Below are 56,367 nucleotides of genomic sequence, written 5' to 3' on the forward strand. Positions count from 1 at the left end.
CTCCCCCCCCCCCCCCCCCCCCCCTCCCCCTCCCCCCCCCCCCCCCCCCCCCCCACTACCGGATGCTGCGCACCGCGCCCTTGTCGGCGCTGGTCGCCAGCAGCGCGTAGGCCTTCAGCGCGCCGGTGACCTTGCGCGGTCGGGCCTCGCGCGGCGTCCAGCCGAGCGCGTCCTGTTCGGCGCGGCGTGCGGCCAGCGCAGCGTCATCCACCAGCAGATCGATGCGCCGTGCCGGAATGTCGATGCGGATGCGGTCGCCGTCGCGGACCAGGCCGATCGTGCCCCCCGCAGCGGCTTCGGGCGAGGCATGGCCGATCGACAGCCCGGAGGTGCCGCCGGAGAAGCGCCCATCGGTCAGCAGCGCACACTGTTTGCCCAGTCCCTTGGACTTGAGGTAGCTAGTCGGGTACAGCATTTCCTGCATGCCGGGGCCACCGCGCGGGCCCTCGTAGCGGATCACCACCACGTCGCCGGCAACCACCTCGTCGGCGAGGATGCCGCGCACCGCGTCGTCCTGGCTTTCGAACACGCGTGCGTTGCCTTCGAACACGTGGATGGATTCATCGACGCCCGCGGTCTTGACCACGCAGCCATCCACGGCGAGGTTGCCGCGCAGCACCGCCAGCCCGCCCTCGGCGGAGTAGGCGTTGGCGACATCGCGGATGCAGCCGTCGGCGCGGTCCAGGTCCAGCGACGGCCAGCGCGTGGCCTGGCTGAACGCGACTTGGGTCGGGATGCCGGCGGGGCCGGCGCGGAAGAAGTCGTGCACCTTCTCATCGTCGCTAACGGCGACGTCCCAGCGTGCGATCGCCTCGGCCAGCGTGCGGCTGTGCACCGTCGGCACATCGGTATGCAGCAGGCCGCCGCGCGCCAGCGAGCCGAGAATGGCAAACACGCCGCCGGCGCGGTGCACGTCCTCCATGTGGTATTTCGGCGTGTTCGGCGCCACCTTGCACAGCTGCGGCACGCGTCGCGAGAGTTCGTCGATGGCATGCAGGTCGAAGTCCACCTCCGCTTCCTGCGCCGCGGCCAGCAGGTGCAGGATGGTGTTGGTCGAGCCGCCCATCGCGATGTCCAGCGTCATCGCGTTCTCGAATGCGGCACGCGTGGCGATGCCGCGCGGCAGCGCACGGGCGTCTTCACCGCCGTACCAGCGGTGGCACAGTTCCACGATCAGGCGCCCGGCGCGGCGGAACAGCTGCTCGCGGTCGGCATGCGTGGCCAGGGTGGAGCCATTGCCGGGCAGCGACAGGCCCAGCGCTTCGGTCAGGCAGTTCATCGAGTTGGCGGTGAACATGCCCGAGCACGAACCGCAGGTGGGGCAGGCGCTGCGCTCGTACTCGGCGACCTTCTCGTCGCTGGCGCTGTCATCGGCGGCGATCACCATCGCATCCACCAGGTCCAGCTTGTGCTCGGACAGCCGCGTCTTGCCGGCTTCCATCGGCCCGCCGGAGACGAACACCACCGGAATGTCCAGGCGCAGCGCGGCCATCAGCATGCCGGGGGTGATCTTGTCGCAGTTGGAGATGCACACCAGCGCGTCGGCGCAGTGTGCGTTGACCATGTACTCCACCGAGTCGGCGATGATTTCGCGGCTGGGCAGCGAATACAGCATGCCGTCGTGGCCCATCGCGATACCGTCGTCCACCGCGATCGTGTTGAACTCCTTGGCCACGCCGCCGACCTGCTCGATCTCGCGCGCCACCAGCTGGCCGAGGTCCTTGAGGTGCACGTGGCCGGGCACGAACTGGGTGAACGAGTTGGCGACAGCGATGATCGGCTTGTGGAAGTCGCCATCGGTCATGCCGGTGGCGCGCCACAGGGCGCGGGCGCCGGCCATGTTGCGGCCGGCGGTGGAGGTGCGGGAGCGGTATTCAGGCATGGGAGGCTGGCAGGATCTGGCGGGCCGTGGGGGCGCGTTTCACCTCGATTCTGCCCAAAAATTCCGGTTGCGTTTGCAACCACCCGCGCGGCGGCCGGCCACCGGGGGCGGCCGCTCCGATAGGCCACATCCTGAAATGCCGTTCATCTTTTCGGCTTTGCCGATTTCGGTTGTTCGCGGCGATCAGGCATCATGGGGCGGATAACCGCACGAGGGGGCATGACGCCATGAAACGTTCCAGGACTACCGCGCTGCTGCTGATGAGCGCCGCGCCGCTGCTGTTCACCGCCTGCCAGAAGGACGAGGCCGTCCAGGTGCAGGAAGGGTTGTACACCTCGGTGCAGGCCTGCTCCGACGCCACCGGCGACCCGTCGAGCTGCCGTGCGGCCTTTGCCGAGGCACAGAAGCAGTCGGCCGACGCCGCGCCGAAGTACGCCTCGCGTGAGGCCTGCGAGGCCGAGTACAACGCCGAGCAGTGCGTGGAACAGAAGACCTCGACCGGCCACTCGTTCATCGGCCCGATGATGATGGGCTTCTTCATGTCGCAGATGCTCAGCAACCGCGGTGCCGGCCTGGCCCAGCAGCCCTCGGCGGCGCCGGCCTACCAGGACAAGGCCAAGGGCTGGGCGCGTCCGGCGCCGGGCGGCAGCGGCGGGCTCAACACCGCCAGCGGCATCGGCGCCGGCAAGGCCGGCCTGGCCCCGGTCAACGCCACCCCGAACCGTGCCGTTACCGCCAGCCGTGGCGGCTTCGGCGGCACCAGCAGCAACCGCAGCAGCGTCGGCGGCTGATCGATGCAGCGCGTCCGTATTGCCGAGCGCAGCCAATGGCGCGCCCGGGCTGAAGAGTCGGGGTTCGCCTTCCACACCATCGATGGCCTGCCGTACTGGGATGAGAGCGCGTATTACGCGTTCACACTGCGCCAGATCGAGCAGGATATCGAAGATCCCAGCGCCGAGCTGCATGCGATGGCGATGGACCTGGTCGACGAGGTGGTGGGCAGCCAGCAGTTGATGGACCAGCTGGCGATCCCGCCGGCGTTCCGCGACTGGATCGCCGACAGCTGGCGCCGGCGCGAGCCGCACCTGTATGGCCGGCTCGACTTTGCCTACGACGGCACCGGGCCGGCCAAGCTGTACGAGCTCAATTACGACACCCCGACCTCGCTGTTCGAGGCGTCGTTCTTCCAGTGGCAATGGCTGGAAGACCAGCGCAACCAGAACCGTCTGCCGCCGCACGCCGACCAGTTCAACGCCATCCACGAGGCGCTGGTCGAGCGGTTCGCCGCGCTGTCGGCACAGTTGCCGCCGCCGCTGTACTTCAGCGCGGTGGGCGCCTCGGTCGAAGACCAGGGCACCGTGGCCTACCTGCGCGACTGTGCCGCCCAGGCCGGGCTGCGTGGCGAGTCCATCGCGATCGAGGACATCGGCCTGTCCGAGGATGGCCGCTTCACCGCGCTGGACGACACCGTGATCGGCAGCCTGTTCAAGCTGTACCCGCTGGAAGACCTGATGACCGAATCGTTCGGCCAGGCGCTGCCCGGCTCGGGCGTGCAGCTGCTGGAACCGGCGTGGAAGGCGATCCTCAGCAACAAGGGCGTGCTGCCGTTGCTGTGGCAGCGCCATCGCGGCCATCCCAACCTGCTGGCGGCCGACTTCGACGACGGCAGCGCGCTGCCGGCCGGCTGGGTGCGCAAGCCGCTGTTCTCGCGCGAAGGCGCCAACGTGGCCATGCACCTGGCCGATGGCAGCTGGCAGGAAAGCGAAGGCCCGTATACCGGCCCGGCGATCCGCCAGGCCGCCCACCCGCTCACCGCGTTCGACGGTGGCTACCCGCTGGTGGGCAGCTGGATCGTGGGCGACCAGGCCTGCGGCATGGGCATCCGCGAAGACAACAGCCGCATCACCCGCGACAGCGCCCGCTTCGTCCCGCACGCCATCATCGACGAAGCGCCGACCCGCATCTTCGTCTGATGGCGATGGTGCGCAACCGCGCGCTGCTGCAGAACGCCAGCGCGCGCCTGATCGCCAGAGCCAACACCACCCTGTAGGTACCGACCGTTGGTCGGTACGCCTTACAGCAACCCGTCGCGCTTGACCGCCAGATAGCGCTCCACCAGCGCGCCCGGCAGTGCATCAGCCGTCACATCCAGCACCATCACCCGATGGCCGCGCAGCGCCTCATGCGCCTCGTTGCGCTGCTGCAGGTACCGCGCGATCGCGCCGGCCCGGGTGGCGTCCTCGATGCTCTCCACCGGCTCGGCGAGGGCATCGTCCAGCTCCCGCTCGCGCAGGCTGGCCACGCACACCAGGTGCTGGCGCTGCAGCAGGCGCACGGCCGCCAGCAGGTCCTCGATATCCTCGTCGCGCACGTTGGTGACCAGCATCACCAGCGAGCGGCGGCGCTGGCGCAGCGACAGCTCGGTGGCTGCGGCCAGGTAGTCGGTCGCTACCGGGCGTGCCTCCAGGTCATGACTGGCACGCAGCAGCGTGTCGATCGCGCCCATGCCGCGTTGCGGTGCCACCCAGCGCTGGTCGCCGCCACTGGCGAACAGCCCCACGCCGTCGCCCTGGCGCAGGGCCAGGTAGGACACCACCAGCGCCGCGTTCAGCACATGGTCGAAGTGCGACAGGCCGCCTTCGCTGGCCATCATGCGCCGACCGGTGTCGATCATCAGCACCATCTGCTGGTTCTTTTCGTCCTGGTACTCGCGCGAGATCAGCTTGTGCGCGCGCGAGGTTGCCTTCCAGTCGATCTGCCGCAGGCTGTCGCCGACGCGGTACTCGCGCATCTGGTGGAAATCGGTGCCTTCACCACGGCGACGCTTCACGTGCGCGCCCACCAGCCGCGAGGCCTGTTCGGCACTGAACAGCGCGAAGCGGGTCAGCGGCACGAAGTTGGGGTACACGCGCACCGCCAGCGTCGGCGGCAGGGTGCGTCGCTGCCGCCACAGGCGCCACGGCGCGTGTACGCGCAGGTGCACACCGTCGAACATGAAGCGGCCGCGTGCGGTCGGGGTCAGCGTGTAGTCCACGCTGCTGGCCACCATCGGTTTGAGCGACACCGCGCGCGGCAGCCCCTGTACCGCCCACGCACCGGGGACCAGGTCGAACAGGTCCACGCGCTGGCGCAGGCTTGATTCCAGCCGCAGCGTGACGCTGCGCGGCACGTTCAGCGCCAGCGATTCGGGCAGCTCGCGCTGCACGCTCGGCGAGGGTTGCCGCCACAGGCGCAGCAGGTCGATCAGCGCCACCACCGCAATGCCGGCGGCGAGCGCCCACCAGACGCGCAGCGGCCACAGGCCGAAGGCAACCGGCAGCCCTGCCAGGCCCCAGCCGCTCAGCAGCGCCAGCAGCAGCGGCGCCGGCCTCATTTGCGCGGCGCTTCCACCTTGGCCAGCAGCGCGCCCAGCGCGTCGTCGGCGGACTGGCCTTCGATCTGCAGTTCCGGGGCCAGCGCGATGCGGTGGCGCAGGGCGGGCTTGGCGATATCGCGGACATCATCGGGGGTGACGAAATCGCGGCCGGACAATACCGCCTGTGCACGCGCGGCACGGACCAGCGCGATGCTGCCGCGCGGACCGGCGCCCAGCGCGATGCCCGGCCACTGGCGGGTGGCGGCGACGATGCGCACCGCGTAGTCGATCACTTCCGGGTCCACCGTGATCGCCGCGGTGGCCCGCTGCAGTTCCACCACATCGGCCGCGCCGAGTACGCGCGGCACCCGCGACAGATCGAAGTCGCCGGCGCTGCGGCCGGTGGTGATCGCATCGACCATGCGCTTTTCGTCCTCCAGCTGCGGGTAGTCGATGATCACCTTGAGCAGGAAACGGTCGAGCTGCGCCTCGGGCAGGGGATAGGTGCCTTCCTGCTCCACCGGGTTCTGCGTGGCCAGGGCCAGGAACGGCGGCGACAGCGCGAAAGCCTTGCCCTCGATGGTGACCTGGCCTTCCTGCATCACTTCCAGCAGGGCCGACTGGGTCTTGGCCGGGGCGCGGTTGATTTCATCGGCCAGCAGCAGGTTGGTGAACACCGGGCCGCGGCGGATCTTGAAGCTCTCGGTCTTCGGGTCGTACACCGCATGGCCGCTGACGTCGCTGGGCATCAGGTCGGGCGTGAACTGCACGCGGCCGTAGTCCAGCTCCAGCGCCTGGGCGAGCGCACGCACCAGCAGGGTCTTGCCCAGGCCCGGCACGCCTTCGATCAGCACGTGGCCGCCGGCCAGCAGCGCGATCAGGATCTGGTCGAGCACGTCGGACTGGCCGATGAACGCGCGGCCGACCGCCTCGCGCACGGCGTCGACACGGTCGATCAGCGACGCGCCGGGCACAGGGGCAGGGGAGGCATCGAGGGACGGCGGCGTGGAAGCGATGGGATCGGTCATAGCAGGTTTCTCATCTGGATCAGCAGGCGGATGCGGTCGCGCAGGCCGGCGACGTCGTGGGCAGCGGGTGGCTGCAGGGCGGTGCGGACGCGGTCGTGCGACCACTGCAGCAGGGTGGCGATGGCGTGGATCTGGGCGTCCCCCCCCAGCGCTGCGGCGGTCGGCGCACGGCGGCGCAGGCGGTTGAGGAAGGCCTCCCGCACGGCGTCGTACAGCAGGGGCGCCCTGCCGTAGCGGAGCAGGTGTTCACCGCTGGCGCGGACATGCTCGAGCAGCGAGCGGCGTTCCATCGTGGGCGAGGGCAGCAGGCTGCCCATGCGCTGCGCGCGCAGCCACAGCCAGCCGAGCAGTGCCAGCAGCAACGGCACCCATACCGGCCATCCGTCCTGGAACACGCGCTGCCACAGCGACGGCGGGCGCGTGCCGTACACCAGCCATACGGTGCCCTTGCCGTAGTTGGGCGCGAGCACGTAGCGGGTGAGATCGCGGTGGGCCTTGTCGTGCAGGCCGTCCACGCCGGAGGTGGGATCGAAGCCGCCACCGCCGATGGCCGCGGCGTTGAGCATGAAATCCAGGTCGGCCAGCACGTCCACCGTGCCGGCGCCACGGCGCAGGCGCGCGAACACCTGGCCGTGCGTGTCATCGCCCCATTGGTGCGTGATGCGGGTGCCGTCCGGCGGCCCGACATCGAAACGACGGCCCCGGCAGAACTCGATGTGGTCGGGATTGTCGGCCACGTCGAACGGCGCGCACTGGCTGCCCTGCGTGGTGCTGTCCACCCCCAGCATGTCCAGCAGCGGTCCGTTCGCGTCAAGCTCGGCAGGCGGAATCGGCGGGGTACGCACGATCAGATGGCCGCCGCGGTCGACCCAGTCCAGCAGGGCGCGCGCCGTGGGCGGCGGCAGCGCGGCACTGTCCTGCAGCAGCACCACGGTATCGTGCGGCTGCAGTGCCATCGCCGTCAGGTCCAGGCGCGGTCGCGCACGCGTCTCCACGCCGTCGGCGCGCAGCGCCTGGCCGAGCACGTACAGCGGGTTGTAGCGCGCTTCGCCCTGCGGCGGCAGCGTCTCCACGCGCGTGACGCGTTCATGCGTGCGCAGGAACAGGATGGTCAGCGGCACCGCCACGACCAGCAGCAGGGCCGCCGCGAGCAGCCAGCGCAGACGCGCACTCATGCCTGCCACCGGAACTGCTCGCGCAGGCTGCCGGCCAGCGCGTCGAACTCGGCGTCATCGGGCAGGCGGCCGGCATACGCCGCGTACTGCCAGACCCGCACGATGCGGGCGAACGCGGTGCGGTCGCCTTCGTCAGGCATGCGCCGCGCCGCGCGCAGGCACTGCGCTTCGGTGGCGCCGGGCGGCAGGCTGACCTGCGCACGGTCGCTCATGCTGTCCACGCTGGCCCGGTACAGCAGCGCCAGCGCCTGGCGCGGACGTCCCTGCTGCCACAGTGCGCGCGCGCGCGTCGCCACGTCCGGTGGCACCACATCGGGCAGGGTGATCGCCTCCTCAAGCACGGGTGTTGCCTCCTCGCGCCGGCGCCGGCCGCTGCCGCGCAGCCACGGCAGCCAGCGCCGTGCGGTCAACAGCAGGATCACCAGCAGCACGCCGACGAACGCCCACAGACCCCATTCGGCAAGCTGCGCCGACCATCGCGCCGCGGCTTTCGTGAATTCGCTCGGTTCGTTGTCCAGTTCCTTCTTCTTCTTCTTCTTGTCCGCGGCGTCGTCGGGGATGCGCTGCCATTCGGTGACGGTACGCGTCGGATGCTGCAGCGGGTCCTCGTAGGCACGCTCCACGGCCTGTCGGAAGCCGGCGGTGTCCACCGGCTCGTTGCCGAAGATCGACGGTGCGTCGCGCGGCGGGGTCCGCCCGCCCTCGCGGCGCTTCTGGATGCGCTCGCGGACCTGCGCCGCCTGTGCGTCGGTGTCGTCCCCGGTGTCGTCCCCGGTTGCGTCCATCTCGGCCGCGCTGTCATCGACCGTGTCGACGGGAACTGTCTGCTGGGCATGCAGCACGCCGGCCGGCCACGCCATCACCAGCGCCAGCATCAGCAGCGGCGCGGCCTGGCGCAGGCGCTCGCGCAGGCGCCGGAAGGCGATCTCCACATCCCAGGCTTCCATCTCCGTGCGGCGGTTGAGGTACAGCCCGAAGCCGGCGCCCACATGGAACGGCCCGACCAGCGTGGCGGCCACCCAGCACAGCAGGTTGACGCACAGCTTGGCCCAGGCGGGCATGTCTTCACCCACCATCGCCCATGCCGCGCGCCACGAATCGGGCAGCAGCTCGAACGGCACCAGCATGAACACCCCGGCGATCGCGCCGACCACCAGCACCGCCTCGAACGTCATCGCCACCAGGGTCAGCATCAGGCTGTGGCCGAGCGTGCCATTGAGGATCGCGCGGCGGCGCTCGCGGCGATGCACCGGATCGGCGCCTTCGAGCAGGTTGACCGGCAGCATCACCGTGCGCATCGGGCTCGGCCGGCGCCAGCCCAGATAGCCCCAGAAGCCCTGCCAGCCCCAATGCCGCTGCGCGCGCAGTGTGTCGAGGGTGCCGGGGGTATCGCCGAACACGCCGCGCGAGATCACATACAGCGCCACGCGCTCGAACAGCGGTTTGAGCCACCACATCGCCAGCCACGCCAACGCGAAGGCATCGGCCCACCAGGCCAGTGCGTTGAGCGCCACGAACACCGGCAGCGCCAGCAGCAGCCAGGGCTTCCAGATCGCCACGGCATGCCGGCGCACCAGGGCCGTGCCCAGTTCCATCGCTTCCCAGCCCGAGCGCGCACGCAGGACCACGTTGAGCTGGTCAATCCGCACGTGCACCTCCGCGTCCACCGCGCCACAGCCACAGCAGCACCAGCGTCCACAATACGGCGGCCACGCTGTACTTGCCCCAGGCCGGCACTGCGGCGATGGATGACCAGAACGCTTCGATGAAGGCGGCCACCAGCAGCATCGCGGCGACGCCCAGGCACAGCCGGGCGCCGATCACGCCGCCCTCGACCAGCGCATCGATGCGCCGTCGTCGGCCGGGCGCCAGCAGTTTCATGCCCAGCTGCAGGCCGGCACCACCGGCGATGACGATCGCGGTGAGCTCGAACGCGCCGTGGCCGACCACGAAGCGCCAGAAGGGATCGCCGTGGCCGATGTGCTGCAGGTGGCCGGCGACCGCGCCGATGGTCAGGCCGTTGAACAGCAGCACCAGCAGCGTGCCGACGCCCGCCAGCAGGCCGCTGGCGAAGGTGCGCAGCCCGATGCTGATGTTGTTCATGATGTAGTAGCCGAACATCATCCAGTCGGTACCGCTGTCGCGTCCCAGATGGGGCGATGACGGGTCGTACATGCTCTCCATGCGGGCGATCTCGGCGTTGCCCAGCAGCAGATGGATCAGCTCGGGCTGCCATTGCAGCGCCGCGAAGGTGCCCACCAGCGGGATCACGAACACGGCCGTGGCCACCCACATCGCGCGGGCCTGGCTGCGCACCAGCTGCGGGAAGTCGGCGAACAGGAACTCCACCGCACGGCGCCAGCGCGGTGCGGGCGTGCGGTAGAGCACACCGTGGCCCTGCTGCATGAGCGACTGCAGGCGTGCCACCAACTGCGGGCTGTAGCCGCGCCTGCGCGCCAGCGCCAACTGCTGGCACAGGCGGCGGTAGCGCTGCGGCATGTCCGCATCGTCCAGGCCAGCGGGGTCGGGCGTACGCCGCGCCCGGCGTGGATCGCTGCCGCGGATTGCCATCCAGCGCTCCAGCGCCTGCCATTCGGGCTGATACCGGGCGACGAACTGTTCCTGCTTCATCGGCGCCCCAGCAGCCAGTTGGCCATCGCATACAGGCGCAGCACGCCCACCTGGCCGTGCCCGCCGCTCAGCGGCGCCAGCAGCCCGGCCAGTTCCTGCTGGCGCGGGCCGGGCAGGCGCGGTGCGCGTTCGGCGAAGGCGATCAATGCCGCCTGCTCGGCCGGCTGCAGCGGCTGCGGCGGCGGCAGCACGCTGTCGATGGCCAGGGCGCCGGCATCCGCCGGCGTGCCGACGTGGATCACCACGGTACGCGCCACCATGTCGCCCAGCCGCCGGCCGTGCGCGTCGAACAGGCACGACAGCAGGCCCAGCGCGTAGCCGAACGGCAGCATGTCCACGGTGCGCAGAAGATTGCGGGTGATGGCGGCCATCCAGCCGACCGGGGCGCCATCCTGCGCGACCACGCGCAGGCCCATCGCGCGCTTGCCGATGGTCTGGCCCCACAGCGCTTCCTGCACGATGGTGTAGGCCCAGAACATCAGGAACAGCAGCCCGAGGTACAGGCCCTGGCCGAAGTCGCCGAGGAAGGCCAGCGGAATGCTCATCATCGACAACGCGCCGGCGCGGATGGCGAAATCGATCACCCAGGCCAGTGCGCGCGGCAACGGGCCGGCGGCCGGCAGATGCAGCGGCACGCCTTCGGGGGTGATCACTTCACGGTAGGTGTCCAGCATCGGCACGCTCATCGGCGCGCGCACCGGTGGGGCATGGCTCGACAGTGGTGGAAGGCGGAATGCCGGAATCCTCTCCGGTCGGCTGCCTGCACGGGCATGCGGTTCTCGACTGCGTCCTGGTCGGCTGAGGACTTTACCGTGCGCGACCGCCGATGCCCAGCGATGGCCAGAACAGCGAACGCCAGCCGACAGCGTGCGTCGCGATCAGGACAGATACTGGTCCTTCAACCGCACGTAGTGATCGGCCGAGTAGTGCAGCGCCTCGATCTCCTTGTCGCGCAGCGGGCGCGCCAGCCGGGCCGGATTGCCGAGCCACAGTTCACCCTCGCCGACCACCTTGCCCGGCCCGAGCACCGCACCGGCACCCAGGAAACCGTGGGTCTTCACTTCGGCGCCGTCCAGAATGCACGCACCCATTCCGATCAGGCTGTAATCGCCGATGGTGCAGGCATGGATGATGGTGCCGTGGCCGACCGTGACGCCTTCGCCGATCAGGGTGGGATAGCCCCCCACGTTGAATGGACTGTGGTGGCTGACATGGATGATCGTGCCGTCCTGGATATTGCTGCGCGCGCCGATGCGCACGTAATTGACGTCGCCCCGGATCACCGTGCCCGGCCACACCGAGACGTCATCGCCCAACACCACATCGCCGATCAGGGTGCAGGCCGGATCGATGTAGCAGCGCTCGCCGAGCACCGGCAGTTTGTCGAGGAAGGGGCGGATCGGGCTCACGTGGTCTCCAGGCGGTCGCACGCCACGGTGGGTGCATCGCCATGATACCGCGTGGCCCTTTTGCGCCTGGCGTGTGCACGCCGGTGGTGCATCACGCCACGCGGCTGCGGCGTGCGCGCTCCAGGTGCACCAGCAGCAGCGAGATGGCCGCCGGGGTCATGCCGGGGATGCGCTGGGCCTGGCCGATGGTCTGTGGGCGCACGCGGTCGAGTTTCTGCTGCACCTCGGCCGACAGCCCACGCACGCCGGCGTAATCGAAGTCGCTGGCGATCGCGGTGTTCTCGTGGCGCTGCTGGCGCTCGATCTCCTCGCGCTGGCGGTCCAGGTAGCCGGCGTACTTCACCCCGATCTCGACCTGCTCGGCCACCTTGGGGTCGTCCACCGCCGGGCCAAGCGAGGGCACCTGCATGAGCGCGGCGTAATCCAGCTCGGGCCGCTTGATCAGGTCGAGCACGTTGGTTTCGCGGCTGACCGCTACGCCCAGGGTGGCCTCCACCTCGCGGCCCAGGGCATTGCCCGGCGTTGCCCACAGCGCCCGCAGGCGCGCCGACTCGCGGGCCACGGCCTCCTGCTTGGTCTGGAACGCCGCCCAGCGGCGGTCATCGACCAGCCCCAGCGCGCGGCCGATGCCGGTCAGGCGCACGTCGGCGTTGTCTTCGCGCAGCTGCAGGCGGTATTCGGCGCGGCTGGTGAACATGCGGTACGGCTCGGTCGTGCCGTGGGTGATCAGGTCGTCCACCAGCACGCCCAGGTAGGCCTCGTCGCGACGCGGGCACCAGCCCGCTTCGTCGCGGCAGGCGCGCGCGGCGTTGAGCCCGGCGAGCAGGCCCTGCGCGGCCGCTTCCTCGTAGCCGGTGGTGCCGTTGATCTGGCCGGCGAAGAACAGGCCGGACACGCTCTTGGTTTCCAGCGTGTTGTTCAGGCCGCGCGGGTCGAAGAAGTCGTACTCGATCGCGTACCCGGGCCGGGTGATGTGCGCGTTCTCGAAGCCGGCGATGCTGCGCACCAGGTCCAGCTGCACGTCGAACGGCAGCGAGGTGGAGATGCCGTTGGGATAGATCTCCACCACGTCCAGCCCTTCGGGTTCGACGAAGATCTGGTGGCTGGCCTTCTCGGCAAAGCGCACCACTTTGTCCTCGATGGACGGGCAGTAACGCGGACCGATGCCTTCGATCTGGCCGCTGTACAGCGGCGAGCGGTGCAGCGCGCTGCGGATGATCTCGTGGGTGCGCTCGCTGGTGTGGGTGATCCAGCAGCTGACCTGGGCCGGGTGCTCGGTTGCATTGCCCAGGAAGGACATCACCGGGCGCGGGGTATCGCCGGGCTGTTCGGCCATCACCGAATAGTTCAGCGAGCGGCCGTCGATGCGCGGCGGGGTGCCGGTCTTGAGGCGGTCCACCACGAACGGGCGCTCGCGCAGGCGCGCAGCCAGCGTGGTGGCCGGCGGATCGCCCATCCGGCCGGCCGCGTACTGGGTCTGGCCCACGTGGATCTTGCCGGCCAGGAAGGTGCCGGCGGTCAGCACCACCGCCTTGGCATGGAAGCGCAGGCCGGTCTGGGTGATGGCGCCGCGGACGGCGTCGCCCTCGATCACCAGGTCGTCCACGGCCGCCTGGAACACGGTCAGGTTCGGCTGCGCTTCGACCATTCCGCGCACCGCCATGCGGTACAGGTTGCGGTCGGCCTGGCAGCGCGTGGCGCGCACGGCCGGACCCTTGGAGGCATTGAGGGTACGCCACTGGATGCCGGCGCGGTCGGCGGCATGCGCCATCGCCCCGCCGAGAGCATCGATCTCCTTGACCAGGTGGCCCTTGCCGATGCCGCCGATGGCCGGGTTGCAGCTCATCGCGCCGATGGTTTCCACATTGTGGGTCAGCAGCAGGGTGCGGGCCCCGCTGCGCGCGGCCGCCAGCGCGGCCTCGGTGCCGGCATGGCCGCCGCCAATGACGATGACGTCGTGATGATGGAAGGAATCGGACATGGCGATGGGGCTCGGGGGGACGGGGCCGAAGGGCCTGGATCCACCCCGGGAGGGGGGACGGGTGGCGATTTTACCGCCAATCGGGCACGGGCCGAAAAATAACCCTCAAGTTGGCACGTATTCTGCAGATAACCCAATAGCACCCATCGTGGCACGCGCCACTGGCACGACAGACCGGAATTGGAACAGGGGCCGGTCTACGCGCACGCTGGGGAAGCGAAGGGGCCGGTAGTCGGGGGACTGCCGGCCCTGTTTTTTCTGCCTGCGGCCCGGTGCCGATCCCCCAGACGACAAAAGGCCCCGCGCGAGCGGGGCCTTCTGCGTTTTGGGTGCCGACATCCGACAGGGCCGGAACAGGGGGGATCCAGATGTTCCTGTCGGATATCGACGTAGAGCTTGATGTGACGTTCTGTGTCGCTTTTGTCACTTTGCGACGGCGGCCGTCACCACCCGGTTAGATTGAACTGCCCGGGGCGTGAAAATCAAGTCAGCTCAGCGCTCATTTGTGCGCTGGTTCGCATTGTTGAGGGTGCGCCACGGGGAACCGTTCATCCTTTGGCCGGCCGGACGCGGTGCCTGGGCCGGGCGGGCCTGGGCCGGCATCGACGGGCGCTGCTGCGGCGCGGGCCGCTGCTGCGGCGGGCGCCCCAGCGAGTCCATGTTGCGCCAGGGCGAACCGCCGTTGTTGTCCGGACGCGGACGATCCGGGCGCGGCGGGCGGTCCGGTCGCGGGCCATTGCCGTCACCGGGGCGCGGCGGCGGGCGGTGGTTGTGCGGCGGGCGATAGTTCGGATACGGCCGGTACACGGGGTAGCCGTAGCCGCCGCCGTACCCGTAGCCGCCACCGTAGTAGCCGCCACCGTAGTAGCCGCTGCCGTAGCCGTAGGGATAGCCGGCCGGGTAGCGGTATTCCACCGACGGCGCACCGTGGTAGTAGCCACTGCCGGCGCCACCGCCAACGTAGTCGTAGGTCGCGCAGCCGGACAGGGCCAACATCAGGCCACCGGCAAGGATCAGGCGCATCTTCATGATCGGGTCCCCCCAAGGGTATGAGGCCAGCTTCGGCCCGCGGCATTGAATCGGCCCTTAATCCCGCCCGATCCGGATGAATGGCCGCCATGTTGGCATGTCGGGGGGAGGCGATGCCAACCGGGGCCATACGTTAATCTTGCGTCATGAGCGATTCACCCTTGCCCTGTGTCGAGGACGTGCTGGCGGCCGCCGCACGCATTGCCCCGTATGCCCGTGTGACCCCGGTGCTGCAGTCGCGCACGCTGGATGCGATGAGCGGTGCCGTGCTGGCGTTCAAGGGCGAGCACCTGCAGCGCGGTGGCGCCTTCAAGTTCAGGGGCGCCTGCAATGCGGTCTGGGCGATGGACGACGCACAGGCGGCGCGCGGCGTGGTCACCCATTCATCGGGCAACCACGGCGCCGCACTGGCGCTGGCGGCCCGTACCCGTGGGATCGCCTGCCATGTGGTGGTGCCCGAGGGCGCGGTGGCCGCCAAGCTGGCCAACATCGTCCGCCACGGTGCCACCCTGTGGCGCTGCGAGGCGTCCATCGCCGCGCGTGAAGCGATGTGCGCGCAGGTGCAGGCCGAGACCGGCGGCACCCTGGTGCATCCCTATGCCAATGCCCACGTCATCGCCGGGCAGGGCACCGCCGCGCTGGAACTGCTGCACGACCACGGCCCGTTCGACACCCTGGTGGTGCCGGTGGGCGGCGGTGGCCTGGCGGCCGGCACCGCGCTGGCAATGCAGGCGCTGGCGCCCACCGCGCGGCTGGTGCTGGCCGAACCCGAGGGGGCGGCCGACACCGCGCGTTCGCTGGCCGCCGGCGAACGCCGCGTGGACATCACCCCGGACACCGTCTGCGATGGCCTGCGCGGCACCCTGGGCCAGCCCAACTTCGTGCTGCTGCAACCGGCCGCGTCGGTGATCACGGTGCGCGATGCCGATACCGTGGCGGCGATGCGGCTGATCTGGCAGGTGCTCAAGCAGGTGGTGGAGCCGTCGTCGGCGATCGCCCTGGCGGCCATCCTGGGCGCACCGGAGCGCTTTGCCGGCCAACGGGTGGGCGTGGTGCTGTCCGGCGGCAATGTGGATCTCGATGCCCTGCCGTGGAGCGCGGCATGAGCCGGCGTGGCCGGGTGGGCATTCTGGGCTGGCTGTGGCGCCTGTGCATCCTGCTGGTGGCCTGGCTGCTCGGGGTGACCGCCTGGATCGTCTGGATCGGTGAGCGCGACCAGGCCGCGCGGGCCGACGCCATCATCGTGCTGGGGGCGGCGGCATACGACGCCAAGCCGTCACCGGTGTTTGAAGAGCGCATCCGCCACGGCCTGGACCTGTATCAGAAGGGGTATGCGCCCCTGCTGATCTTCACCGGCGGCTACGGCGGCAGCGGCGCGCGCTTCTCCGAGTCGCAGGTGGCACGCCGCTATGCGCTCAAGCAGGGGGTGCCGGACGAGGCGATCCTGATCGAAACCGCCTCGCGCACCACCCGCCAGAACCTGATCGAGGCCCGCCGCCTGATGCAGCAGCGCAAGCTGCACCGGGTCATCATCGTCAGCGATCCGCTGCACATGGCCCGCGCGCTGCGGCTGTGCAAGGAACTGGACATCGATGCGCTGGCCTCCTCGACGCCCAGCACGCGCTTCCGCAGCTTCCACACCAGCTGGCGCTTCCTGGTGCAGGAAATCTACTTCTTCCACCGCGACCTGTTCCCGTCGTAACACGCCGCCGCGTGGATGGGGCCGACCAACGGTCGGCTCTACCGGGCGATACGGTCAGCTGTGCTTGCGGCGGATCGGGATTGCCGACACGGGGACACTGGCCACGTCGTGGCCGCGCTCGCGGATCGGCGCGCCCGGGTCCGGTGCCCAGGCGTGGGCGTAGATCACCTCCCAACTGCTGGGCAGCTTGCCGTCCTCGCGCCGCAGCGGCTCATAGGCGGCGCGTGCGGCGTCGAAGCGGCCGCGCCCGGTCAGGGTGTGGCGGCGGTCGTGGCGCGCGTTGGTGGCGCCGATCGCCTGCAGTTCGCGCATCAGCGCGGGCAGGTCGTCATAGGTCAGGGTGAACAGATCGCGGTCCAGTACCGGGTCGCGGAAACCGGCCATCATCAGCGCATCGCCGAACTGGGCGATCGGCGCGAACCGGCTGACATGCGGCACCGCATCGGCCTGTGCGAACGCGTCGCGCAGCTCGATCAGGGTTTCCGGGCCGAAGGTGGAACACACCAGCAGGCCGCCGGGCTTGAGCACGCGGCGGAACCCGGCGAACACCGCCGGCAGGTCGTCCACCCATTGCAGGCACAGGTTGCTGTAGATCAGGTCCACGCTCTGGTCCTGCAGCGGCAGCGCCTGCGCATCGGCGCAGACGCGTGCGAACGGCTTCCACCAACCGGCCTGCTTCTTCGCTTCGCGCAGCATCGGTTCGGCCAGATCCAGCGCAATCACCTGCGCCTTGGGCCAGCGCTTCTTCATCGTCGCGCTGGCGTGGCCGGTGCCGCTGCCGATGTCCAGCACCACCTGCGGCTGGCGCTCGCCCAGGTAATCCAGCGATTCCAGCAGGCGCTTGGCCACCTCGCGCTGCAACGCCGCCGCGGCGTCGTAGCGGCTGGCGGCACGCGAGAACGCGCGGCGGACGTGGTGCGGATCGAAACTGGACGTCATGGAAGGCTCACTGCGTAAACGGGGGTGGGACGGAAGTCAGAAGGTGCCGGGGTAGGCGCCGCCATCGATGAGCAGGTTCTGCCCGGTGATGTAGCCGGCGTGCGCGCTGCACAGGAAGGCGCAGGTGGCGCCGAACTCGTCGGCGCTGCCGAAGCGTCCGGCGGGAATATGGGTACGTTTGCGCTCGGCCAGCTGGCCGGCGTCGATGCCCTGCTGCTGCGCCAGGTAGGCGAAGTTGCCGCGCAGGCGATCGGTGTCGAACTGACCCGGCAGCAGGTTGTTGATCGTAACGCCGTGGGCGACGGTGCGGCGCGCGATCCCGGCCACGAAACCGGTCAGCCCCGAGCGGGCGCCGTTGGACAGGCCCAGCACGTCGATGGGCGCCTTCACCGAGGAGGAGGTGATGTTGACGATGCGCCCGAAGCCGCGCTCGATCATGCCATCCACGGTCAGGCGGATCAGTTCGATGGGCGCCAGCATGTTGGCGTCCAGCGCGGCCAGCCAGTCCTCGCGGGTGAACTGGCGGAAATCGCCGGCCGGCGGTCCGCCGGCGTTGTTGACCAGGATGTCGACCTGCGGGCAGGCCGCCAACGCGGCCTGGCGACCCTCGGGCGTGGCGATGTCGGCGACCACGGCCACCACCTGGCGGGCACCGGGCAGGGCCAGCAGCTCCAGGCGCGCCCGTTCGAGCGCGGCTTCACCGCGTGCAGCGATCACCACGTTGACGCCTTCGCGTACCAGGGCACGTGCGCAGCCCAGCCCGAGGCCTTTGCTGGCAGCGCAGACCAGGGCCCAGCGGCCGGCTATTCCAAGATCCATCGTCAGTCTCGCGGGAAAGGGCGGGGAGGCATTTTCGGCGATGCGCGGCGGCGGTGGCTCAGCCCAGGCCGGAAACGAAGTGTTGCAGGTGCCGGGCGACCTCGTCGGCATGGCCCAGGAACGGGGCATGGCCGCCGTGGGCGATGGTGTGCATTTCTGCCGCCGGCGTCAGCGCGGCCGCTGCCTGCATGGTGCGCGCGGACACCAGCCGGTCGCGTTGCCCGGCCAGCCACAGGCTGGGCGTGTGCAGGGTCGGCAGGGCGCCGCGCAGGTCGCTGGCCTCGAGCAGGCGCAGGCCTTCGTTCAGCGCACGCGGTGCCGGTTCGCCACGTGCCACCAGCATCTCGCGCAGGGTGCGCAGTTCCTGCCGGGCATGCTCGGAGCCCATTGCATCCAGGGCCAGGAAGCGTTCCAGGGTGCCGCGATAGTCGCGCGCCAGGTCCTGGCCGAACTGTTCGAACACGCTCGCCTCGACGGCGTCGGGCCAGTCCGGCGCGCGCACGAAGCGCGGCGTCGCGGCGATCATCACCAGGGCACGCACCTGCGGCAGCGTGGCCGCCGCATGCAGCGCGAACAGACCGCCGAGCGACCAGCCGCACCACACCGCCGGCGGTGTGGCCGCCGCGATCGCGTTGATCACATGGGGCAGCCGCAGGGGCGTGGCATCGTCGCGACTGGCGCCGTGGCCGGGCAGATCGACCAGGTGCAGCTGGAACCGGTCGGCGAGCCGTTCGACCAGCGGCGCGAACACGCCGCCGTGCAGGGCCCAGCCGTGGATCAGCACCAGCGCCGGCCCCTGTCCCACCACCTCGATCTGCATGCTTACCGCCCCTGCCTCATGCCGACAGGGCCTGCTGGTGCAGAACGCTGTCGCGTGCATGGGCAATGGCGTCGATCAGCGCGCGCACCTGCGCCGGGGTGTGCAGCGCCGACAACGTCACGCGCAGCCGCGCCTTGCCTTCGGGCACGGTCGGCGGGCGGATCGCGGTGACCAGGAAACCGGAGGTCTCCAGCGCGGCCGACATCGCCATCACCGTGGCCTCGGCACCGCACAGCAGCGGCTGGATCGGCGTATCGGAGGCCATCAGGTCCAGCCCGTGCTGGCGTGCACCGGCGCGGAACACACCGACCAGTTCGGCCAGCTTTTCGCGGCGCCAGTCGTCGCGACGGGCCAGCTTCACTGCGGCCAGCGTGGCGGCGGCCTGCGCCGGCGGGACGGCCGTGGTGTAGATGTAAGGACGTGCGGTCTCGGCCAGGTGCTGGATCATCGTCTCGTCGCCGAGCACGACCGCACCGCTGCCCCCCAGCGCCTTGCCGAAGGTCGCCAGCTGCAGCGGCACATCGTCCACGCCCAACCCGGCCTCGGCCACGCAGCCGCGGCCGTGTTGACCGATCACGCCCACGCCGTGGGCGTCGTCCACGTACAGCAGTGCGCCCTGCATCCGTGCCACCAGCGACAACGAACGCAGCGGGGCAAGATCGCCGTCCATGCTGAACACGCCATCGGTGACCAGCATCGCCGCGCCGTCGGGCGCATGCTTGAGCTGGCGCATCGCCCCTTCGGCATCCAGGTGCGGATAGCGGCGCAGGCGGCAGCCGGCCAGGCGCGTGGCGTCGAGCAGGCTGGCATGGTTCAACCGGTCCTGCACGCAGACATCGTCCTCTTCGCTGAGCAGCGCCTGCTGGACCGCCAGGTTGGCGGCGAAGCCGCTGCCAAACAGCAGCGCGCGCGGGTAGCCCAGCCACTCGGCCATCTCGCGTTCGAGCGCGTCATGCAGTGCGTGGTGGCCACAGACCAGGTGCGAGGCGGTGGCGCCGGCACCCTCGCGCGCGGCGGCATCCTGCAGCGCGCTGACCACGCCGAACTGCTGGGACAGGCCCAGGTAGTCGTTGCTGCAGAAGCCGGTGAGCCACTGGCCATCGATCTCCAGCCGCACGCCGTCGCGCCGGGTCACCGTGCGACGCACGCGGATGCGTCCCTGGGCGTCGCGGAGCTTGCGCTGGGCCTGGATGCGGTCGTGCAGGTCGGGACGGGCCATGAGCGTGGTGGGCATGGGCGGCTGGGAAGATCCGTAGCGTACCCGGTTGCCGGGCCGGGCGCTGCCTGGCCCGGCCGGGCGGCCGATCGGCCGGCTCAGGCGGCCCGCCCGCAGCCGTGGGAGGTGGTGATCTCGGCGTGGACCGTGCCCGGGTGGTCGTGGTCGGCGGCGTCCACGCGGACCGGCATCGGGCGCAGGCCCAGCCGCTCGAACAGGGCCAGATCGCGCTCGGTGTCGGGGTTGCCGGTGGTCAGCAGCTTCTCGCCGTAGAAGATCGAGTTGGCCCCGGCCAGGAAACACAGCGCCTGCAGTTCATCGCTCATCGCCTCGCGCCCGGCCGACAGCCGCACCATCGCGCGCGGCATGGCGATGCGGGCCACGGCGATCATCCGCACGAACTCGAACGGGTCCAGCTCGGCGGTGCCGTGCAGCGGCGTGCCGGCCACCTGCACCAGCCGGTTGATCGGCACCGAATCCGGGTGCGCCGGCAGGGTGGCCAGCGCCAGCAGCAGGCCGGCACGGTGCTCGCGGGTTTCGCCCATGCCGACGATGCCGCCGCAGCAGGTCTTCAGCCCGGCGTCGCGCACGTGCTCCAGCGTGTCCAGGCGGTCCTGGTACTGGCGCGTGTGGATGATCGAGTCGTAGAAGTCCGGCGCGGTGTCCAGATTGTGGTTGTAGTAGTCCAGCCCGGCCTCGCGCAGCGCGGCGGCCTGGTCGCCGCTGAGCATGCCCAGCGTGGCGCAGGTCTCCAGCCCCAGTGCCTTCACCTCGCGGATCATCGCCGCCACCTTGGGAATGTCGCGCGCCTTGGGCGAGCGCCAGGCGGCGCCCATGCAGAAGCGCGACGCGCCGGCAGCCTTGGCCTGGCGGGCCTTGGCGACCACGTCTTCGGTGGCCATCAGCTTCTGCGCGTCCACCCCGGTGCTGTACCGCTGCGACTGCGGGCAGTAGGCGCAGTCCTCCGGGCAGCCACCGGTCTTGACCGAGAGCAGCGTGGAGACCTGGACTTCAGCCGGATCGAAGTGCGCGCGGTGCACGCTGCCGGCCTGGTGCAGCAGTTCGGGCAGCGGCAGGGCGAACAGGGCCAGCAGTTCGTCGCGGTGCCAGTCGTGGCGGATGACGGAAGGCATGGGCAAGTCCTGACAGATAGTGGAACGAAAGGGCGGCAGTCTGGTGAGCGGACCGGCAACTGTCAACCATATGGCAATCAATAAAGTTTACGGTGCATGGCAGTGGTTGGGCCACCAGCTCCTGCCCCTGCGCTGCCTGCTGTGCGACGCCCCCGGTGCGGAGGGGCTGGATCTGTGCACGGCCTGCCATGCCGGCCTGCCCTGGAACGATGCCGCCTGCCCGCTTTGCGCGCTGCCCTTGCCGGACGGCGAATCCACCGCGCGCTGCGGTGCCTGTCTGCGCACACCCCCGCGCCAGCACGCCGCCGCCGCGACGTTTCTGTATGCCGCCCCGGTGGATGGACTGCTGCGCCGTTTCAAGTTCCACCACGACTTGGCGGCCGGCCGGCTGCTGTCGCAGCTGATGCTGCAGCGTGTGCCGGCGTTCGTGGACGGACCGCTGGTGCCGGTGCCCCTGCATCGGCAACGGCTGCGCGCGCGTGGCTATGATCAGGCGCTGGAACTGGCGCGGCCGTTGGCGCGCGCGCTGGATCTGCCGCTGTGGCAAGGCGTGCAGCGCACCCGCCTGACCGCGCCGCAATCGGACCTGGATGCCGACGCCCGCCGCCGCAATCTGCGCGACGCCTTCGCCGTGGCCGGGCCCGCGCCGGCACGGGTGACCCTGGTTGACGATGTGATGACCACCGGCGCCACGCTGGACGCGGCCGCACGCGCGCTGCAGAACGGTGACGGCACGCAGGTGCGGGTGTGGGTATGCGCGCGCGTGCCGTGAGCGGGGCTTTCATGACCCGGCGCTAAGATGCCCGTTCACCCTTCACACGGAGTGCGCTGCCGATGACTACCCCTCTTTCGCCGGTGCTGTCGCTGGTGGGCCGCAGCTGGTGGATCGTGCTGCTGTACGGCGTGGTGGCCGTGGTGTTCGGGCTGATCGCGATCCTGCAGCCCCTGTCGGCGGCGACCGCGCTGGCGTGGGCGATCGGCGTGATGGCGCTGGTGGAGGGCCTGATCAGCCTGTTCGCGGTGTTCGGCAACAGCGGCGTGCCGCGTGGCTGGCTGCTGCTCTATGCGGTGGTATCGCTCGGCTTTGGTGTGCTGGCGGTGCTCAACCCGCTGGCCACCGCCAGTGTGCTGATCCTGCTGCTGGCGGTGTGGCTTATCGTGGCCGGGCTGTACCGCATCGTGTTCGCCATCCGCGTGCGCAGGCACATCCAGGGCGAGTGGCTGCTGATCTTCAGTGGGCTGCTGGCCATCGTGCTGGGCGCGCTGATGGTCGCCAATCCGATTGCCGGCGTGGCCGTCACCACGCTGTGGATCGGCATCGGCAGCGTGATCTACGGCGTGCTGCAGATCGTGGTCGCCTTCCGGCTGCGACGGCTGCGCTGAGCCCGTAACCGGGCCACAATGCGTCAACAACCTCGGGGGGGATGGCGATGCGCAAGGGATGGCGTTGGGGGCTGGTGGTGGCGGGCGTACTGGCGGTGGCGGGGTGCAGCGAAGCGCCGTCGTCCGATGTGGCGTTCACTCAGCCGGGGGCCCCGCCACGCAGCGGTGTGCGCATCGAAATGCGCGAGGCCGATACCGTGGCGCAGGCGGGCAGCGTGCCTGCGCGGACGCTGGATGGCACCCCCATCCATCTGGTCGGACCGCCGGTCATCACCGCGTCGGCCATCGCCGGTGTGCGCCAGGAGGTCGGTCCCAATGGCCTGGCCACGCTGTACTACACCTTCACCGACGCGGCCGAACCGCGCATCCAGCGCGCATCCGAGCGCTTGGTCGGACGCATGATGGTGGTGAGCGTGGACGGTGACATCATCAGCGTGGCGCATGTGAGCGCGCCGTTCGGCAAGTACATGCAGACCACCGGCGTGGAGCCGGACGATGCCGCACGCCTGATCGAACGCATGACCGGCACGCCAGCTACACCCTGACCGGGTGTGGCGACGTGCTGCGATCAGCGGAAGTTGGCCTCGATCTGTTCCAGCGACTTGCCCTTGGTTTCCGGTAGCCAGAAGGCGGCAATCAGGAAGTACAGCAGCGTGCAGCCGGCCCAGAAGAAGAACATGCTGGCATAGCCGTGGTGGCCGACGGTGGGCAGGAAAATTGCCGCGATCACCGTGGACACGAACTGGTTGATCAGCAGCGCGATGCTCATGCCGTTGGAGCGGATGCGGGTCGGCATCAGCTCGGACAGGGCCAGCCACACGCACACGCCGGGGCCCACCGCGAAGAACGCGACGAACAGCAGGATGCAGCTGGCGACCAGCCAGCCGTGGGTGGGCGAGGGCACCGGGCCGATCATGGCGCGTTCGATCACCAGCGGTGCCTGCGCGGCCTGGACGGGGTCCGGGAACGGATTGAGGTGCAGCCGGCGGAAGAAGGCGCCGATCACACTGTCGTCCGACACCGCATCATTGCGGCGGATCTCCAGCGTCGCATCGATCGGGTTGTCGCTGCGCAGCGCGCGCACGTTGCTGAAACCGCCGTAGGCGTAGGACACGGTGAGCTGCTGCGGGCCAGCAGCGGCACCACCCTCCAGGCGCTGCCACTGCGCGGCATCCAGCGGCAGCGACAAGGTGCTGCCTGCCACCTGCTGCTGCAGCAGCGGCTGCACGTCCAGACGGCCGCGTTCGCTCTGCACGAACAGCAGTGCCGCGGCCAGCAGCGCCACGGTGATGCCGCCGCTGCCCAGCATCAGCAGGAACTTGCGGCCCTTGCGGTCCACCAGCACCAGGGCGACCACGGTCATCACCGCGTTGAGCAGTTTGATCGCCACGTCGGCCCAGTTGGCCACCGCACCGGGCAGGCCGGCCTGGTTGAGGATGTTCACCGCGTAGGCCAGCACCGAGTTGATGCCGGTGGCCTGGGTGAAGGCCAGCACCAGGCAGGCCAGCACGAACGGCCACACGTAACGGCGGCTCAGCAGCGGGTCGCGCGTGCCGGCGCCAGTGCTGCGCACGGCCTCCGGCGCCTGCATGCGTTGCAGGGTCGGTTCGACCTCGGCGGCGGCAACGGTACGCTGCAACGCGCGCCGTGCCGCGTCGACACGCCCGCGGCGCACCAGCCAGCGCGGCGACTCACTGATCAGCAGCACGCCGGCGGTGAACACCAGCCCGGGCAGCAGGCAGCTCCAGAAGATGGTGCGCCAGGCATGGTCCTTGACGTCGAACAGCAGCCGCTGCTGTTCCTCGCCCGGCAGATGGCGCACGGCCGCTGCCGCGGCGTCCACCGCATGCGCGTGGTACAGGCCGATCACCGCCGCCAGCACCAGGCCGATGGTCAGCAGCAGCTGGAACATCGCCGCGCCGCGCCCGCGCCGCTCCGGGCTGAGTACCTCGGCCAGGTACAGTGGCACCACCACGCCGATCAGGCCGCCGCTGATGCCCTGCAGCAGGCGCCCCATCAGCAGCGCTGCATACCCATCCGACAGCGCCATCACCGGAATGCTGGCGGTGAACAGCAGGCCGGCCAGGAACATCGCCCCGCGCCGCCCGATCAGGTCGGCGACCATGCCGGCGAACAGCGAGGACAACACGCTGCCCAGCAGCACGGCGGCCACCACGAAGCCCAGCTGCTGGGTGGTCAGGTGCCAGCTCGCGGTCGCGGTAGCCTCCAGGTACGGCAGGGCGCCGGCGATGATGCCGATGTCGATGCCGTAGAGCAGGCCGCCCATGCCGCCGATGAACAACAGATAGCGTATCGGCCAGCGCGGGGCGTCGGCGTACACGGGCTGGGCTGCGGAAACGTCGTTCATCGGGCCGGTCCTGTCCTGCGTTGCATGCGCCGCGACGGCGCGGGGTCCGCGCTCAGTGGAGCGCGATGTCTTCGCCTTCCACCGCCACGGCGCGCACGCGCAGGTCGCGGTCGAGCACCACCAGATCGGCCCAGGCACCCACGGCGATGCGACCACGATCGGCGAGGCCGAGATAGTCGGCCGGATAGCGCGAGACCCGGTTGGACGCGTCGGCGAGGTCCAGCCCCAGCGACACCAGGTTGCGCAGCGCCTGGTCCATCGTCAGCGCGCTGCCGGCCAGCGAGCCGGTGGACAGCCGCACGCAGCCCAGGCACTTGTGGACGCGCTGCACGCCCAGCGCGTACTCGCCATCGGGCATGCCGGTGGCGGCGGTGGCGTCGGTGACGCAGTACAGGCGCGGAATCGCGCGCAGCGCGGTGCGGATCGCGCCGGGATGCACATGCTGCAGATCCGGGATCAGCTCGGCGTACTGCGCATGCGCCAGCGCTGCGGTGGCGATGCCGGGCTGGTAGTGGTCCACGCCGGTCATGCCGTTGAACAGATGGGTGAAGCCGGCCGCGCCCGCCTCCAGTGCAGCCACGCCATCGGCGTAGCTGCCGGCACTGTGCCCAAGCTGCACGCGGATGCCGAGCGCGTTCAGCGCGGGGATCAACGCGAGGTGCTGGCCGATCTCCGGGGCGAGGGTGAGCACGTGGATGGGGGCGATCGCATGCAGGCGGCGCACGTCCTGCAGGGTGGCTTCGACCACCAGGGGCGGTTGCGCGCCGAGCCGCTCGGCACTGATGAAGGGGCCTTCCAGGTGCACGCCCAGCACCCGCGCCATGCCAGGCGCCCGCGTGCCGATCGCACCGGCCAGGCCCTGCAGCGCCTGCACGATGTCGTCCCCGTGCGCGGTCATGGTGGTGCCCAGCATCGCCGTGGTGCCGTGGCGGGCATGCGCCCGCGCGACGGTACAGGCGCTGTCGCCGCCCTGCATGATGTCCACCCCGGCGCCGCCATGCACGTGCAGGTCGATGAAGCCGGGCAGGATCAGCGGAACCTCGTCGTCATCGCGCGGGTCGCTGTGCGCGGTGTCGATGGCGCGTACGCGCTGGTCGATGTGGAGGTCGCCACGCACCCAACCGGTGTCGGTGAGCATGCGGCCGTGCAGGGTGCGATGGTTGGTCAAGGGGGCGACTCGGCAATGATCACTTCGACGCCCAGCCGCTGCAGCCCATCCAGGTACTCGCTGTCGATGCTGGCGTCGGTGATGATGGTGTGGACCTGGTCCAGCCGCGCGATGCGGTGCAGGCTGACGCGGCCGAACTTGGAGGCGTCGGTCAGTACCACGATGCGGCGCGCGCGCTCGACCATGCGGTGGTTGAGGCTGGCTTCGGCCTCATGGTGGGTGGTCAGGCCGAACTGCAGGTCCAGGCCATCCACACCGAGGAACAGGGTGTCGAAACTGTAGGTGTTCAGACTGGCCTCGGCCTGGCTGCCCTGCAGCGACAGCGACTGCTTGCGCAGCAGGCCGCCGGTCAGCAGCAGCTCCACGCCCGGCGCATTGGCCAGCTCCCAGGCGATGTTCAGGCCGTTGGTCATCACCGTGACGTCGCGGTGCCCGCGCAGGTGGCGCGCCAGCGTCATGGTGGTCGAGCCGGAGTCGATGATGATGTTGTCGCCCGGTTTGACCAGCCGTGCGGCGTGTACGCCGATGCTGTCCTTCAACGGCAGGTTGAGCGCATCCTTTTCGTGGATGTCCTGTTCCTGCGGCGGCGTGCGCACCAGGGTGGCGCCGCCATGCGTGCGCGTGGCCAGCCCCTGCGATTCGATGTGGGTCAGGTCGGCACGGATGGTCACCGCCGACACGCCGAAGCGGCCCACCAGCTCGCTGACCTGCACGTTGCCGTGGTCGACCAGCAACTGCAGGATCTGTTGGCGGCGCTGGCGTGTGTTTCGCATGGGGGCGGTTCCGTCCGGAAAGGAAAGCCGAAGCTTACCGTTCCGAAAGCGCCTTGTTGCGATTGCAGGCCCGGGCGTACTCGGCCAGGCGCAACCCGACCTTGTGCTGGATGAGCGCCAGCGGCTCGGCACGCAGGGCGCCGGCTTCGATCGCCTTCTGCTGTTCCGGCAGGAACTGGCTGAGCAGGGTCTGCGGCGGCACGTGCGCGGTCAGGTTGGCCACCAGGGTGTCCAGCGCGGCCTGTACCGCCGGTTCTCCCCAGTAATAGCGGCTGCGGTCGCTCAGCGAATACGCGCGCAGCAGGCGCAGTTCGTGTTCGTCGCCCTGGTAGTAGCTGCGCCAGCTGGCGGGCTTGTCGACCATGCAGCGGTCGAGCACATCGATCAGGTTCGAGCGCTGCGCGGCAGGCAGCAGCGCGTCTTCGATCATGGCCAGCGCGAACACCGCCTCGCGGAACGCATAGGTGGCGGCCGGGCCGACCTTGAGGATGGCGAAGTGGTCGCGCACCAGCGCATGCAGCCCTGCTTCGGTCTGGTAGTCGGTGGAGTGGGCTTCGAACACGATGCGCGGCTGCTGCTCGACGAAGGCCGAGAGGTCCGCGGCGGCGGCCGGCGCGTAGTAGTGCACGCTGCTGTGGTCGAAATCCACGCCCGGCTGCACCACCATCGCGATCACGCGCTCCCACGCCGGCAGCAGGTCCGGCGCGGCGAAGGCCTCGCGGTGGATCGCCAGCGTGGTCGCCGCCGCCGCCGGCGTGGTGACCTGCAGGCCGCCGGCCAGCGATGCTTCGCCGCCGGGGACCGGTACTTCGGTGCCGATCACGTAGACCGGCGGCGGCAGGCCGTGCTCGGCCGCGGTGCGCTCGGCGATGCGCGCCAGCTCGGCCGAGCGCGCTGCCACGATCGCGTCCGGCAGCGGCACCGGGTCGTCGGCGCAGGACATGCTGCAGTCCAGATGGATCTTGTGGAAGCCGGCCGCCACATACGCGGCGATCAGCGCGCGCGCATGGGCCATCGCGGTCTCGGCCGGGCCCTTCTGCCAGGCATTCGGGCCGAGGTGGTCGCCGCCGAGGATCAGGCGCTCGGCGGGGAAGCCCGCGCGGCCGGCCAGGGCAAGCACGTAATCGCGATACTGCGGCGGGGTCATCCCGGTGTAGCCACCGAACTGGTCGACCTGGTTGGAGGTCGCTTCGATCAGCAGCAGAGTGTCGTAGCGCTGCGCGACCTGCATCGCGGCCAGCAGCACCTGTTCGTTGCTGCAGCACACGCTGTACAGCCCGACGGGGTGGCCTTGGCGGTGGGCGGCGATCAGCGATTGGACGGCGGACATGGCAACTCCGGAGGCGGTATTCAGGGGGAAGGGTGGTGCTGGCGGGCGAGCAGGGCGGCACCGCGCGCGCCGCCGGCATCGCCGAAGGCGGGGGGCAGGATCGGCGGCACGCGTACACCGGCGAACAGGTACGGGGCGATGGCGGCCGGCAGGTCGCGATACAGCTGTTCCAGCTTGGACAGCCCGCCGCCCAGCACGATCACGTGCGGATCCAGCGCCAGGATCAGGCTGGCGAAGCTGTAGCCGAGCAGGTCGCGGTGGATCGCCAGCGCCTTCTGCGCGACGGCATCGCCGGCCTGCGCGGCAACGACTACCGCGCTGGCATCAAGGTCGTCGCCGCCACAGCGCGCATGGATCATCGCCAGGCCGCTGCCGGAGACATAGCGCTCCAGACAGCCACGCAGGCCGCAGCCGCAGTCGAGGAGCGGCAGATCATGGCGATGCTGCAGCGTGGCCGGCAGGCTCCAGTGGCCCCACTCGCCGGCGATGCCGTTGTTGCCGGCGACCAGCTGCCCATCCAGGCAGTAGCCGCCGCCTGCGCCGGTGCCGAGAATCACCCCGAACATGCTGCGGTAGCCGGCGGCGGCGCCGTCATGCGCCTCGGACAGGGCAAAGCACTGCAGGTCGTTGCCCAGCACCAGCGGCCGCTGCAGGCGTGCCTGCAGGTCCAGACCGACGGTACGCCCGGTCAGGCCCGGCACATTGGCACTGAGCTGGCGGCCGCTGTCGCGGTCGCGCACGCCGGGCAGGCCGATGCCGACCGCAACGCCGGGCCGGCCGAGGGCCGCATCGGCGGCAGCGACCAGATCATCCACGGCCTGCAGGAACGCGGGATAGTCCTGGGTCGGGGTGGCCACACGCTGGCGGTGCTGCACCGCCAGCGTGGCGTCGCACGCCACCAGTTCGATCTTGGTGCCACCGATGTCGATGCCGTACCAGGTGTGCATGCGTGCTCAGCCGTGGGGGTGGATGGTCACGCCCTGCACGACCCGGTTCACGGTGCCGTCGGGGAAGGGATTGTCCGGGGTCAGACCAAGTGCGGCCGAGCGTTGCAGCGCATAGCACTGCGGCACCAGCAGCCACAGCGGCGCCAGCCACGGATCGGGCAGGTCGGCGACATCGAGCACGAAGTCGCCCTCGGCGCGGTCGTCGCCGTCCGGCCCGATCGAGATGACGCGGCCGGCAATGCCGTCGCGACGCAGCTCGTTCAACAGGTCCTGCTCGTAGCGGCGCGACAACGGCTGCGCGCTGCGCAGCATCACCACCAGCGTGTCGGCGTTGAGCGTGGACTTGGGACCGTGGCGGAACCCGAGCGGTGTGTTGGCCAGCGCCAGCACGCGCCCGGCCGTGAGTTCGAGCACCTTCAGCGCGGCTTCGCGCGCGGTGGCTTCCAGCGGGCCGCTGCCGAGGTAGATCACGCGCGTGTAGGGCGCCTGCGCCAGCGCGGCCACGGCGGCGTCCCATGCCTGCAGGGCCGTCCCGCCGTGCGCGGACAGCTGCCGCAGGCGCTGCAGCCGCTGCGGCCACGGCGCGCGATCGAAGGCGCTCAGTGCGGCCAGCAGCATGCAGGTCAGGCTGCTGGTCATGGCGAAGGCGCGGTCGCAGCTGGCCGGCGGCATCAGCAGCGACAGGGTGTCGCTGCGGCCCTGGCCGCGCCGGGCCAGTTCGCCATCGGCGTTGCAGGTGATGTCCAGGAAGCGCGCAGCGTCCACCTGGTCGCGCACCAGGTCCACCACCGCCACGCTTTCCGGGCTGGAACCGCTGCGCCCGAACGACACCAGCAGGGTCGGGCGGTCGCGGCGCAGGTACAGCGCCGGATGGGTGAGCAGGCTGGTGGTGTGGATCGCGCGGATCTCGGCCGGCCACTGCGCGTTGAGCTGGTCGGCCACCATCTCGGCGATGAACCCCGAGCTGCCGGCGCCGGTGAAGATCACCAGCTGATCGGCATGGCCCAGGCGTTCGCCAAGGAAGGCATCGATGTCGGTGTGGCGGGTGTCGAGCAGATCGGCCAGCGCGGCCCACAGGCCGGGCTGCTGGGCGATTTCTTCCGCGGTGTGGGCGCCGCCACGGCGCTGCCAGGCGGGCAAGTCAGGGAGCAGAGAAGCGTCCATTCGCAATTCCTGTTGGGCGACCGCACCTTCTTCGCTTTCTTTCGAAATGTCAAATATCGAAAGAAAAAGAAAAGCAGGTTCGGTCACATTTTTCGATCGGATTTGCGCGAAAGTGAGGGCTGATGCCGCAGTGCATCAAGGTTTCAGGCGATACAAACCGTGTATTCAGGTGCCGTTTGGAAAGTGTTGCTTTGCGTCATCTTTCGTTTGTGAGAAAATATCCTTCATTTTTCTTTGCAATTTATTGACATCTTTCGAGGCCCTGCCCTAGAGTCGGCCGCAATGGTTTCGGATACCCGCCGAACGCGGGCTTGGGGGCAAGGTGGAAACCCGTATACGTCATGCCGGTCTGTCGGTGGCTGTGGTCGCTGCGCTGCTGCTGGCCGCCGCGCCGGCCATCGCCGAGCCGCTGGGCAACCTGCGTACGATCGCCGCCGCGCCCGCCCGGGACGGCAGCCCCGGCTGGGAGATCCGCACCGATACCGGCGCGACGCTGCGCGTGGACCTGCTGCGCACGGATCTGCTGCGCGTACAGGCCGGCCGCAACGGCACGCTGCACCCGGCGGGCGACAAGGCCGCCCCGATCGTGGTGCCGCAACCGGCCGCGACCGTCCCCTTCCAGCTGGAAGAAGATGGCAACGAAGTGCGCATCCGTACCGACGCACTGGTGCTGCATATCCAGCGGCAACCGCTGCGCCTGGCACTGGATCGCCGCGACGGTGATCGCGAGGTGGCGCTGTGGCGCGAGCTGCAGCCCCTGGATCTGGATGCCGCACAGAGCGTGCAGGTGCTCTCCAGCGAGGGCGGCGAACACTTCTACGGCGGCGGCCAGCAGAACGGGCGCTTCGAGTTCAAGGGCCGCGAGCTGGAGGTGTCCTACTCCGGCGGCTGGGAAGAGGGCGACCGGCCCAACCCGGCGCCGATGCTGCTCAGCTCGCGCGGCTGGGGCATGCTGCGCAACACCTGGAGCGATGGCACTTACGATCTGCGCCAGGCCGATCAGGCCACCCTGCTGCACCGCGAAGACCGCTTCGATGCGTACTACTTCGTCGGACCCGACCTGCACACCCTGCTGGACCGCTACACGGCATTGACCGGCCGCGCCGGACTGCTGCCGCGCTGGGCGTTCTCCTATGGCGACGCCGACTGCTACAACGACGGCGACAACCGCAGGAAGCCCGGCAGCGTGCCCGACGGCTGGAGCGACGGCCCGACCGGCATCACGCCCGACGTGGTGGACAGCGTGGCCCGGCAGTACCGCGAGCACGACATGCCCGGCGGCTGGATCCTACCCAACGATGGCTATGGCTGCGGCTACACCAAGCTGCCCGACACCGTGCAGGGGCTGGCCAAGTACGGCTTCAAGACCGGCCTGTGGACCGAAAACGGTGTCGACAAGATCGCCTGGGAAGTGGGCACCGCCGGCAGCCGCGTACAGAAGCTGGACGTGGCCTGGACCGGCAAGGGCTATCAGTTCGCGATGGACGCCAACCAGTCCGCGTTCAACGGCATCCTGCACAACTCGGACTCGCGCCCGTTCCTGTGGACGGTGATGGGCTGGGGCGGCATCCAGCGCTATGCGGTGGCCTGGACCGGCGACCAGAGCAGCAGCTGGGACTACATCCGCTGGCACATCCCGACCCTGATCGGCTCGGGGCTGTCCGGCATGGCCTACGCCAGCGGCGACGTCGATGCGATCTTCGGCGGCAGCGCCGAAACCTTCACCCGCGACCTGCAGTGGAAGAGCTTCACGCCGGTGCTGATGGGCATGTCCGGCTGGTCGGGCAACGCGCGCAAGCACCCGTGGTGGTTCGACGAGCCTTACCGCAGCGTCAACCGCGATTACCTCAAGCTGAAAATGCGCATGACCCCGTACATGTACGGGCTGGCGCACGACGCGGCCACCACCGGCGCGCCGCTGCTGCGCGCGCTGATGTGGGACTACCCGCAGGACCCGCAGGCCTACACCGAAGCGCACAAGTATCAGTTCCTGCTCGGCCGCGAACTGCTGATCGCGCCGGTCTACCGCAGCCAGGCCGCCAGCCGTGGCTGGCGCCGCGACATCCACCTGCCGCCCGGCCGCTGGATCGACTACTGGGATGGCCGCCAGCTGCTGGCCGGTGCGCAGGGCCGGTCGCTGGACCGCCCGGTCGATCTGGCCACGATCCCGGTGTTCGTGCGCGCCGGTGCGATCATTCCGATGTACCCGGAGATGCTCTACGACGGGCAGAAGCCGCTCGACGAAGTGACCTTCGACCTGTATCCGCAGGGCACCTCGCAGTACACGCTGTACGAAGACGACGGTGCCACCCGTCGCTATGAAACGGGCGAGTCGAGCACGCAGGCGATCACGGTGCAGGCCCCGGCGCAGGGCAGTGGGCCGGTGCAGGTGCGCATCGATCCGGTGCAGGGCCGCTATGCCGGCCAGCTGCCGCAGCGCCGCTATGCGCTGCGCGTGCTCAGCCGCCAGCGACCGGCTGCGGTCACGCTGGACGGACGCGCGCTGCCGATGCTGGCCGACCTGACCGCCTGGCAGGCGGCGGGCGAGGGCTGGTACTTCGACGCGGCCGACCGCCGCGGCACCCTGCATGTGCGTACCGCGCCGACCGACATCCGGCAGCGGCTCGCACTGCAGCTGGATCTGCCCGCCACCGCCGCGCCCGCCGACGACGCCTTCCCGGCTGCGCCGGCCCTGGGCCGCGCGCTGCCCTCCGACAGCCTGCTGGTGGTCAACCGCCCAGCCGAGGAGCCCGGCTACGCGCTGGAGAAGGCCTTCGACGACGACCCGGCCACCTGGTTCCGCACGGTGCGCAACCAGGCGGTCAAGACCGGTGCGCACGAATGGGTGGTCGGCTTCGGCGAACGCAAGCTGATCGATGGCATCGAACTGGCGCCGCGCAACGACCAGCACTGGAAGCACGGCCAGGTGCGCGATTACGAGATCTACCTGGGCGACAGCAACGGTGAGTGGGGCGAGCCGATCAAGCGCGGCCGCCTGACCCTGCAGCAGGGCACGCAGCGGATCGACTTCCCCGCCCACGCCGGCCGCCTGCTGCGCTTCCGCGTGCTGAGCACGCAGAACCCGGACGGCGACGGTGCCAGCGGGGCCGACCCGATGGTCACCGCCGCACAAGGCAGTGTGGCGCGTGCGGTCGATGCGCTGCAGCCCCGCGACGTCGGCCCGATCGTGCTGTCCACCTTCCACGTGCTGGAGCATCAGCAGCCGGAAAAGCCCGCGCAGCAGCTGTATCTGTCCGCGTTGCCGCTGCCGGCTGAAATGACGTCGCAGGTCGCCGCCGACCACGCCTTCGGCGGCCGGGCCGACATGCGCATGAACGGCCTGCACTTCCGCCGTGGCCTGGGCGTGGATGCGTCCAGCCGGATCGACCTGCAGCTCAAGGGCAACTGGCGCCTGCTGCGCGCCGACCTGGGCATCGACGACCAGTGCCGCGCCGCCGGCGGCATGCAGTTCCAGGTCTGGGGCGACGGCCGGCTGCTGTACGACAGCGGCCTGGTGAAAGCGCCTGGTGTGGTCAAACCGGAGCTGGACGTGCGCGGCCTGCAACGGCTGAGCCTGCGCACGCTCGGGGCGCAGGGCGACACGCCTGCGCAGGTCTGTGGCAACTGGGCCAACGCGGCCCTGATCGGACAGGAGGGCGATACCGCCAGCATCGTGTCGCCCTGACGCCGCGCCCCGCGCGCGACCCACCCGTTTTCAAACTGCTCTCTCCGTTTCCCGACTGCGGTCATCCGGCCGCGGCACGGGGGACGTTTGCCTGACATCCACCCATCCACCGCCAGCCCCACGCTGCGGATCGAACAAGGAGACACAGATGTTGACCGAACGCCATCGCCATCGCCGCATCCCCGCCACGCCCTTGTCCATCGCACTGGGCCTGGCCCTGGCCGCCGTCGGCAGCGCCGCCGCGCAGGACGCCACCCCCGATCCCAAGGCCACCGAGCTGTCACGGATCGAGGTCACCGGCTCCAACATCCGCCGCAGCGATGTGGAGACCGCCTCGCCGGTGCAGGTGATCAGCAAACAGGACATCGAGAACATGGGCGCGCGCACCCTGCTGCAGGTGCTCGACAACCTGCCGGCCGCGCGCCCGGGCCAGCAGGATTCGCGCTCGCTGTTCAGCGGCTCGGACGGCGCCTCGCAGGCCAACCTGCGTGGCCTGGGCGCGCAGGGCACGCTGGTGCTGCTCAACGGGCGACGCCTGTCGTACTACGGCGCACCGGCCGGCTTCCAGACCCAGTTCGTCAACATCGACGCGATCCCGGCTGCGGCGATCGAACGCATGGAAGTGCTCACCGACGGCGCCTCGGCCGTGTACGGTACCGACGCGGTGGCCGGCGTGATCAACGTGATCACCAAGCGCAACTACCAGGGGGCCGAGGTCAGCCTCACCACCGACAGCTCCTCGCGCATCGATTCCTACGGCGAACACCAGGGCAGCATCACCGCCGGTTTTGGCGACCTGGACGAAGACCGCTACAACGTCTACGCCTCGGTCAACCTGTACCGCCGCGATGCGATCCCGCTGAGCGACTTCTACGACAAGCGGCCGCCGCAGTATTACGTCAACAACCCCAACTACATTCCCAACCTGCGCCTGGGCACGGGCAGCAAGCCGGGCGAGTTCAATCCGGGCAGCTACTTCGCCTTCGACCCGGTCACCGGCCGGCGCGTGCAGGAAGCCGCCCCGGGCTGCAACAACGTGCTGACCACCGAAGCGGCCGGCCCGCGGTGCATCTGGCAGACCTGGATGAACAACGAGATCGACGCCGGCGCCAAGTCCGAACGCAACACCGCCTACGTCAACGCGCACTTCCTGATCGGCGACAGCACCGAAGCCTTCGCCGAGGCGACCTACACCGACATCGACCTGACCGCCAACGGCGGCACGCCGCGCGCCTACGGCACCACCACCGGCAATCCCACCAGCTGGTTCTCTCGCAACACCGGCACCACGGTCAACCAGTTTCTGTACCCGTACCTGGGGCCGAACAACGAGTACAACCATGCCAGCCCCGAGCTGAAAGCGCTGATGGGCGGCGTGGTGGGCCTGCAGTACCTGCTGCAGGACGTGGGCGCCAATCACTTCGGCCAGCGCAACACCGACCAGAGCTACCGCGTGGTCACCGGCCTGCGCGGCACCGCCGGCGACTGGAACTGGGAAACCGCCTTCGCTACGGCCGGTTCGCACTCGGTGACCTACCAGACCACCAACGTCAACCTGGCGGGCTTCCAGAAGGCCTTCGGTCCGTACACCATCGACCCGGGCACCGGCCGGGTGATCATCTCCGACCATCCCGCCTACAAGTTCGGTGAGATCAGCGAAGCCAACGCGGCGCTGATCCGCGAAGCCTTCCCCACCTTCGACATCGAATCCTGGACCCGCCTGCATACCCTGGACGGCAAGATCGAAGGCCCGCTGTTCACCCTGCCGGCCGGCGAGGTACGTGCGGCCTTCGGCTTCAACGCCACCCGCGAAACGTTCTACACGCCGGGCAACCCCGATGCCGCCAATGGCCTGATCACCCAGCAGGGCGGGTCGTGGTTCGATGGCAAGCGCAACACCTACGCGCTGTTCGCCGAGACCGTGGCGCCGCTGACCGAGAAGCTGGAACTGGAAGCCGCGCTGCGCGTGGACAAGTACCCCGACTTCAGCGCCAACCTCGCCCCGAAGCTTGGCCTGACCTACCAGATGTTCGACCAGCTGATGCTGCGCGGCACCTACTCCGAAGGCTTCCGCGCACCCAGCCTGGCCGAAGCCGGCACCGGCGGCGTGTTCGCCCAGATCGGCGGTTACCGCGACGAACTGCGCTGCAATGAAACCAACGCGATCGCCAACCTGCTGCGCAGGTCCGCCCGCCCCGGCGATGTGGACCTCGGCAATTCGCTGCTCAACAGCGACTGCAGCCGCAACGTGGCCCGCATGACCCAGCCCAACCAGGACCTGAAGCCGGAGAAGGCCAAGATCGCCACGGCCGGCCTGGTGTTCGAGCCGACGCAGTGGCTGTCGGTGTCGGCCGACTACTGGTTCATCTACCGCCGCAACGAGATTGCCGCACCGGATTACAGCAAGCCCGAAGACATCCAGTCGATGACGCGCTCGCCGATCACCGAGGCCGATCTGGCCAATCAGGCAGCGCTGGCGGCGATGTGCGCCGACCCGGCCAGCGGCGTGGCGTGCCCGGCCACCCTGCCGGGCTACAGTGCAGGCAACGTGCTCAGTGTGGTCGGCCAGTACAAGAACCGCGGCCGCACCCTGATCGACGGCTTCGACATCGACGCGCGCACCCGCTTCACGCTGGGTGACTGGGGCACCCTCAACGTCGGGGTTGCCGCCACCATCCAGCGGCGCAAGGAGACCTACACCGACGACGAACTCGGCTGGTACTACGGCAACACCATCGGCTACTACGGCAACCCGCGCCTGCGCGCGACGTTGAACGTCGACTGGAACTACCAGGCCTTCACCACCAGCTTCTTCATCAACTACGTCGGCGGCACCAAGTGGGCCTGGGACCGGATCGATGCCGAGGACAACAATCCCGAGAGCTGCACCGGCGGCTATCTGGCGCTGAACCCGGCGCAGTGTGACGGCGTGCCCTCCTGGTGGACCGCCAACCTGAGCGTGGCCTGGCGTCCTGACGCGCACTGGAACATCGGCGTCACGGTCAAGAATCTGTTCGATCGCATTCCGTTCTACGATCCGAACAGCTTCCTGGGCGACTCCAGCGATTACGCCACCATCTACGGCCGTGGCTACAGTCTCACCGTCGGCTACAAGTTCTGACGTTTCCACCGCGCCGGCGCGTGCCGGCGCGGTCTTTCGAGGAGGGTTTTTCATGCAACGTAGGGAATTCATTCTGGCCAGCGCCGCCGTGGCGGCCACCAGCCTGCTGCCGCAGACGCCGGCATGGGCGCGTGGCCGCAAGGTGCGGCTGGGCGTGATCGGCACCGGCATGCGCGGTCAGGTCCTGCTGAAGGAACTGGTGCGCCGCGACGACGTGGAGGTGGTGGCGCTGTGCGACATCGAACCGATCATGCTCGGCCGCGCCGTGGAGATGGTGGCCAAGGCCGGCAAGCCCGCGCCGAAAACCTACGGCCAGGACCGCGACGTGAACGCCTACAAGCGCCTGCTGGAGCAGCGTGGACTGGACGGTGTGATCATCGCGACCCCGTGGGAGTACCACGCGCCGATGGCCATTGCCGCGATGCAGGCCAAGGTCGCGGTCGGCTGCGAAGTGGTCGCCGGCATCACCCTGCAGGACCACTGGGACGTACTCAAGACCCAGCTCGACACCGGCACGCCGTACATGCTGCTGGAAAACGTGTGCTACCGCCGCGATGTGATGGCGGTGCTGCAGATGGTGCGTACCGGCCTGTTCGGCGAACTGGTGCACCTGCAAGGCGGCTACCAGCACGACCTGCGCGGGGTGAAGTTCAACTCCGGCGATCCGTCCCAGCCTTACGACAGCGGTGTGGAGTTCGGCGCCAAGGGCTGGTCCGAGGCGCGCTGGCGTACCGAGCATTCCGTGCAGCGCAACGGTGAGCTTTACCCCAGCCACGGCATCGGCCCGTGCGCGATGTACACCGGCATCAACCGCGGCAACCGCTTCACCCACATCAACGCGTTCGCCAGCAAGGCGCGCGGGCTGCACGAGTACACCGTGGCCAAGAGCGGCGGCACCACCCATCCGAGCACGAAGGTGACCTTCAAGCTCGGCGACATCGTCACCACCACGCTGGCCTGCGAGAACGGCGAGACCATCCTGCTGCAGCACGACACCTCGCTGCCGCGTCCGTACTCGATGGGCTTCCGCGTGCAGGGCACCAAGGGCCTGTGGATGGACGTGAACCAGTCCATCCACATCGAAGGCCGCAGCCCGCCGCACAAGTGGGAACCGATCCAGGCCTACCAGGACCAGTACGAACATCCGCTGTGGAAGCAGCACGCCGCCACCGCCGCCAGCGCCGGGCACGGCGGCATGGACTGGTTCGTGATCCATGCGTTTGTGGAGGCGCTCAAGGCCAAGGCGCCGATGCCGATCGACATCTACGACGCCATCACCTGGAGCGCGATCACGCCGTTGTCCGAGCAGTCCATCGCCAACAGCTTCCAGACGCTGGAGTTCCCGGACTTCACCGCCGGCCTGTGGAAGCAGCGCAAGCCGATCTTCGCTTTCGACGGGACGTACTGAGCGGCGCCGTCACCGCGACGGCCACCACCAGAGCCACAACGCCGCCGCGCCGGAGCCCATCGCATGGTCACCCCGGCCGGCGGCGATGTCGTCCACGCCCTGCCTGAGCAGGGCCAGCGCGCCGGCGTCCAGACGCAGGCCGGCCCGGTCGCCCTCGTGCTCCCACACCCAGCCGTCCACGGCGGCGTCATGCCCGATCCGGACCGAGCCGGGCGCCTCCCATGCCGCACGGCGGTTGTTGGGGACGGCGAGCAGCGACGGGGATGGCGGCGTCACCTGCACCGTGCGCGCCGCGCCGGTGCCATCGGCCAGCAGTGCATCGATCAGCCCCTGCAACGACGCGCAGCCGGCCGCATCACTGCTGAGGTGCCAGCCGGGGTAGTAACGCTGATGATCGGTATAGCGCCACAACGTGGTCGTGCCGCGCTGCTGCCAGGCGTGTGAGGATCGCATGCGCGCATTCTGCACCATGCCATCTGCGTTCGCGCGCGCACGAACACACCCACAAGGGGGAGGGCGGGGAACAGGGGGAGATGGTGCGCCCGGAGGGATTCGAACCCCCGACCAATGGCTTCGGAAGCCACTACTCTATCCGGCTGAGCTACGAGCGCGTTGTGTACTGCTTCCCGCTGGGCTGCCCGTTGCGGGCGGCCGGACCGTCGAGACGGCGCGGGAGTCGCATTCTAGCGGTAAACGCGGCGCAGGTCTCCCCCCTCTCCGAATGTGCCGTCCGGCAGCGCTCCGGGCGGGCCCAGGCGGTATCCTTTACCGATGGCTTACGAACGTTTTGAAACGCCCGGGCAGGCGTCACCGTCGCGCTGGCGGCACTACTGGAAACTGATGCGCGCCGATCGCCCGATCGGCACCCTGCTGCTGCTGTGGCCCACCTGGTGGGCGCTGTGGCTGGCCGCCGGCGGCCTGCCGCCGCTATGGACCCTGTTTGTGTTCACTGCGGGCGTCTGGCTGACGCGTTCGGCCGGCTGCGTCATCAACGACTACGCCGACCGCTGGCTGGACCCGCACGTCAAACGCACCAAGGACCGCCCGCTGGCGAGCGGCGCCGTGTCCGGGCGCGCGGCGCTGGTGCTGTTCGCCGCGCTGATGCTGGTGGCCTTCGCGCTGGTGCTGACCCTGAACGCGCTGACCATCGGGCTCAGTTTCATCGGCATCTTCCTGGCCGCCAGCTACCCCTATCTGAAGCGCTACACCCACCTGCCGCAGGTCTACCTGGGCATGGCCTTCGGCTGGGGCATCCCGATGGCCTTCGCTGCCGTGCAGGGCGAAGTCCCGGTGATCGGCTGGCTGCTGTATGGCGCCAACATCCTGTGGTCCACCGCGTACGACACCTGGTATGCGATGGTCGACCGCGACGACGACCTGAAGATGGGCTCGCATTCCACCGCGATCCTGTTCGGCGATCTCGATCTGGTCATCCAGGGCATCCTGTACGCGCTGTTCCTGGGCGCGATGGCGCTGGTGGGCGTACGCGCCGGGCTGGGGCTGGCCTACTGGGCGGGCGTGGCGGTGGCCGCCGGGCTGATCGCCTACGAGTTCTGGATCGCCCGCAAGCGCGAACGCGAGCCGTGCTTCAAGGCGTTCCTGCACAACAACTGGGTGGGCGCGGCCCTGTTTGCCGGTATCGCCGCCGCGCTGGCGCTGGGCTGAGGCCCGCCGGTCTAAGACCAATAGGCGACTGACAGCCCCGCCGGCAGCGCACAGAATCGGTCCCATTGAACACCTGGGAGGGTAACGATGGGCACCTCGACGACAGTGCGGGATGGGTGGATGGCGCGCGCGGCGCTGCGGTCGGCCGCGTGGGCCGAGAAGTGGTTCCCCGATGCCTACGTGTTCGCGGTGCTCGGCGTGGTCATCGTGGCCGCTGCCGCGATCGGCTTCGGCGCCACCCCGCAGGCCACCGCCAGCGCCTTCGGCGATGGCTTCTGGAGCCTTATCCCGTTCACCATGCAGATGGCCTTCGTGGTGATCGGCGGCTACGCGCTGGCGACCGCGCCGGTGGTGGCGCGCTTCATCGACGTGCTGGCCCGGGTGCCGCGCACCGGCCGGGGGGCGGTGGTGTATGTCGGCCTGGTCAGCATGCTGGCGTCGCTGCTCAGCTGGGGCTTCTCGCTGGTGTTCGGCGGCCTGCTGGTACGCGCGCTGGCGCGCCGCGAGGACCTGACGATGGATTACCGCGCCGCCGGCGCCTCGGCCTACCTCGGCCTGGGCGCGGTGTGGGCGATGGGGCTGAGCTCGTCGGCCGCGCAGCTGCAGGCCAACCCGGCCTCGATGCCGCCGGGCCTGGTGGAGATCACCGGCGTGCTGCCGTTCACCGAAACCATCTTCCTGTGGCAGTCCATCGTGCTGACCGCCGCGCTGATCCTGGTCTCCCTGCTGATCGCCTGGCTGACCGCCCCCGGCGCGGCAACCGCCCGCACCGCCAAGGACTTCGACGGCGCGGCCCAGGCCGAGCCGGCGCCCCTGCAGGCGCGCACACGGCCGGGCGAATGGCTGGAGTACAGCCCGCTGCTGACGGTGCTGCTGTCGCTGCTAGCTTTCGGCTGGCTGTTCGGCGAGTTCGCCAGCAAGCCGCTGGTCACCGCCATTGCCAACCTCAACACCTACAACTTCCTGTTCATTTCGCTGGGCCTGCTGCTGCACTGGCGGCCGCGCAGCTTCCTCAATGCGGTGGCCAAGGCGGTGCCGAGCACCACCGGCGTGCTGATCCAGTTCCCGCTGTACGGCGGCATCGCGATGATCCTCACCCATGCCACCGGGCATGGCGATGAAACCCTGGCGCATCGTCTGTCCAGCCTGTTCGTGCACGTGGCCACCACCGATACGTTCGCGCTGGTGATGGGCGTGTACTCGGCGGTACTGGGCTTCTTCGTCCCCTCCGGCGGTGGCAAGTGGATCATCGAAGCGCCGTATGTGATGCAGGCAGCCAACGAACTGAAGGCCCACCTTGGCTGGGCGGTGCAGGTCTACAACGCGGCCGAGGCGCTGCCGAACCTGATCAATCCGTTCTGGATGCTGCCGCTGCTGGGCGTGCTGGGGTTGAAGGCGCGTGACATCGTGGGCTTCACCTTCATCCAGTTGCTGGTGCACATTCCGCTGGTGCTGGGCCTGCTGTGGCTGCTGGGCATGACCCTGGCCTACGTGCCGCCGGTCATGCCCTGAGCCGGGCCGGCGTGCCGGTCACGGCCAGGCGTCGGCCGGCAGGGTAAGGGCAACCTCGATCAGGATGGCAAGCACGGCGTCCGCACCGGCCGGGCCCACCAGGTAGCTCACGCGTGCATGCACGCACCGGTGCAGCGCCACCCGGAACAGGTGTGGAAGACGTGGCAGGTCGCGGCGCACCTTCTGCACTACGGCGTCCAGTTCTTCGGACAGTGCCAGCAGCGGCGCCGCCTCGGGGTCGGCGATGGCGCCCTCCAGGGCCAGCCGCAGCACGCCGTAGCAGGCGCGGATACCCCGCGCGGGCGGCAGCGCCGCCGGCAGGTCGGGGCGCTGGTCCTGCGCCCAGGCCGCGGCGACATCCAGCAGCTGGCTGTGGGCCGCAGGACCGGACAACGCCATCGTCAGCGCGGCGTCCCACTGCCGCTGGGCGTACGGGTCGCCCGCCAGCGCGAGGTCGCCCTCCCGCAGCAGGCGCTGGTACAGGAGCGCCACCGCGTCGCGCTCGGCCTCGGGCGGCGTGGCCGCGTTTTCCAGCTCACGCAGGGTGGCGTAGTCCATGAGGGGCTCACGTAGTTCCGGTGCCTGGTGACGCGCCCAATGCCGGATGCGGATGTCCGCAGCGGTATAGCCGGCATCGTCGGGAGCCACCACGTTGATGGCGTCACGCAGCACCGAACAGAAATGCAGGTCGCGTGGATAGGGGGCAGCGCCCGCATCGGTGCTGTCGAGGGCATCGGCATCGTCATCGACACGGGGAGTGCCGGCAGACGTGCTCTGCGCGGCCTGCAGCGCTTCGCCGAACCGGGTCACGCGCTCATGGAACAGCCGGCGCGAACGGGCAGTGGCCGGGTCCGGCGGCATGCCGGCCGGGGCCGGTGCCAACCGACGGCGTGCGGCATGGAAATCCCGGCTGCTGCTGCCTGCGAGCGGCGCGCACATGCGCGCATGCAGCCGGGGCAGGGTGGCGCCGGCGATGTCGGTGGACTGCATCGGCCACACGCCCAGGGAGGTGGCGGCCGCGACCAGCGGCTCGGCATCCTTCGGCAGGCCCTGGTAGTCGATCACTACCGCGTGATGCTTGTCCGCGTGCGGCGCATTGATGGTGGAGATGGCAGCGGCCAGCGCCTGTGCCGGCAGCATCGCATCCACGTACAGCAGCGCATGCCTGGCCCCTGCCGGCGGTGGTGGCGCGTTCACTGCCACCAGCTCCACCGCCGCCTCTTCCACGGGGTTCATGCGACTGGGGCGCACAATGCAGCTCTCCCGCCCGGCCCGTTGCAGTGCGGCGTGGTAGGCCGGCTGCTGTTCATCGCGCACGATCAGGCGCGCCAGCAGGTCGCGCTCGGCGCAGCGGGTCTGCTCCATGAGGTGCCGGGCGATGTCGGCGGCAATCCCATCGGCGCGCGCGGCGCATGCCGCAGGGGTATCGGCCGCCGCGTCCCACCCGGCGCCGGCGCGCGTTGCATGGAATACCGGCACGGTCACGCCGTCGTCCACGGCCTCGGCGGCGCTGTAGACGTACAGCAGCTCGCCGGAGGTGTCGCCGTCCACGGCCATCGCCACGGGCAGGCATGACAGGGTCAACCAGGCCGAGCGCGGCAGCGCCGCCCGCAACTGTGCGCGCACGGCCGGCGGCCCCGACCAGACGCCTGCGTCCACCCACAGCACGACATCGTGGCCGCCCTCATGTGCAGGCAGATCGCGCTGCTCCCGCAGGACCTGGCGCACACTGGCACTGACCGGCCCGTGCTCATCGCCACGCAGGAAACGCGCCAGCGTTTTCGCCCCGACCCGGGGTGGTGCGGGCCACGCCGTGCTTTTTCGCTGGTCCACGCGGACCGCCGCGCCGTTGGTGACATGCAGTACCCGGCAGCTGCGCAGGTGCGGGTCCTGTTGCAGGGCCTCCAGCAGCCAGTGTGCGGTCAGCCGCAGGCCACTGCCGCTGGACAGGCAGACCTGGCCGCCATTGCGGCGCCCGCGGGCATCGCCGGTACGCAGCTGCGAGAGCATCGCCTGCACGGCGCCGAACTGGCCAGCGTGCGCGATGTGCCGCCGGCCGTCGGGCCCGGCGTGGGTGAAGCAGCGCAACAGTCCCAGCAAGCGGGCTGGCGCCAGCAACCCGCTCAGCAGCTCCGCATGTACGCCCCGCGGCACAGCGCCGCTGATGCCGTGCAGGCCGTCGCGTGCCAGCGCCGCCTGCACACTGGAGCGCACGTACAACCGCCCGGCGCGCACCGGCCGCGCCGGACGTTCCTGCCAGCGTTGCCAGCCGCTCGCTGGGGTGCCGGGGGCCGCGTAGCGGCCGCCACGCCGGTCCAGTGCAAGCAGCAGCTGGGCGAAGACGTACGGCTGCCCGGTGCAGGCCTCGCGCTGGAAACCCAGGTGGCGTGCGATGGCCTCGTCATCGCGTGCCCAGCGCCCGACCGCATCACGGCCGCAGCAGGCCACCAGCGCCAGCGGCAGTCCGTTGACGTAGGCCACCAGCTCCAGCACGCGCGGCGACCCGGGCGGTTGCGGGCCAAGCGGTACGTTGGCACCAACGTCAAAGCAGTTGGCGGCTGCATCCGTCCAGTCCACCAGCGGCACGCAGACGCTGACGCGCCGGCCATCCGGCAGCGTGTCTTCCACGGTGGTGCCCTGCAGCAGCGTCTGCACATCGCGGGCCGCGCCGTGTGGACCGTGGGTGGTGGAGGTACGCAGCACGGTAGCCATCACCTGCTCGATGGCCGTTTCCGACAACGGCCACTCGCTCTCGCCGTGGGTGAAGCGGAAGCCCTGCAGGTAGTGGCGCAACCGCGTCATCAGCACCACGCCGTCCTGCCGATGCAGCCGGCGGCGCGGCAGATAGCGCCAGCCGAGACGCAGCAGCCAGCCCAGTGCGGACCGCTGCACGAGAGTATCGAGGGGAGGAGAGGGAGCCGACATTGACGCAGTGTGTACGAGGCTGCGCCCTGCCCGCTGTGTGCATCATTCCGATTCCTGCTGCTGCTGGTGATTGATCTGAATTGGTTCCAGATTGATTCTCGAATCCTGATTGCGCGCATCAATACATCTGCCGCTCATCGCGACCCGCGAACCTGGTGAGGCCCTACGCCACTACCACTGCATGCAGTGCAGATGCGGCAGCGTCGTGTGTGCGTCACTGCCCCCCATGTGCGAGACCGCGCAGGTCCGCATCGATGTGCTGGCCGATCTGTGCCAGGGTGCGGAACAGCGTCCTGCGTTCGTCGCGCAGCCCGGCGGCATCGATCGGCGCGGTCGCCTGGACCTCGGTGAGGTAGCGGGCGATGCTCAGCGACCCCTCATGGCGGGCCAGTTCGGCGGCCGTCGCACGGTAGGAGAATCCCGGCACCGCCACCCGCTGCTGGCAGGTGGCGATGACCCGTGCCACCAGGTCGGCCGGCAGCTTCGGGCCACGACTGCCACGGCATGCGGCCACGCGCGCGTCGATGAACAGCACATCGGTGTCGTCGCGCTTTCGGCGCAGCACCAGCAGCGCGGTGGCCACCGGCTGGCCGGCGAACAGGCGATCGGGCAGGCCGATCACCGTTTCCAGCACGTGCGCCTCGAGCAGCCGCCGACGGATGGCCGCTTCTTCCCCGCCGCGAAACAGCACGCCATGCGGGACGATGATCGCCATGCGCCCCTGCTGCGGGTCCAGCAGCTGCAGCATGTGCTGGATCCAGGCCAGGTGGCCGCGCTGCCGTGGCGGAACGCCGAGGCCAAACCGCCGGCGCGTTTCTTCCGCCGACGTTGGCGGATTCCACGGCAGGGAGAAGGCCGGCCGCGACAGGCAGATCTGGACGTGCTGCGGGACGCAGCCGCGCGCGGGCGGCTGTTCCAGCGGATCGCCGCGCCCCAGGCCGTGGGCGTCTTCCCCGTGCAGCATCAGCCGCAGGCGGGTGCGGGCCCATTGCAGCGGGTCGCGTTCCTGCCCGTACAGCACATGCCGGCGCGCGCCGTGCTGCGTGCGCGCCCAGTGCGCGCAGGCGAGCAGCAGCGCCCCGCTGCGGCAGTCCGGATCGCTGATCGCGTCGTCCTCGCCGGGGTCCAGCAGTGCGGCCATCAGATGCGCCAGCGGGTCAGGGACATGCCCGTCAGCGGTCTGGGAAGGCGCACCCGCCACACGGTCCAGAAGGCGATCGACCGCCGCTCCGATGTCCCTGCGGCGGGCGCTGCGCAGGCATTGGGCGTCCAGCGCCGGCACCGCCATGCGGCCCAGCAGGTGCGCCAGGGCCGCATCCTGGCGGTCCTGGCCGGAAGGCAACGCGTCCTCCAGGCGCAGTGGGGCGAGGACGTCCTCGAGTGCGGCGGGATTGGCGGCTGCCAGGCGCTCCAGAGCAGTGAGCAGGCGGTGCCGGTTGCCAGCCACGAACCGTTGCCGATGCAGCCGCTCGAAGCGCGCATCGATGGGCACCTCGAGCTGCTGGGCACCGGGCGACAGCGGCTCCCAGCTCAACGCCGACAACGCGCTGGTTGCAGGATCGCGGGCAAACGCCTGGCTGTCGCTGGCGATCTTCAGGACCAGCAGGGCCAGCACCAGGTGGACGCTGGCCTGCCTGTCGGGGGCGCCGGCAAGCGTGTCGCAGGCGGCGGTCAATGCGGCGAGCGTGGCATGCGTACCGGTGCCACGGGCAGGAGCGGTCGTGCTCACGCGACGGCTCCGTTGAGCATCCGCTCGGCAACGGCGGCAAGTTGTTGCTGACGGTTGCGGATCAGGGCTTCCAGGCAGTCCTGTTCATCGCGCACACGACGTGCCAGGGCCAGGACCCGCTGTTGCTGGATCAGGGGCGGGACCTGCACCGGCAGCACGTCCAGCACGCTGCGGCGGATGCTCTGCTGCCGTGATCCGGCCGACTGCCGGCGCAGGTAGTGCTGGGCAGGCGGCTGGTTGAGCTGCCAGGCCAGGAATGCCGGCAGCAGCACCTGCGGATGCTCGACCCGGATCACATACAGATGGGGGCTGCACAGCGTCGCAGGCTGAGGGTCGCGCAGCAGCATGGCCAGCGGATGGTTGCCGCGACCGGCGATCAGGATGTCCTGGTCGCGCACCCAGTCCGGTGTCTTGCGGGCACGCAGTACAGTACGCAGGAGTGGCGCATCGGGGCGCAGTGCATCTGCGGCCAGATCCTTCAGCTGGATCACCTGCACGTCGCCTTCCGCAACGGCACGGATGGCGCCGCGGAAGGGGTGCCCCTGGCGGACGGTGGCGACAGTGCCGAGCAGGTGGCGGGAGGTGACGGCGTGCATGGCGTACACCATCGCGTGGGCCGCTCGAGACCGTCAACACGCGCGAGTGCACCAGTTCGAATGGTGCATGTTTGTTTCTAGTGGAGTGTCGGAACTGCGATGAAGCTCGCAGGAGCCGGGCGCGACTTTCAACAGTTTCATCTCTGAATCTGTGCTTCGCCAAATACACCATCAATTGAAGTCACGCGGCTGCGCAGCAGGTGGGCGCCCGTCAGGCGCGGGCGGGGCACCCATCCCCCTGTTCAGCACCCGCGCGACGCGGTGCATGACGACATGGCGAGGTGTCATGAGGCACGGGTGTGCCCTGTGGCGCAAAGGTTTCCGGCGTTTGGTGGAGTGCCGGTGGGCGAATTTACGCGGTTGTATGAAAACGGCCACGCACCGTTAACCTCTCCCTGCACAGCATGTCACCGACCCCGGCATTCCGCCGGCGGCCTCCGGAGACCCGACATGGCACAGCAGCGCAATCAGAACCCGCAGCAGAACCAGGAACGCGGGCGCGATCAACAGCAGCAGCAACAGCAGGAACAGCAGCAGCGCAACCAGAACCAGCAGCAGGGTTGGCAGGACGAAGAAGAGTGATGCCGGCCGGCCATGCCCGCCAGCGAAGCCCCGCGTGATGCGGGGCTTCGTGTTTCAGGGCGGTGTCACGCGCTGTGGACCTGCCAGCCGAGCGCGGCATCGCGCAGCATCGCCCCCGCTGTGACGCCGCCAAGGCGCACCTGGATTCCCTGCGCATTGGGCAGCGCGCGCTGCTCCGGAAACCAGCGGCGGGTGGCATCCACCACGATCAACAGGCCTTCGTCATCGCCGAGCGGCGCGAAGTGCGGTGTGGGCGTGGACAGCGGTGCAAGCCCGAAGGCGGCCTCCACCTGCGCCTGCGTGGCCGCTACCGCGGCAGCCGGCAGCCCGACCTCGCTGATGCAGGTCATCTCGCTGCCGTGGAAGGCGCCGGTGCGCTCCGATGCGGGCAGGCGGCGCCGCGCGATCAGTTCCAGAATCAGCCCATCCGGGCCGGTGAAGTAGATCGACTCGGCATCCCAGCTGCCGCCAAAGTCGAAGTGCTCGCGGCCCTCGGCATCGCGCTGCCGCTGCGCGCGTGCATCCAGCCAGGTGGTGGCCGCGGCGAAGCGATTGTGCGGCACGGTGAAGGCCAGATGCACCCCGCCCACCGGCCGCGCGCCGGCGGGTTCGAGCTGCAGCGTGCTCCAGCCGATACGGACCTGGTCTGCACCGGCCTCCAGTTCCAGCACGGTGCGGAAGTAGGTGGCGACGGTGCCAGGATCGGAAACAGGCAGCAGGAGATGTTGGATGCGCATGGGGACAGAGTGCGACGCGCATCGCCTGCGTGTCCAGCGCAGACCGGTACCCGCGGTCAAAGCGCTGCAACATCCGGCAACGCGGTGCCTGCCACGTGCTGCCACGCTGTGCCTGCCGCATGTGCCTCGCGCAGTGCGGTGCAGGCGCGCTGCATCCCCACCCCTTGAGGATGCAGCGCGTCCTGCCCTGTTCACCAGAGGAGGGGGCGAGATGGGCATCATCGATGGCAGGCCGTTGGGGCTGGCGGCGGACGACGCAGCGCAGGCAAGGTTGGAGTCGGACGTGATCTTCGGCTGCGTGTTCCTTGGTTTCCTGCGCGACGCGCTGCAGCAGGGCGTGGTGCTGTGCTGGGACGTGGACCCGGCCGATCCGCCCGCGCAGGTGGAGCAGGGCATCCAGGCACTGCAGGGCGTGCTGGAGCGGCTGGTGGCGCTGACCGGCATCCAGACCGACACGGTGCGGGTCGGCCAGAGTCCCCGCTACGAACCGGCACGCCGCCAGATCGCCATCGCCGCCGTCTCGCGCCCGCACGGCGACGATGCGGCACGGCAGGCGCGGCGCCAGATCCAGTGGACGCCCGAGGTGGAGCAGCGCATCACCGAACTGCTGGACAACGATCCGCTGATGGAACAGAACCTCGACGCCGAGTTCGGGGCGTACTACGGCATCGTCGATCATCCCGACAACACCAACCCCCTGGTGATCAGCTCGGTGCGCCGGTTGATTCCGTATGCGGACGAAGGCGGCCGCTGGAACCGCCGCGTGCCCGGGCATGGTCTGATCCACTACGACGACCCGGCCTGGACGCTCGAACAGGCCCGGCAACTGCCCAAGCAGGCCGGTTCGACCGAAACCGCGTCGCGCATCGCGGCGTGGGACGGCGAAGGGCATGTCTGCGGCTACTGCCACGGCATGGTCTGGGCGGTGGCACAGGTGCGGTGCAACTTCCCCGACGGGCGTCCGTTTGAACTTGGGCTGGGCAGGAACACGCACAAGCTGGCGTCGTGCTTCGGCTGCAGCACGTTCCTGCACGCCAATGGCCTGGCCCCCAGTTCGATGCACCTGGGGCGTTCGGATTCGTGGGTGCCGCTGCCCGAAGGCGAAGACGGCGTGGCCGTGTTCAACCTCGGGCTGGGCAACGAGGCACGCCACCCCGGCATCGTTGCCGGCTTGAACGCGGCATGGGCGACGCACGTGGCCTGTTGGCTGGTGGCCGGTGCGCGCATCGCCGCCCAGGACACCGCCCGGGTGCCACCCGACGTGCGTGCCGTTGCGCGTACGCTGCAGCGCGAGGCCAGCGCGCGCGGGCGCGATACCCAGGCCGTGGCGAACCTGTTCCTGGATGCGCTGACCGTGCACCAGAAGGATCTGCAGCGGCTGATGCGGTTTGTGGGGTAGCAGAAGCCCACCTCGACCGCCCCACCGAAGGACTACATTATGTTGGCCATCCTCGGCATCCTCGTGGGCTTCTTCCCGCTGGGTATCGTGGCCACCGTCCATGCCTGCCGCGTGTCGTCGCAGTTCCTGGCCGGCAATGTGGAGCAGGCCAGCGCATCGTCGCGCAAGGCGCTGCGCTGGTCGATCGCCTCGCTGCTGACGATACCGGCACTGCTGGTGGTGCTCATTGCATATGGATTGCTGACGCGCGCATTCGCCTGAGCTGCGCGAGATGACGCGCTCTGCCGAACCAGCGGCTGGTATGCGGCAGGCCATCGGTGGAGTGATGTTCCGCTGCGATGATGGGTCCCCGGCCTCACGTTCACCGGAAGGTGGCGCTATTCTCGGTCGCAGGACACAGGGGGATTCAGCGGATGAAGAGCAAACGGCACTACCTTGTGGTGGGGGTTGTAGCCTTGGCGTGGTGCCTGGTTGTTGCCGGCTACTGGGTGGGCAAGCGCCTGGCATTGGCCGAGAACTGTGATTCCGGCGCCAAACAGGTTGTCACGTGCCCGTCCCCTGCCGATCCAGCTGCCGGTAGCCGATAGCCTCGGCCAGGTGTGCGCGGGTGATGGCGGCACTGTCCTCCAGATCCGCGATCGTCCGTGCCACGCGCAGGATGCGGTGCATCGAGCGGGCCGAGAGCTGCAGGCGTTCGACGGCGTCTTCGAGCAGGTCCTGGTCCGCACTGTCCAGCCGGCAGTGGGTGGCGAGCAATGCCGGTGGCAGCTGTGCGTTGGGCATGCCGCCGCGCGCGAGCTGCACGTCGCGTGCGGCGATCACGCGTGCGCGCACGCTGGCGCTGTCTTCGCCGGCCGGCGCGTCGTCGCGCATCGCGCGCGGTTCCAGCCGTGGCACATCCACGTGCAGGTCGATGCGATCCAATAGCGGGCCGGACACGCGGCCGCGATAGCGGGCGATGGCGTCGGCGCTGCAGCGGCAGCGGCCACTGCGGTCGCCGGCCCAGCCGCAGGGGCAGGGGTTCATCGCGGCGATGAGCTGGAAGCGTGCCGGAAAACACTCGCTGCGCGCGGCGCGGGTGACCACGACGTGCCCCGACTCCAGCGGCTCGCGCAGCACTTCCAGCGCATGGCGGCTCCACTCGGGCAGTTCGTCGAGGAACAGCACACCGTTGTGCGCGAGTGAGATTTCGCCCGGGCGCGGATGCGAGCCGCCGCCCACCAGCGACACCGCGCTGGCGGTGTGGTGCGGCGCGCGGAACGGGCGCTCGCGCCAGCGTGCCGGGTCGATGCCGTGGGCGCTGCACGAGGCCACGGTGGCGGTTTCCAGCGCGTCGGCGTCGCTGGGCGGTGGCAGGATGCCGGGAAGCCGCGAGGCCAGCAGGGTCTTGCCGCAGCCGGGTGTGCCGAGCAGCAACAGGTGGTGGGCGCCGGCGGCGGCGACCTCGAGCGCGCGGCGTGCCTGGTGCTGCCCGCGCACGTCACGCAGGTCGGCGCTGGCCGGTGCGGGCGCGAAGGCGACGGTCGCGGCGGGCAGCGAGCGGCCATCGAGGCCGGCGCAGACTTCAAGCAGGGTGCGGGCGACGCGCACATCGGCATGCGCGGCGAGGGCAGCCTCGGCGGCGTTGGCCGGCGCGACCACCAGGGCGCGTTGCTCGGCGGCGGCGGCAAGCGCGGCGGGCAGCACGCCGTCGACACCGCGCAGTTCGCCGGTCAGCGCGAGTTCGCCGAGAAACTCATGGCCGTCCAGCGTGCGTGGATCTATCTGCCCGCTGGCGGCGAGGATGCCCAGCGCGATGGCGAGATCGAAACGCCCCCCTTCCTTGGGCAGGTCGGCCGGTGCCAGGTTGATGGTGATGCGCCGCTGCGGGAACTCGAACTGGGCGCAGAGCAGCGCGGCGCGCACGCGGTCGCGCGATTCACGTACGGCGGCGGCCGGCAGCCCGACGATCTGGGTATGCGGCAACCCACCGGTTAGCATCACTTCGATGCGCACCGCAGGCGCGTTGACGCCGGCCCGGGCGCGGCTGTGCACCAGGGCCAGGCTCATCTGCGTGCGTTCGGGTCATCGGCCATGCCGCCCACAATGGCGGTGCGTGCCGGTGTGTTCCATCAGCGCTTGCCGCACCCGGCGGTAGGCAAGCGCGCGGGCTCAGGCGGCGGGCGGTGCCGGGTCGCGTGCTTCCAGTTCGGCCACGACCTTTTCCAGCGCCTCCAGCTTCTCGCGCGTTTTCAGCAGCACGGCGCGCTGGACGTCGAATTCCTCGCGGGTGACCAGGTCCAGCTTGCCTAGCCCAGCCTGCAGGGCGGTCTTGAACGTGGCCTGCAGTTCCTCGCGCGACTGACGCAGGCCCGGCGGGACCATGTCGCTCAGGCGGCGGGCCAGGTCATCCAGGTGGTTGAGGTCGATCATGCTGTGCTCCGCGGGGTATACGCTAAGGATAATCCGCCACGGCGGCGCCGGCACCGATGACGGTGCATCGCGTTCACCGGCGGACAGGCGTTATCCTCGCTCGCCGGAAATACAGGAGCCCAGAAGATGAAGATGGTCATGGCGGTGGTCAAGCCATTCAAGCTCGACGACGTGCGCGAAGCGCTGGCCGAGCGCGGCGTCACCGGGATCACGGTGACCGAAGTCAAAGGCTTCGGGCGGCAGAAGGGCCATACCGAGCTGTACCGCGGCGCCGAATACGTGGTCGATTTCCTGCCGAAGGTGAAGATCGAAGTGGCGGTCACCGACGGTCAGGTCGACGAGGTGGTCGAGGCCATCGTCAAGGCGGCAGGCACCGGCAAGATCGGCGACGGCAAGGTGTTCGTCTATGACCTCGGCAGCGTGGTGCGCATCCGCACCGGCGAGCTCGATGCAGACGCGCTGTAACGCCCGGCAGCCCCGTAATGCGGGGCGCTGCCCCGCCCCTCAGGCCGCCTTGAACCAGCGATAGAAGCGCTTCCAGCCCCGACGCAGGCTGGCCACCCAGCGCGGGTCGGCCACCAGCGCGGCCTGCGAGGGCGTGGGCGTCAGGCCGGTCAGGCGCTGGCGCATCTTCAGCAGGTTCTTCATGTCGCTGCGGCGCAGCTGGCGGGAGACCGGGTGCACCGGCAACCAGCGCGGGCTGCGCCAGGCCGAGGTGAAGTCGACCAGGACCGGCACGCCCCCGCTGACCATCACATTGGTGCCGTGCAGGTCGTTGTGGGTGATGCCGGCCGCGTGCAGGCGGCCGAGTGCGTACTGCAGCTGTTCAAACACCTCCGCGCCCACGGACTGGGCGGCGCTGAGGGTCTGGCCGGGAATGAACTCCATGCCCAGTGCCAGGCCACCGATGGTGCCGAGCAGGGCCGGTGCGTGCTTCCAGCCGCTCAGGCGCTGCAGGATGCGGGCTTCACGGCGCACCAGCAGGCGCGCCAGCAGCGACAGCGGGGTGCCGCGGTAACGGGTGTAGTCCTTGACCACCGCCGGCTGGCCGTTGAGGCAGGTGCGGTAGACGTCGGGTTCGAGAAGGCGTTCGCCGCGCTTGAGCAGCTCGGCGGGGGCGGTGTCATCGACACACGGGGAAACGAAATTGTTCATGGGGGTCTGGGCGACCCGGCGGTCGGCGCAATGCGTCAGGCGTACCGGTGCTGCTTTCTAAGGCGAGAACTAAAGATTTCGTTAATTTTAGTACTCGCGAGTACACCAATCCAGCGTTTGTCGGAGAAATGTCGTAGGCGGACGTGGAACAGTTCGTCACGCAGAATCGGACAAAGATGTCTCAGTTCGCGCTGTTCCCTTATGAATCAGGCGGTTGCAGCGTCCGTTGATCGGGCGATGCGTGCCAGGAACGGCAGCAGTGCGTCGCGCAGCTGGTCTACCCCCGGCTGTTCGATGGGGAAATGCCCGCACTGCTCCAGCAGCACCCGCTGGCGTGGCGTGGCGAGACGCGCGTAGAAGCGGTCGCTGATCCGCACCGGCGTCCAGGCATCGCAGTCCGGGTGGACCATCAGCACCGGGCAGCGATCAAACTGCTCCGGCTCGAGCGCCGGGACGGTGTCGAACAGGGACGCCAACAGGCCCAGCGGCACGCGGTTGCCGCCGCCGAGCGGGTCGCCGCAGACCAGTGCGGTCAGTGCGGGGTCGCGGGACATGCGGTCCATGTGGGTGAACCAGCGCACCGGCACGCGCAGACCACGGGTGACCCGGCTGAGCGGACGCAGGGCAGGCAATAGCGCCCGCATCCACGGGCGTCGCACCAGGGCCGCCTGCACCTGACGGTCGCGGGGATCGGCCAGGGTGGTGGCGACCAGTCCGCGCACGTGGGGCGATTCGGCCGCCACCAGATAGGCCAGGTAGCCGCCGATGCTGGCGCCCAGCAGCACCACGGGGCGCGGGCGTTGCGCATGTTCGGCCTCGATCAGCGCCAGCAGCGTGCGCTTCCATGCGGCGTAGTCCACCTGCGTCCAGTGTCCACGGCTGAGGCCATAGCCGGGCAGGTCCGGCGCCAGTACCTCGTGGCCGGCCACGGCCAGACGCTGGGCCAGCGGCGCGAACATCCGCCCGTAGCCGCCGGCGCCATGAATCAGCACGACGGTCAGGTCGGCATCGGCCGGTCCATGCCGATCCAGCCACAGCGGACCCGCCGGCCCTGCGACGCACACGGCGCGGGGCGCGCGCGTGCCAGCCACCGGGTCGAAAAAGCCCTGATAGGCCTGGCTCAGGGGCGGATACGGATCGGCGGCGGCGTGGGGCATCGGCCTAGTCTAGGGCTCCGTTTGCCCCCGTCACGCTGAACCTGAGTCGCTGCCCGCTTGACCCCGACGCAGGCGCTGCGGACCATACGCTGTTGATCGCGACATTGGCGGCCGCCCCTCCACGGCACGTCCCCGCCCCCTGCCGCCTTGCCGGTGCCGGATTCTCCCGTGCACCGTTTCCCCATTTCAGGTCCGGCCCCGCCGGAGGAAGACTGATGATCAAGATCGTGCTGGCAGTGCTGTTCATCGCCTGCGTGCTGTACATCCATTACCGCGGCAAGGTGCGTGCGCGCTGGTCGCGCCAGCTGCTGGACCACTCCAGCTTCATGGCCCCGATCAACGTGATCATGTACATGTTCTCCAAGGTGCCGACCACGCCGTTCCTGGACCCGGGCAAGGAGTTCCCGCAGCTCGAACCGCTGCGCCAGAACTGGCAGATGATCCGCGACGAAGCGCTGGCGCTGCGCGATGCGGACAAGATCGCCGCGTCGAGCACGTTCAACGATGCCGGCTTCAACTCGTTCTTCCGCCGTGGCTGGAAGCGCTTCTACCTGAAGTGGTACGGCCCGTCGCACCCGTCGGCGAAGACGCTGTGCCCGAAGACCACCGCATTGCTGGAGTCGTTGCCGGATGTGCGCGCGGCGATGTTCGCCCAGCTGCCGTCGGGCAGCGAACTGCGCCCGCACCGCGATCCCTTCGCCGGCTCCCTGCGCCTGCACCTGGGCCTGGCGACGCCGAACGATGATGCCTGCTACATCGAAGTGGACGGCATCAGGAAGAGCTGGCGCGACGGCGAATGGATGATGTTCGATGAAACCTACATCCACCACGCGCACAACGAGACGCCGGACGACCGGGTGATCCTGTTCTGCGATATCGCCCGTCCGCTGCGCTTCGGCCTGCCGGGCCTGTTCAACCGTGCGGTGGCGTCCACGCTGCTGGCCGGTGGCGCCTCGCCCAACCTGCCGGGCGATCCGACCGGTGGCGTCAACAAGGCCTTTGGCGGCGTCTACAAGGTGCGGCTGAAGGCCAAGGCGCTGCGCGAGCGCAGCGTGGTGGCCTACCAGGTGATCAAGTGGGGTCTGGTGGTGGCGGTGATTGCCGGGATCTGGGCGATCTGAGCTGCGGTTGCCGGCCAGCGGCCGGCACTACCGGAACAAACAAAACCCGCGCTGTTGCCAGCGCGGGTTTTTTGTTGCCGCATCACATACCGGTAGGTGCCGACCGTTGGTCGGCACGCCTTCGATCAGCCCTTGAGGGCTGCCGCCACGAACGGCGGGGTGACCAGCACGCCGGTGTGCAGCGCGGCGGTGTAGTACAGGGTGTCGAACGACTTGGAGGCCGAATCGGCCTGGCGGAAGTCGAAGCTGCTCTGGCCCTTGCGCGCCAGGGTCACGCTCCACCAGCCGGTGGGGTAGCACGGCTGCGGGAACGGCAGGGTCTTGAACGAACCGAAGCCGGCCTTGCCCATCTCGGTGCGCATTTCGTTGATCAGGTCCAGCTGCATCAGCGGCGACTCGGACTGCTGCACCAGGATGCCGTCGTCCTTGAGCGCCTTGAAGCAGCTCTCGTAGAACGCCTTGTTGAACAGGCCTTCGCCCGGGCCCACCGGATCGGTGGAATCGACGATCACCACGTCCACGCTGCCGGCCGGGCAGTTGGCCATGTAGGCCACGCCGTCGTCGAACATCAGCTCGGCGCGCGGGTCGTCGTTGGACTCGCACAGTTCCGGGAAGTGCTTGCGGGCCATGACGGTGACCTGCTCGTCGATGTCGCACTGGGTCACGCTCTCCACGCCCGGGTGCTTGAGCACCTCGCGCAAGGTGCCGCAGTCGCCGCCGCCGATGATCACCACGCGCTTGGGCGCGGCGTGGGTGAACAGCACCGGGTGGCTGATCATCTCGTGATAGAAGAAGTTGTCCTTGCTGGTCAGCATGATGGCGCCATCGATGGTCATCAGGTTGCCCCAGTCGGTGGTCGCGAAGATCTCGATCTTCTGGAACGGCGACTGCACTTCGTCCAGCTTGCCGGT

47 protein-coding genes, 1 tRNA gene and 1 pseudogene (1 of these 49 only partly in view) are annotated in these 56,367 nt (G+C 69.5%); 17 read left to right on the forward strand and 32 right to left on the reverse strand.

Features of this window, described 5'->3' with window-relative positions; genetic code table 11:
* Positions 1–55: 55 nt before the first annotated feature.
* The gene (gene ilvD, locus ACO6VK_RS04400; protein ID WP_422505739.1) at positions 56–1,882 is read right to left on the reverse strand and encodes a dihydroxy-acid dehydratase; all 1,827 of its coding nucleotides are present in this window, start codon (positions 1,880–1,882) and stop codon (positions 56–58) included.
* 227 nt (positions 1,883–2,109) lie between these two features.
* Here ilvD and ACO6VK_RS04405 point away from each other — a divergent pair, with 227 nt between their 5' ends.
* Entirely contained in the window at positions 2,110–2,673 is a 564-nt protein-coding gene (locus ACO6VK_RS04405; RefSeq protein WP_422505740.1) for a DUF1190 domain-containing protein, read from the forward strand.
* 3 nt (positions 2,674–2,676) lie between these two features.
* Positions 2,677–3,855 (forward strand): glutathionylspermidine synthase family protein, encoded by a 1,179-nt coding sequence (locus ACO6VK_RS04410; RefSeq protein ID WP_422505741.1) that lies wholly within the window; start codon positions 2,677–2,679, stop codon positions 3,853–3,855.
* A 101-nt stretch (positions 3,856–3,956) separates the two neighbouring features.
* On the opposite strand, the gene ACO6VK_RS04415 is transcribed toward ACO6VK_RS04410, so the two are convergent.
* From ACO6VK_RS04415 to ACO6VK_RS04455, 9 genes are all read right to left on the reverse strand, one after another.
* The gene (locus ACO6VK_RS04415) at positions 3,957–5,255 is read right to left on the reverse strand and encodes a DUF58 domain-containing protein (protein WP_422505742.1); all 1,299 of its coding nucleotides are present in this window, start codon (positions 5,253–5,255) and stop codon (positions 3,957–3,959) included.
* A complete protein-coding gene (locus ACO6VK_RS04420) occupies positions 5,252–6,265 on the reverse strand; it encodes an AAA family ATPase (RefSeq protein WP_422505743.1) in 1,014 nt (337 codons plus the stop codon). Before ACO6VK_RS04420 ends, ACO6VK_RS04415 begins: the two co-directional genes overlap by 4 nt.
* Positions 6,262–7,440, reverse strand: coding sequence for a DUF4350 domain-containing protein (locus tag ACO6VK_RS04425; RefSeq protein WP_422505744.1), 1,179 nt, complete (start codon positions 7,438–7,440; stop codon positions 6,262–6,264). Before ACO6VK_RS04425 ends, ACO6VK_RS04420 begins: the two co-directional genes overlap by 4 nt.
* Entirely contained in the window at positions 7,437–9,089 is a 1,653-nt protein-coding gene (locus ACO6VK_RS04430) for a DUF4129 domain-containing protein (protein WP_422505745.1), read from the reverse strand. The genes ACO6VK_RS04425 and ACO6VK_RS04430 overlap by 4 nt, the downstream gene beginning before the upstream one ends.
* Positions 9,079–10,071 carry a stage II sporulation protein M gene (locus ACO6VK_RS04435; RefSeq protein WP_422505746.1) on the reverse strand — a complete coding sequence of 331 codons (993 nt, stop codon included), beginning with the start codon at positions 10,069–10,071 and terminating at the stop codon, positions 9,079–9,081. Before ACO6VK_RS04435 ends, ACO6VK_RS04430 begins: the two co-directional genes overlap by 11 nt.
* Positions 10,068–10,757 (reverse strand): RDD family protein, encoded by a 690-nt coding sequence (locus ACO6VK_RS04440; RefSeq protein WP_422505747.1) that lies wholly within the window; start codon positions 10,755–10,757, stop codon positions 10,068–10,070. The genes ACO6VK_RS04435 and ACO6VK_RS04440 overlap by 4 nt, the downstream gene beginning before the upstream one ends.
* A 192-nt stretch (positions 10,758–10,949) precedes the next feature.
* Positions 10,950–11,480, reverse strand: a complete 531-nt coding sequence (locus ACO6VK_RS04445) for a gamma carbonic anhydrase family protein (protein ID WP_422505748.1) — start codon at positions 11,478–11,480, stop codon at positions 10,950–10,952.
* Positions 11,481–11,571: 91 nt separating this feature from the next.
* Complete coding sequence (gene mnmG, locus ACO6VK_RS04450; RefSeq protein WP_422505749.1) at positions 11,572–13,461, reverse strand: tRNA uridine-5-carboxymethylaminomethyl(34) synthesis enzyme MnmG; 1,890 nt, start codon at positions 13,459–13,461, stop codon at positions 11,572–11,574.
* Between the two features lie 492 nt (positions 13,462–13,953).
* On the reverse strand, positions 13,954–14,490 hold the full coding sequence (locus tag ACO6VK_RS04455; protein ID WP_422505750.1) for a hypothetical protein: 537 nt from the start codon (positions 14,488–14,490) through the stop codon (positions 13,954–13,956).
* A 146-nt stretch (positions 14,491–14,636) separates the two neighbouring features.
* Here ACO6VK_RS04455 and ACO6VK_RS04460 point away from each other — a divergent pair, with 146 nt between their 5' ends.
* Positions 14,637–15,596: a pyridoxal-phosphate dependent enzyme gene (locus ACO6VK_RS04460; RefSeq protein ID WP_422505751.1), complete on the forward strand. Its 960-nt coding sequence runs from the start codon at positions 14,637–14,639 to the stop codon at positions 15,594–15,596.
* Complete coding sequence (locus ACO6VK_RS04465; RefSeq protein WP_422505752.1) at positions 15,581–16,192, forward strand: YdcF family protein; 612 nt, start codon at positions 15,581–15,583, stop codon at positions 16,190–16,192. Before ACO6VK_RS04460 ends, ACO6VK_RS04465 begins: the two co-directional genes overlap by 16 nt.
* 54 nt (positions 16,193–16,246) lie before the next feature.
* Here ACO6VK_RS04465 and bioC read toward each other — a convergent pair whose 3' ends face one another.
* The 5 genes from bioC to bioB form a co-directional block, all read right to left on the reverse strand.
* Positions 16,247–17,131, reverse strand: a complete 885-nt coding sequence (bioC, locus tag ACO6VK_RS04470) for a malonyl-ACP O-methyltransferase BioC (RefSeq protein ID WP_422505753.1) — start codon at positions 17,129–17,131, stop codon at positions 16,247–16,249.
* A 36-nt stretch (positions 17,132–17,167) separates the two neighbouring features.
* Positions 17,168–17,950, reverse strand: a complete 783-nt coding sequence (locus tag ACO6VK_RS04475) for an SDR family oxidoreductase (protein WP_422505754.1) — start codon at positions 17,948–17,950, stop codon at positions 17,168–17,170.
* 58 nt (positions 17,951–18,008) lie between these two features.
* Positions 18,009–18,770 (reverse strand): pimeloyl-ACP methyl ester esterase BioH, encoded by a 762-nt coding sequence (gene bioH, locus ACO6VK_RS04480; protein WP_422505755.1) that lies wholly within the window; start codon positions 18,768–18,770, stop codon positions 18,009–18,011.
* A 16-nt stretch (positions 18,771–18,786) separates the two neighbouring features.
* The gene (gene bioF / locus ACO6VK_RS04485) at positions 18,787–19,989 is read right to left on the reverse strand and encodes an 8-amino-7-oxononanoate synthase (RefSeq protein WP_422505802.1); all 1,203 of its coding nucleotides are present in this window, start codon (positions 19,987–19,989) and stop codon (positions 18,787–18,789) included.
* Positions 19,990–20,084: 95 nt separating this feature from the next.
* Positions 20,085–21,119: a biotin synthase BioB gene (bioB, locus tag ACO6VK_RS04490; RefSeq protein ID WP_422505756.1), complete on the reverse strand. Its 1,035-nt coding sequence runs from the start codon at positions 21,117–21,119 to the stop codon at positions 20,085–20,087.
* A 70-nt stretch (positions 21,120–21,189) separates the two neighbouring features.
* Between bioB and ACO6VK_RS04495 the strand changes: the two genes are divergently transcribed.
* The 3 genes from ACO6VK_RS04495 to ACO6VK_RS04505 all read left to right on the forward strand — a co-directional run bounded on the left by ACO6VK_RS04495 (position 21,190) and on the right by ACO6VK_RS04505 (position 23,047).
* Complete coding sequence (locus ACO6VK_RS04495) at positions 21,190–21,891, forward strand: ComF family protein (RefSeq protein ID WP_422505757.1); 702 nt, start codon at positions 21,190–21,192, stop codon at positions 21,889–21,891.
* Positions 21,892–21,953: 62 nt separating this feature from the next.
* The gene (locus ACO6VK_RS04500) at positions 21,954–22,502 is read left to right on the forward strand and encodes an HdeD family acid-resistance protein (protein ID WP_422505758.1); all 549 of its coding nucleotides are present in this window, start codon (positions 21,954–21,956) and stop codon (positions 22,500–22,502) included.
* 47 nt (positions 22,503–22,549) lie between these two features.
* A complete protein-coding gene (locus ACO6VK_RS04505; protein WP_422505759.1) occupies positions 22,550–23,047 on the forward strand; it encodes a SecDF P1 head subdomain-containing protein in 498 nt (165 codons plus the stop codon).
* Positions 23,048–23,070: 23 nt separating this feature from the next.
* On the opposite strand, the gene ACO6VK_RS04510 is transcribed toward ACO6VK_RS04505, so the two are convergent.
* The 6 genes from ACO6VK_RS04510 to ACO6VK_RS04535 are packed head-to-tail and all read right to left on the reverse strand — an operon-like array spanning position 23,071 to position 30,252.
* Positions 23,071–24,870: an MFS transporter gene (locus ACO6VK_RS04510; RefSeq protein ID WP_422505760.1), complete on the reverse strand. Its 1,800-nt coding sequence runs from the start codon at positions 24,868–24,870 to the stop codon at positions 23,071–23,073.
* A 52-nt stretch (positions 24,871–24,922) separates the two neighbouring features.
* A complete protein-coding gene (locus ACO6VK_RS04515; RefSeq protein ID WP_422505761.1) occupies positions 24,923–26,038 on the reverse strand; it encodes an N-acetylglucosamine-6-phosphate deacetylase in 1,116 nt (371 codons plus the stop codon).
* A complete protein-coding gene (locus tag ACO6VK_RS04520) occupies positions 26,035–26,811 on the reverse strand; it encodes a DeoR family transcriptional regulator (protein ID WP_017355734.1) in 777 nt (258 codons plus the stop codon). Before ACO6VK_RS04520 ends, ACO6VK_RS04515 begins: the two co-directional genes overlap by 4 nt.
* A gap of 34 nt (positions 26,812–26,845) precedes the next feature.
* Positions 26,846–28,141 (reverse strand): D-tagatose-bisphosphate aldolase, class II, non-catalytic subunit, encoded by a 1,296-nt coding sequence (locus ACO6VK_RS04525; RefSeq protein WP_422505762.1) that lies wholly within the window; start codon positions 28,139–28,141, stop codon positions 26,846–26,848.
* A 20-nt stretch (positions 28,142–28,161) separates the two neighbouring features.
* Positions 28,162–29,088 carry an ROK family protein gene (locus ACO6VK_RS04530; protein ID WP_422505763.1) on the reverse strand — a complete coding sequence of 309 codons (927 nt, stop codon included), beginning with the start codon at positions 29,086–29,088 and terminating at the stop codon, positions 28,162–28,164.
* A gap of 6 nt (positions 29,089–29,094) precedes the next feature.
* Positions 29,095–30,252 carry an SIS domain-containing protein gene (locus tag ACO6VK_RS04535; protein ID WP_422505764.1) on the reverse strand — a complete coding sequence of 386 codons (1,158 nt, stop codon included), beginning with the start codon at positions 30,250–30,252 and terminating at the stop codon, positions 29,095–29,097.
* 355 nt (positions 30,253–30,607) lie between these two features.
* On the opposite strand from ACO6VK_RS04535, the gene ACO6VK_RS04540 reads away from it, so the two are divergent.
* The 3 genes from ACO6VK_RS04540 to ACO6VK_RS04550 all read left to right on the forward strand — a co-directional run bounded on the left by ACO6VK_RS04540 (position 30,608) and on the right by ACO6VK_RS04550 (position 38,466).
* A complete protein-coding gene (locus ACO6VK_RS04540; RefSeq protein WP_422505765.1) occupies positions 30,608–33,937 on the forward strand; it encodes an NPCBM/NEW2 domain-containing protein in 3,330 nt (1,109 codons plus the stop codon).
* A gap of 148 nt (positions 33,938–34,085) precedes the next feature.
* The gene (locus ACO6VK_RS04545) at positions 34,086–37,058 is read left to right on the forward strand and encodes a TonB-dependent receptor domain-containing protein (RefSeq protein ID WP_422505766.1); all 2,973 of its coding nucleotides are present in this window, start codon (positions 34,086–34,088) and stop codon (positions 37,056–37,058) included.
* Positions 37,059–37,110: 52 nt separating this feature from the next.
* Complete coding sequence (locus ACO6VK_RS04550) at positions 37,111–38,466, forward strand: Gfo/Idh/MocA family protein (RefSeq protein ID WP_422505767.1); 1,356 nt, start codon at positions 37,111–37,113, stop codon at positions 38,464–38,466.
* 9 nt (positions 38,467–38,475) lie between these two features.
* Here the strand turns inward: ACO6VK_RS04550 and ACO6VK_RS04555 are convergent, their stop codons facing one another.
* Both ACO6VK_RS04555 and ACO6VK_RS04560 read right to left on the reverse strand, forming a co-directional pair.
* On the reverse strand, positions 38,476–38,919 hold the full coding sequence (locus tag ACO6VK_RS04555; RefSeq protein WP_422505768.1) for a hypothetical protein: 444 nt from the start codon (positions 38,917–38,919) through the stop codon (positions 38,476–38,478).
* Positions 38,920–39,000: 81 nt separating this feature from the next.
* A tRNA-Arg gene (locus ACO6VK_RS04560) sits at positions 39,001–39,077 on the reverse strand.
* A 160-nt stretch (positions 39,078–39,237) separates the two neighbouring features.
* Here ACO6VK_RS04560 and ubiA point away from each other — a divergent pair.
* Both ubiA and ACO6VK_RS04570 read left to right on the forward strand, forming a co-directional pair.
* A complete protein-coding gene (ubiA, locus tag ACO6VK_RS04565; protein WP_422505769.1) occupies positions 39,238–40,131 on the forward strand; it encodes a 4-hydroxybenzoate octaprenyltransferase in 894 nt (297 codons plus the stop codon).
* A 120-nt stretch (positions 40,132–40,251) separates the two neighbouring features.
* On the forward strand, positions 40,252–41,643 hold the full coding sequence (locus ACO6VK_RS04570; protein WP_422505803.1) for a short-chain fatty acid transporter: 1,392 nt from the start codon (positions 40,252–40,254) through the stop codon (positions 41,641–41,643).
* A gap of 18 nt (positions 41,644–41,661) precedes the next feature.
* Here ACO6VK_RS04570 and ACO6VK_RS04575 read toward each other — a convergent pair whose 3' ends face one another.
* From ACO6VK_RS04575 to ACO6VK_RS04585, 3 genes are all read right to left on the reverse strand, one after another.
* Positions 41,662–44,535: a hypothetical protein gene (locus ACO6VK_RS04575; RefSeq protein WP_422505770.1), complete on the reverse strand. Its 2,874-nt coding sequence runs from the start codon at positions 44,533–44,535 to the stop codon at positions 41,662–41,664.
* A gap of 247 nt (positions 44,536–44,782) precedes the next feature.
* Positions 44,783–46,297: an N-6 DNA methylase gene (locus ACO6VK_RS04580; RefSeq protein ID WP_422505771.1), complete on the reverse strand. Its 1,515-nt coding sequence runs from the start codon at positions 46,295–46,297 to the stop codon at positions 44,783–44,785.
* Complete coding sequence (locus ACO6VK_RS04585) at positions 46,294–46,893, reverse strand: restriction endonuclease subunit S (RefSeq protein ID WP_422505772.1); 600 nt, start codon at positions 46,891–46,893, stop codon at positions 46,294–46,296. The genes ACO6VK_RS04580 and ACO6VK_RS04585 overlap by 4 nt, the downstream gene beginning before the upstream one ends.
* A 450-nt stretch (positions 46,894–47,343) precedes the next feature.
* Here ACO6VK_RS04585 and ACO6VK_RS04590 point away from each other — a divergent pair, with 450 nt between their 5' ends.
* Positions 47,344–47,475, forward strand: coding sequence for a hypothetical protein (locus ACO6VK_RS04590; RefSeq protein WP_422505773.1), 132 nt, complete (start codon positions 47,344–47,346; stop codon positions 47,473–47,475).
* A gap of 65 nt (positions 47,476–47,540) precedes the next feature.
* On the opposite strand, the gene ACO6VK_RS04595 is transcribed toward ACO6VK_RS04590, so the two are convergent.
* Entirely contained in the window at positions 47,541–48,212 is a 672-nt protein-coding gene (locus ACO6VK_RS04595) for a VOC family protein (RefSeq protein ID WP_422505774.1), read from the reverse strand.
* 211 nt (positions 48,213–48,423) lie between these two features.
* Here ACO6VK_RS04595 and ACO6VK_RS04600 point away from each other — a divergent pair, with 211 nt between their 5' ends.
* Positions 48,424–49,611 carry a hypothetical protein gene (locus ACO6VK_RS04600; protein WP_422505775.1) on the forward strand — a complete coding sequence of 396 codons (1,188 nt, stop codon included), beginning with the start codon at positions 48,424–48,426 and terminating at the stop codon, positions 49,609–49,611.
* Between the two features lie 33 nt (positions 49,612–49,644).
* Positions 49,645–49,872, forward strand: a pseudogene (locus ACO6VK_RS04605) (CD225/dispanin family protein); the annotation flags it as partial.
* Positions 49,873–50,154: 282 nt separating this feature from the next.
* Here ACO6VK_RS04605 and ACO6VK_RS04610 read toward each other — a convergent pair.
* Both ACO6VK_RS04610 and ubiK read right to left on the reverse strand, forming a co-directional pair.
* On the reverse strand, positions 50,155–51,660 hold the full coding sequence (locus tag ACO6VK_RS04610) for a YifB family Mg chelatase-like AAA ATPase (protein WP_422505776.1): 1,506 nt from the start codon (positions 51,658–51,660) through the stop codon (positions 50,155–50,157).
* 102 nt (positions 51,661–51,762) lie between these two features.
* Complete coding sequence (gene ubiK, locus ACO6VK_RS04615) at positions 51,763–52,023, reverse strand: ubiquinone biosynthesis accessory factor UbiK (protein ID WP_411852469.1); 261 nt, start codon at positions 52,021–52,023, stop codon at positions 51,763–51,765.
* A 126-nt stretch (positions 52,024–52,149) separates the two neighbouring features.
* Between ubiK and ACO6VK_RS04620 the strand changes: the two genes are divergently transcribed.
* Entirely contained in the window at positions 52,150–52,488 is a 339-nt protein-coding gene (locus ACO6VK_RS04620) for a P-II family nitrogen regulator (protein WP_017355128.1), read from the forward strand.
* A 39-nt stretch (positions 52,489–52,527) separates the two neighbouring features.
* Here ACO6VK_RS04620 and ACO6VK_RS04625 read toward each other — a convergent pair whose 3' ends face one another.
* Together ACO6VK_RS04625 and ACO6VK_RS04630 are read right to left on the reverse strand one after the other, a co-directional pair.
* The gene (locus ACO6VK_RS04625; protein ID WP_422505777.1) at positions 52,528–53,178 is read right to left on the reverse strand and encodes an RIO1 family regulatory kinase/ATPase; all 651 of its coding nucleotides are present in this window, start codon (positions 53,176–53,178) and stop codon (positions 52,528–52,530) included.
* A 206-nt stretch (positions 53,179–53,384) separates the two neighbouring features.
* Positions 53,385–54,335, reverse strand: a complete 951-nt coding sequence (locus ACO6VK_RS04630; protein ID WP_422505778.1) for an alpha/beta hydrolase — start codon at positions 54,333–54,335, stop codon at positions 53,385–53,387.
* A gap of 215 nt (positions 54,336–54,550) precedes the next feature.
* On the opposite strand from ACO6VK_RS04630, the gene ACO6VK_RS04635 reads away from it, so the two are divergent.
* Positions 54,551–55,456: an aspartyl/asparaginyl beta-hydroxylase domain-containing protein gene (locus ACO6VK_RS04635; protein ID WP_422505779.1), complete on the forward strand. Its 906-nt coding sequence runs from the start codon at positions 54,551–54,553 to the stop codon at positions 55,454–55,456.
* A 125-nt stretch (positions 55,457–55,581) separates the two neighbouring features.
* On the opposite strand, the gene speE is transcribed toward ACO6VK_RS04635, so the two are convergent.
* Positions 55,582–56,367, reverse strand: the 3' portion of a protein-coding gene (gene speE / locus ACO6VK_RS04640) for a polyamine aminopropyltransferase (RefSeq protein WP_422505780.1). Its footprint extends 69 nt past the window's final position; the window shows 786 of its 855 coding nt (coding positions 70–855); the start codon falls outside the window, past its right edge; its stop codon occupies positions 55,582–55,584.

Origin of the sequence: Stenotrophomonas sp. GZD-301 (genome assembly GCF_049310345.1) — a bacterium.
Classification (GTDB): Bacteria; Pseudomonadota; Gammaproteobacteria; order Xanthomonadales; family Xanthomonadaceae; genus Stenotrophomonas.

What these genes read in the sequence shown, in the direction of transcription:
- ACO6VK_RS04415 (WP_422505742.1), bottom strand. Translation starts at nt 5,255, where the DNA reads ATGAGGCCGGCGCCGCTGCTGCTGGCGCTGCTGAGCGGCTGGGGCCTG.
- ACO6VK_RS04520 (WP_017355734.1), bottom strand. Translation starts at nt 26,811, where the DNA reads ATGCGAAACACACGCCAGCGCCGCCAACAGATCCTGCAGTTGCTGGTC.
- ACO6VK_RS04505 (WP_422505759.1), top strand. Translation starts at nt 22,550, where the DNA reads ATGCGCAAGGGATGGCGTTGGGGGCTGGTGGTGGCGGGCGTACTGGCG.
- ACO6VK_RS04630 (WP_422505778.1), bottom strand. Translation starts at nt 54,335, where the DNA reads ATGCCCCACGCCGCCGCCGATCCGTATCCGCCCCTGAGCCAGGCCTAT.
- ACO6VK_RS04475 (WP_422505754.1), bottom strand. Translation starts at nt 17,950, where the DNA reads ATGGATCTTGGAATAGCCGGCCGCTGGGCCCTGGTCTGCGCTGCCAGC.
- mnmG (WP_422505749.1), bottom strand. Translation starts at nt 13,461, where the DNA reads ATGTCCGATTCCTTCCATCATCACGACGTCATCGTCATTGGCGGCGGC.
- bioF (WP_422505802.1), bottom strand. Translation starts at nt 19,989, where the DNA reads ATGGCCCGTCCCGACCTGCACGACCGCATCCAGGCCCAGCGCAAGCTC.
- ACO6VK_RS04555 (WP_422505768.1), bottom strand. Translation starts at nt 38,919, where the DNA reads ATGCGATCCTCACACGCCTGGCAGCAGCGCGGCACGACCACGTTGTGG.
- ACO6VK_RS04495 (WP_422505757.1), top strand. Translation starts at nt 21,190, where the DNA reads ATGGCAATCAATAAAGTTTACGGTGCATGGCAGTGGTTGGGCCACCAG.
- ACO6VK_RS04625 (WP_422505777.1), bottom strand. Translation starts at nt 53,178, where the DNA reads ATGAACAATTTCGTTTCCCCGTGTGTCGATGACACCGCCCCCGCCGAG.
- ACO6VK_RS04460 (WP_422505751.1), top strand. Translation starts at nt 14,637, where the DNA reads ATGAGCGATTCACCCTTGCCCTGTGTCGAGGACGTGCTGGCGGCCGCC.
- ubiA (WP_422505769.1), top strand. Translation starts at nt 39,238, where the DNA reads ATGGCTTACGAACGTTTTGAAACGCCCGGGCAGGCGTCACCGTCGCGC.
- ACO6VK_RS04610 (WP_422505776.1), bottom strand. Translation starts at nt 51,660, where the DNA reads ATGAGCCTGGCCCTGGTGCACAGCCGCGCCCGGGCCGGCGTCAACGCG.
- ACO6VK_RS04500 (WP_422505758.1), top strand. Translation starts at nt 21,954, where the DNA reads ATGACTACCCCTCTTTCGCCGGTGCTGTCGCTGGTGGGCCGCAGCTGG.
- bioB (WP_422505756.1), bottom strand. Translation starts at nt 21,119, where the DNA reads ATGCCTTCCGTCATCCGCCACGACTGGCACCGCGACGAACTGCTGGCC.
- ACO6VK_RS04535 (WP_422505764.1), bottom strand. Translation starts at nt 30,252, where the DNA reads ATGGACGCTTCTCTGCTCCCTGACTTGCCCGCCTGGCAGCGCCGTGGC.
- ACO6VK_RS04530 (WP_422505763.1), bottom strand. Translation starts at nt 29,088, where the DNA reads ATGCACACCTGGTACGGCATCGACATCGGTGGCACCAAGATCGAACTG.
- ACO6VK_RS04600 (WP_422505775.1), top strand. Translation starts at nt 48,424, where the DNA reads ATGGGCATCATCGATGGCAGGCCGTTGGGGCTGGCGGCGGACGACGCA.
- ACO6VK_RS04405 (WP_422505740.1), top strand. Translation starts at nt 2,110, where the DNA reads ATGAAACGTTCCAGGACTACCGCGCTGCTGCTGATGAGCGCCGCGCCG.
- ACO6VK_RS04595 (WP_422505774.1), bottom strand. Translation starts at nt 48,212, where the DNA reads ATGCGCATCCAACATCTCCTGCTGCCTGTTTCCGATCCTGGCACCGTC.
- bioC (WP_422505753.1), bottom strand. Translation starts at nt 17,131, where the DNA reads ATGACGTCCAGTTTCGATCCGCACCACGTCCGCCGCGCGTTCTCGCGT.
- ACO6VK_RS04455 (WP_422505750.1), bottom strand. Translation starts at nt 14,490, where the DNA reads ATGAAGATGCGCCTGATCCTTGCCGGTGGCCTGATGTTGGCCCTGTCC.
- ACO6VK_RS04585 (WP_422505772.1), bottom strand. Translation starts at nt 46,893, where the DNA reads ATGCACGCCGTCACCTCCCGCCACCTGCTCGGCACTGTCGCCACCGTC.
- ACO6VK_RS04425 (WP_422505744.1), bottom strand. Translation starts at nt 7,440, where the DNA reads ATGAGTGCGCGTCTGCGCTGGCTGCTCGCGGCGGCCCTGCTGCTGGTC.
- ilvD (WP_422505739.1), bottom strand. Translation starts at nt 1,882, where the DNA reads ATGCCTGAATACCGCTCCCGCACCTCCACCGCCGGCCGCAACATGGCC.
- bioH (WP_422505755.1), bottom strand. Translation starts at nt 18,770, where the DNA reads ATGCAGATCGAGGTGGTGGGACAGGGGCCGGCGCTGGTGCTGATCCAC.
- ACO6VK_RS04440 (WP_422505747.1), bottom strand. Translation starts at nt 10,757, where the DNA reads ATGAGCGTGCCGATGCTGGACACCTACCGTGAAGTGATCACCCCCGAA.
- ACO6VK_RS04420 (WP_422505743.1), bottom strand. Translation starts at nt 6,265, where the DNA reads ATGACCGATCCCATCGCTTCCACGCCGCCGTCCCTCGATGCCTCCCCT.
- ACO6VK_RS04590 (WP_422505773.1), top strand. Translation starts at nt 47,344, where the DNA reads ATGGCACAGCAGCGCAATCAGAACCCGCAGCAGAACCAGGAACGCGGG.
- ACO6VK_RS04620 (WP_017355128.1), top strand. Translation starts at nt 52,150, where the DNA reads ATGAAGATGGTCATGGCGGTGGTCAAGCCATTCAAGCTCGACGACGTG.
- ACO6VK_RS04435 (WP_422505746.1), bottom strand. Translation starts at nt 10,071, where the DNA reads ATGAAGCAGGAACAGTTCGTCGCCCGGTATCAGCCCGAATGGCAGGCG.
- ACO6VK_RS04525 (WP_422505762.1), bottom strand. Translation starts at nt 28,141, where the DNA reads ATGTCCGCCGTCCAATCGCTGATCGCCGCCCACCGCCAAGGCCACCCC.
- ACO6VK_RS04570 (WP_422505803.1), top strand. Translation starts at nt 40,252, where the DNA reads ATGGCGCGCGCGGCGCTGCGGTCGGCCGCGTGGGCCGAGAAGTGGTTC.
- ubiK (WP_411852469.1), bottom strand. Translation starts at nt 52,023, where the DNA reads ATGATCGACCTCAACCACCTGGATGACCTGGCCCGCCGCCTGAGCGAC.
- ACO6VK_RS04550 (WP_422505767.1), top strand. Translation starts at nt 37,111, where the DNA reads ATGCAACGTAGGGAATTCATTCTGGCCAGCGCCGCCGTGGCGGCCACC.
- ACO6VK_RS04510 (WP_422505760.1), bottom strand. Translation starts at nt 24,870, where the DNA reads ATGAACGACGTTTCCGCAGCCCAGCCCGTGTACGCCGACGCCCCGCGC.
- ACO6VK_RS04545 (WP_422505766.1), top strand. Translation starts at nt 34,086, where the DNA reads ATGTTGACCGAACGCCATCGCCATCGCCGCATCCCCGCCACGCCCTTG.
- ACO6VK_RS04410 (WP_422505741.1), top strand. Translation starts at nt 2,677, where the DNA reads ATGCAGCGCGTCCGTATTGCCGAGCGCAGCCAATGGCGCGCCCGGGCT.
- ACO6VK_RS04635 (WP_422505779.1), top strand. Translation starts at nt 54,551, where the DNA reads ATGATCAAGATCGTGCTGGCAGTGCTGTTCATCGCCTGCGTGCTGTAC.